Source organism: Companilactobacillus versmoldensis DSM 14857 = KCTC 3814, from assembly GCF_001434295.1.
Classification (GTDB): domain Bacteria; phylum Bacillota; class Bacilli; order Lactobacillales; family Lactobacillaceae; genus Companilactobacillus; species Companilactobacillus versmoldensis.
On sequence record NZ_AZFA01000005.1, the window covers coordinates 57,672 to 115,342 of the forward strand.

Below are 57,671 nucleotides of genomic sequence, written 5' to 3' on the forward strand. Positions count from 1 at the left end.
TTACAAGCCAACCTTGCCACCATTCGTTATGGCACCAACTGATACGAAGGTCGAAAGAGCTGACAAAGAAGTAACCTTACGTTACTTAACACCGCACGGGAAATGGAATATCCATACTACTTACCAAGATAATCTTTACATGTTGACTCTGTTTAGAGGTGGTCCAACAGTTTGGTTGAGTTTGGACGATGCTAAAAAGATCGATGTTAAGGATAACGACTGGGTTGAGTTGTACAACAAGAACGGTGTTGTTACAGCTAGAGCGGTCGTTTCGCAAAGAATGCCTGACGGTACGATGTACATGTACCATTCTCAAGACATGGAGATTGAAGAACCATTATCAACTATTACTGGTAATCGTGGTGGCTCTTCAAATGCTCCAACTCAGATTCACGTTAAACCTACTCAAATGGTCGGAGGCTATGGTCAGTTGAGTTACGAATTTAACTATTATGGACCAATCGGTAATCAAAGAGATTTATACGTTAATGTAAGAAAACTTAAGGAGGTCAAGTGGAATGAAGGTTAAAGCACAAATTTCCATGGTTCTTAACTTGGATAAGTGTATTGGATGCCATACTTGTTCAGTAACATGTAAACAAACTTGGACTAACCGTCCCGGTGCAGAATACATGTGGTTTAACAACGTTGAAACAAGACCTGGCGTTGGTTATCCCAAGAAATGGGAAGACGAAAGTCACTATAAGGGTGGCTGGAAGTTGAACCGTAAAGGCAAGCTTGAATTGCGTGCCGGTAGTAAAGTGAACAAGGTTTCCTTGGCAAAGATTTTTTACAATCCAGATATGCCTAATCTTGATGATTACTACGAACCATGGACATACGACTATCAAACATTATTTGGTAAAGAAACAAAGCATCAACCAGTTGCTCGTGCAAAGTCACAAATCACTGGTGAATATATGAAATTGAACAATGGTCCTAACTGGGATGACGATTTGGCTGGTTCAGATCGTAGTTTCGGTGAAGATCCTAATATGCAAAACATCGAAGCCGATATCAAAGGAAACTTTGAGAAAACTTTCATGATGTATTTGCCACGTTTGTGTGAACATTGTTTAAACGCTGCTTGTGTTGCTTCATGTCCAAGTGGTGCGATGTACAAACGTGATGAAGATGGTATTGTCCTCGTTGACCAAGAACGTTGTCGTGGATGGCGTTTTTGCATGACAGGTTGCCCTTACAAGAAGGTTTACTTCAACTGGAAGACTAACAAAGCTGAAAAATGTACTTTCTGTTATCCAAGAATTGAAGAAGGCCTACCAACAGTTTGTTCTGAAACTTGTGTTGGTCGTATTCGTTACATTGGCGTTATTTTATATGACGCTGACCGTGTTCAAGAAGCCTGTGAAGAACCTGATGATACGAAACTTTATCAATCACAATTGGATCTATTCTTAGATCCTAATGACCCAGAAGTAATCGATCAGGCTTTAGCTGATGGTGTTGATATGGAAACTATCAAATGTGCTCAACGTTCACCTATTTACAAGATGGCTGTTGAAGAAAAGATTGCTTTCCCATTGCACCCAGAATACCGTACAATGCCAATGGTTTGGTATGTACCACCGCTGTCACCAATCATGAATTACTTCGAAGGTAAGAACTCCATTAAATATCCTGAATTGATTTTCCCAGCTATTGAAGAAATGCGTATTCCTGTTGAATACTTAGCAAATCTTTTAGCTGGTGGAAACACTGAAGTAATTAAGAATGCACTCTATAAATTAGCTATGATGAGGTTATATATGCGTGCAAAAACAAGTGGAAAAGACTTTGATCCTGAAAAACTTGATCGGGTTGGTTTGACCGAAGAATCAGCCACATCACTTTATCGTCTTTTGGCTATTGCCAAATATGAAGACAGATTCGTTATTCCTAAGTCCAAAAAGGAAAATATCGAACATGTTGAAGATGATCAAGGCGGTTTAGGCTATGAAGAATGTGATGGCTGTGCTTTAGCTCCTGCACATGGCAGTATGTTAAGAAAAGCCAAGGCTGGTATGTCAACCAAAGACATTTATGCAGAAAGTTTCTATGGAGGAATTTGGCGTGATTAATATTGAGAAGCTGAACAGCTTAAAGGGTGGATTCATCTATTTATCAAGAATGATCGACTACCCGACTCAAGAAATATTAGACCCAAAGTTTTTAGAGGATTTTAAAAAGAATTATCCAGAAACTGCGCATAAAGATGAATTGATCGAGATCATTAATGCGATGCAAGTTTATTCACTTGAAGAAATCAAAACTCATTATGTTTCATTATTTGAGTTGAACAATCGTTATACTTTATATATGACCTATTACAAGATGACTGACTCACGTGAACGGGGGCAGGTTTTAGCTAAGCTAAAAATGCTCTACGAAATGTTTGGAGTTCAGATCGAAGGTACTGAGTTGTCAGACTACTTACCACTAATGTTAGAATTTTTAACATATAGTGACTGGAAGGACGACTATCGCCAACAAGATTTGAAATTACTCTTTTCAGTTATCGAAGATGGGACGTATAATTTACTAGAGAAGTCTGAAGAACAATCGGATGACCTATATTTCCGGACCGTCAGCATTATCCGCTCAGAAATGCGGACCTGTGTTGAACAGCCGGAAATGAAACAATCAGATGCGACGAAAGCAGGGGGAGAATAGAGATGGAAGATATCGGAAGCTTTTTATTGTGGTGTGTCTTTCCTTATTTGGCACTCGGTTCATTTGTATTCGGCACAATTATTCGGTTTACCTTTTTCCGAGATACGATTACTGCCAAATCAAGTGAATTACTCGAGAAAAAACTATTGATGATCGGAAGTATTTTATTCCACGTCGGAATCATTTTCGTATTCTTCGGCCACGTCATTGGTGTTTTGATACCAAAAGCTTTTACTGATTGGCTAGGTATCCCTAATGAGATCTACCATATCGGAGCCCTAGTAATGGGTGGTATCGCTGGTTTTATGGCCTTAGCCGGTATGTTGATCTTGAGCCATCGTCGTTTTGCTAATAAGCGGGTTTTCAAAACTAGCTCATTTAGTGATCTGGTTGTCGATTTGGCTTTCTTAGTCGTAATCGTTTTAGGATTAGCAGCTTCACTTGGTGAAGGTCTGTTCTTACATCCTGAATTCAACTATCGTCTTAACCTATCCGTTTGGGCACGACAGTTGTTCTACTTCAGACCCGATTTTCATCTGATGCTACAAGTACCAATCGTCTTTAGGATCCACGTGATCTGCGGACTATTGATCTTTGCATTCTTCCCTTATACGAGATTGATCCATGCTCTGACATTACCATGGCAATACTTGTTCAGAAGTCCAGAAGTTTATCGGAGAAAACCTAATATTAGAGGAGATCATAACCGTGGCTAAACGTCACAAGAATAAAATCGCAATGGTTTTTGCTATTGTCGTTTTGATCGTCCTGATCGTCTTAGCAATGATGATCGGACGGTATCATCTGACTTTGCAAGAAGTCATGAGTTATTTTTTAAATGGAGCTTCTAGCTCTACTAAATTAATTCTCAAATTAAGATTTACTAGAATATTAGCTGTGATTTTAGTTGGCGCGGGTCTATCCATGGCCGGCACCACTTTTCAATCTGTTTTTAATAACGGATTAGCATCACCGAATATTTTAGGTGTAGCGACGGGATCTAGTGTAGGTGCCGCCTCTGCTATTTTATATGGCATGCCAATTTATGTAACTGAATTGGCTGCCTTTATTATGGGTATTTTAACGATGTTTTTGACCTTAGTGATCGACCACTTTTTACACAGTAATTCCTCGATCACCTTGATCTTAGCCGGAATCATCATGGCAGGTTTGATGCAGTCTATATTAGGATCGATCAAATATATTGCTGACCCTGAAGATCAATTGCAAAGTATCGTTTATTGGGAAATGGGTAGCTTTATGAAAGTCGACCTTAGTTCACTGTTTTCAGTTGCTCCGATTCTGATTATCGGGATACTGTTCCTGTTTTTTGCCCGCTGGCGTCTGAACGTTCTAGCACTGGACGAAGCTACCATCAAAACGATTGGGATCAATCCTACAGTTAACCGCAATTTGATGATTTTAGTGGCCACTTTACTGACAGCCGCAGCCGTTTGTCTTTGTGGAGTCATCGGCTGGGTCGGACTAGTTGTCCCTCATATCAGCCGTAGTATCGTCGGCGGTGACAACCGCTGGTCAATGCCAATGACTGGTTTGACCGGAGCAATGTTATTGTTAATTGCCGATACCTTGGCAAGAAGTGTCACCGTTAATGACATACCAATCAGTATCGTCACCGGCTTCATCGGCGTACCAATATTCATATTCATTTTACTAAGGAGAAAAGATACTGTTGTCTGAAATCGCAACTAAAAAGCTCAGCTTTGCTTATGACCAGAAAAAAATAATTGATAACGTTGACTTGAGCATCAGTGACGGACAAATCTTAGTCATCCTGGGACCCAACGGAATCGGCAAGAGCACCTTGTTGTCATGCCTAAGTGGTTTGCACAAATCATACTCCGGAAGTATTCAATTGGGTGATCAGGAATTACGAACGATCCCCAAAAAAGTTTTGTCCCATCACGTGGCCTTAGTCAGCCAAGGTGTGAACGTCAAAAGTAGTCTCAAGTTAACGGATTATTTGTTGCTCGGGCGCAGTGCTTTTCATTCGATCTTCAGTCAGCCGAACCAAAATGACCAACTCCAGGTGGATCGAGTTTTGACGCAGATTGGTCTAGAAGATTATCGTGACATCAGTTTGCAGGATATGTCCGGTGGCCAAAAGCAATTGGCTCAAATCGGTCGAGCTTTGGTACAGGAACCACAGCTTTTGATCATGGATGAGCCGACTTCAGCTTTAGATTATAAAAATCAAATTTTAGTTTTAAAATTAATAAAAGCCCTTTCAGATAATAATATTTCCATTATAATAAGTACACATGATCCAAATCAGGCGATGATGGTAGGTGACCTCGTTGGCCTGTTGATTGACAATCAGACTTATATCCAGGGGAGTACTGAGGAAATACTGACTGAAAAATATTTGTCTGACTTGTATAAAACACCGATCGTATCGACGTATAACCAACAATTACATCGGAATATTTTTGGGACGAGGATGGATTAATTATGAAGAATAAAAAAGCACTGTTGGTAACGCTACTGGCTTTAGTTATGGGAGTTTTCATTGTAAGTATCCAACAAACACAACCAGAGACAGTTTTTGCCGCGTCGACTAGAACGGTCAAAGATAATAATGGTAAAAAAGTTAAAATACCAAAGAAGGTCAAGCGAGTCGCTGACTTATGGCATGCTAACAACCCAATCTTGTTGATGGTCGGTGGTGAAGATAAACTGGTTGCCACGACTAAATTGACGCATGACAATAAATTATTGACCAAACTTTATCCTTCGGTCAAAAAATCGGCGGTGCCATTCAATAGTGACAGTGTTAATACTGAAGAATTGTTAGCTCAAAAGCCTGATGTAGTCATCAGCGCTGACAAAGCTGAGACGGAAACTATCCGTAAAACGGGAGTCCCTGTCGTCAATTCAATGTTCCAAAATTTCTCAGGATTGCAGAAAACGGTTACATTAACTGGTAAGATAGTAGGAGGCAAAGCCAATAAACAAGCTAAGGCCTACAATTCTCAACTCGAGGATGACCTTTACGAAGTTAAGAACCGGACGAAAGGTGCCGGTGTACCAAGTGTTTTGCATATCGTCAACAAAAATGATCTAACTAAAGTCGATGGACGCAAGACAATCGTCGATCAGTGGATCAAAACTGCTGGTGGTAAAAATGCTATCAAGACTAAAGGTAATATGATCGATGTTTCAGCTGAGGAGATCATTAAAGCTAATCCCGACATTATTATTGTTGGTAATACAACGAGTAAAAAAGCTTTGAAGGCTTTGAAGAAAGATTCACGTTTCAAGTCACTCAAAGCGGTCAAGAATAAAAAGGTTTATGGTAATCCAACTGGTATCTTCCAATGGGATCGTTATAGTGCTGAAGAAGACTTGCAGTTGTGGTGGGCTGCAAAGAAGATCCATCCTGAAGAAATGAAGGATGTTAACTTAACTAATAAGGTTAAGAACTTCTATCAAGCTTTTTACGACCATAAATTTACTACCAAACAAGTTCATAAGATTTTGAAGGGGGAGATCATCAAATGAGTTTGATCAAAATAGTCGATAAACCGATTGATGTTGATTCTCTGACAAAAAGTCTGATCCACAATGAATATGGTGGTATCGACACCTTTTTAGGCACTGTTCGCCAATATACAGGTGAAATTGAGACAGAGAAAATCGAGTATTCCACCTATAAAATGATGGCTGAAAAGGAAATGCAAAAATTAGCAGATTCCGTTTTAGCCCAAGGGATGGATGTTGTGATGGTCCATCGTGTGGGTGAATTGCAGTTAGGTGATGTGGCAGTCTTTATTGGTGTCGCCGCTCCGCATCGAGCGGAGGCTTTCGAAAATTGTCAGATGCTGATCGACCGTTTGAAAAAAACGGTCCCGATTTGGAAGAAAGAGTATGATAAAGACAAAATACGTTGGGGAGGTCTTGAATAATGAAGGTTAAATTATTTTCTGTGTTAGCTGAAAAGATTGGTCCGACTGTCGATTTGTCATTGCCAGATCAGTTTAAGGCACAGGACGTTTTGGAGCAGATCAAGGAGTTGCACCCTGATTATGCTGATGTCTTGGATCAATCATTGGTGGCTGTTAATGAGGAATACGCCAATGAGGATAAGATCGACTTAACGTCAGTTGATGAAATTGCAATTATTCCACCAGTTAGTGGTGGTTAGAATCAAGTACTAAGAGGAACTAAATAATGGGGGTCTGTAAAATGGAAAGTAAAGGTAAATCATATCTTGCCTTAACAATGGGAACATTATCAATGATGATATGTTTCATGGTTTGGTTATGTTTGGCGCCATTAATAGATGTCATTTTAAAGAATGCTGGAGTCCAAGTTACTGAATTTCAACGGACATTTTTACTAGCTACGCCAATTTTATTAGGTTCAATAATGAGAATCCCGATGGGTATCTTGTCAGATAGATGGGGCGGTAAGAAAACTTATATCGTCTTGATGTTGTTCTTGATTATTCCTGTTTTGATGATGCCAAGAGTACATTCATATGGAATGTTGATCTTCACCGCATTGTTACTAGGAATGGCCGGAACATCATTTGCTGTTGGTGTTTCTTATGTCACTGAGTTTTTCCCACCCGAAAAACAAGGTTTAGTCTTAGGAATCGCTAGTGTTGGTAACATCGGTACGTCTTTTTCAGCCTTCTTCCTACCACGTTTCGTTAAAACAATGAGTTTGAATGGTATTTTCTATTTGTTAGTAGTCTTGTTGTTGATCTTTGTAGTTTTGATGTTGTTCTGTCCTGAATCTAAAACTAATAAGGAAGCTACTTTAGGAAAATCACTTTCAGTTGCTAAAGAAAGCGATACTTGGTATTTAGCACTCTTCTATTTCCTAACATTCGGTTTGTTCATGTCAATGAGTAACTTGTTGCCAACGTTTATGACTAAGTTATTCTCACAGTCATTAGTCGAAGCAGGTATCTGGGCCGCAGTTTTTGCTGTCATCGGTACCTTGTTGCGTCCACTAGGTGGGTACTTGTCTGATAAGATCCGTCCAATGACTTTATTGAGATACGACTTTATTGCTTTGATCGTGGTGGCTATCATTTTGGGTATCTTCTTGGAAACTCAAGGTGTCTTTGTCACAATCATTGTTTTACTAGCCATTTTAGTTGGTTTAGGAAACGGAATTATTTTCAAGATGGTTCCTTTCGTTTCATCCGGAAATACTGGTGCCGTTACTGGATTCGTTGGTGCCATGGGTGGACTAGGTGGATATTTCCCACCCGTTATCCTTGGATTCATCAAAGAAGCAACTGGAGGTTATCAAGTAGGTATTTACTTGATAGCGCTAGTGGGTATCATTTGTTTGATTCTTCTTCAAAGAAAATATATTTCTGGTGCACACAAGATCGTTAAATAAGCGAGGTTTTATTATGGATGAAGAAGCAAAAAAAGAAAAAGTAAATGAAATAACTGATGCCTTAGAAGCAGTTATTGATCCAGAATTAGGGATCGATATCGTCAATCTAGGTTTGATCTATGGGATCGATATTGAGGACACTAAATGCACCGTTACCATGACCTTAACTACTATGGGCTGTCCATTAAGTGACATGATCAATAACGATATTCATCAAGCCGTTGAATCAGTTGACGGTATAGACAGTTGCGACATCAACTTAGTTTGGTACCCAATTTGGGATATGAGTAAGATGAGTCGTTTCGCTAAGATTGCCTTAGGAATTCATGGATAACTTTTTTTAAGAGGAGAATCACTTATGAGTCAAAAAGTTATCGATTTTGAAGTGCCGATCCATCAATTGGCACAAGAGTATCCCGATTTTGTAGATATCATGTATTCGATTGGCTTTACTAAAATTAAAGTTCCCGGAATGCTGAATACAGTCGGGAAAATCATTAATTTGAAAAAAGGATCAAAAGCCATGGGAATACCACAAGATAAAATTGCCCAGGCCTTTGAAGAGAGGGGCTACGAGCTGAAAAATTATGACCAATAAAACGTTAACTAGTGTTCAAAGACAAAAGAAGATCGTTGAGATCTTAAATTTTCTCCACGAAGGTGGAGATTTTGATAAAGCCAAAAAAATGTTCGATGAATCATTTTCCAGCGTCGACGTCTCTGAGATCACCTCAGCTGAACGTGAACTGATCTCTAGCGGATTGAATCCGATGGAGATCCAAAATCTTTGCAACGTTCACGCCGCCGTTTTTAAGGGATCGATCACCGGTAACGAAAGTACACCAGCTTTTGAAAAACCGGGCCATCCAGTTGCTACCATGAAATTGGAAAATCTCGTCATGTCATCGCTGATCAATGATGAGTTACTACCATGTCTCAAAAAATGGCAACAAAATGGTAAAAATGAAGAATATCTCGAACGCATGCAAAAAGCGCTGAAAGATTTAATGACGATCGACAAACATTACAGCCGTAAGGAAAATAATATTTTCCCATTAATGGACAAATACGGTATCACGGCTCCGCCAAAAGTTATGTGGGGAGTCGATGATGAAATTCGTGGCTGGATCAAGGACGCCTATAAAATGGTAACTAGTGATCCTGTTCCCGACAAATATAAAGTCGAGGCCGCAATCGAAAAAGCCTGCAAAGAGGTTCTGGAAATGATCTTCAAAGAAGAAGAGATCATGATCCCGATGCTCGATGAGGTTGCTACGCCAGAAGATTGGTATATGGCCGAACAAGACGAAAAAGATATTGGTTACACCTTGATCGCCCAACCACTACCTTGGAAACCAACTGATAAAGAATTAGCCGAAGGCAAAAAGAAGAAAAACCCTAAAATTGCTGACGAGTTGAATAAGATGGCCCAAGGATTAGCTGACGCCGATGGTCTTGAAGCTAAAGATCATCATCGTGAGAAGAAACAAATTCCAATCGTCGATGTCACACCTAGCTTGCAACCAAAGGAAAAACCAGCACCTAAGCCAGCCAAGGAACATATGTCGATGCACGAAAAAATTCGCCAACGTTCCGAACACAAGCTTGATCCAGTCAAGACTGGCCTTGAGTTACCAAGTGATGAGATCAACGTCCGTTTTGAAACAGGACGCCTAAATCTCGACGAATTGACCGCTTTGTTCAACATTTTGCCAGTCGATCTAACTTTCGTTGATGCGACTGACCACGTCAAATGGTTCTCGAATTCACCTAATCGAGTTTTCCCGAGAACCAAAGTCGTAATTGGACGAGCTGTCGTCAATTGCCATCCACCCAAGAGTGTCGACAAAGTACTCGAGATCCTCAAGGAATTTCATGAAGGAACATCTGATTCCAATGAATTTTGGATCAACCTCCATGGGAAAACTTTCGTTTACATCCGCTACTATGCTCTACGGGATGAAGACGGACATTACCTAGGATGCCTTGAAGTATCACAGGATGTTACCCATATCCGGGCCCTTGATGGTGAGAAACGTTTACTAGAACAAAAAACAAAAGCTAAAGAGGCTCCTGAAACTGAAAAATAGTTTCAGGAGTTTTTTCTTTGGCAAATTCGAAATTCCTAAGCGATTAGATTGACTTACACTACGCTCGAAGGTGTAAAGTGTTTCAGTCAATAAAAATATTAATAGGTGAATTATTATGGGGATTTTCTCTCGACTCAATTGGTTTTTTAAACAAAGATGGGAACAATACTCGTTTGGTGTCTTAGCTCTTATCTTAGTGGCGATTTGTAATATAATCCCACCTAAGATCGTCGGTAATATCGTAGATGCCGTCAACAAACAGACGATGAGTTTCAGTTATTTAACATTAAATATGGCGGTTCTTTTATTAGCTGCAGTAGCAGGCTATTTTCTGAGATTTTTATGGCAGAAAATGATCTACGGCAGTTCTTTTGTCTTGGAACGAGATTTAAGAAGTCAGCTATATACACATTTTATGGAAATGGATTCGACTTTCTATCAAAAATGGCGAACAGGGGATTTAATGGCCCATGCCACTAATGATATCGATGCTGTCCGTGAAGTAGCTGGGGCTGGTATTTTGACCCTGGCGGACTCACTGATCACTGGCCTATCGATGATCGTCGCCATGGGGATGTTCATCAGTTGGAAGTTAACGATCCTAGCAATTTTTCCACTGATTTTATTAGCCATCATGGCTAATGTCCTCGGCAATAAGATCCACAATGCCTTTTTGAAATCGCAAGGCGAGTTTTCCAATATCAATAACAAAACCCAAGAAAGTGTCGTCGGGATCAAAGTCCTGAAAGCCTTGGGCCAGGAAAAAGAAGATCAAGTAGATTTTGACCGCTATGTCGATGGCAATATCAAAGCTAACAAGCGTTCATATCGATTGGATGCTTTGTTCAATCCCTTGACCACGCTGATCATGGGACTGTCTTACGTAATAACTATCATAATTGGTGGCTTAGCCGTCATTCATCAACAAATGACTATCGGACAATTAGTTTCCTTCATTACATATCTAGCCGAATTGACTTGGCCAATGTTTGCCGTTGGCAGCCTGTTCAATATCTTGGAACGTGGTGCCGCCAGTTACGACCGGATCACTGATTTGTTGAATGAAAAATCATCACTGGTCCAACCGAAAAAAGCTATCACCCCAGTCGACAACGGTAATATTGATTTTGAAGTCAGTAAATTCAATTATCCTGACGATCCAGCCCCAGCCATCAATAACGTTTCTTTTAAATTAGGACAGGGTCAGACTTTAGGTATCGTGGGACCGACCGGTGGTGGGAAATCGACTATCATCAACCTGTTGATGCGTGACTTTGATCTTTATCAAGGGTCGATATCCGTTGGTGGGAATGATATTCGTGATTACAACATCAATAAGTACCTTGATAAGATCGGCTATGTTCCACAAACTAACTTCTTGTTTTCGACGGATGTCCGTGACAACGTGCGTTTCGCTAATATTGATGCTAGTCAACAGCAAGTTGAAAAAGCCGCCCACATTGCTGATTTAGCCAAAGATATTAACAATATGCCTGAAGGTTACGATACTGAAGTCGGTGAATTAGGTGTCTCTTTGTCAGGTGGTCAAAAACAACGACTAGCTATCGCTAGAGCTGTCTTGAGTGACCCCAAATTACTGATCTTGGATGATTCTTTATCAGCTGTTGATGCTAAGACTGAAAAAAATATCGAACAACGGATCGCCAGTGACCGTCAAAATGGAACGACCATTATCGCCGCCAGTCGACTGAGTTCAGTCGAACACGCAGACGAGATCATCGTCGTCGATCACGGGACGATCATCGAAAAAGGTACTCACTCGGAATTATTAGAGAATAAAGGTTGGTATCACGATACCTTTAATTTACAGGAAAAGAATGCTGCCATTGAGGGGAGGTTGAAGCAACGTGGATAAACCAACTAAAAAATCACAACGAGTTCAATCGTTGACACGAAAACAGCAAGTAACAGTCTTAAAAAGATTGTTCAAATATGCTTGGCTATTTAAACGTCAATTTGCGACGGCATTGGTATTTGCCATTGGTCTAAGTATCATCAATGTGGCATTGCCGCGGATGTTGCAGTACTATATGGACCATTATCTGGTTCATCAAAGTACTGGTCTACAAATCGTTATCGGATTTGCCATCGTTTATTTTATTGGGACGATGATCAAAGCAATTGTTCAATTTGTCCAAAACTTTGCATTCTCGATGGGTGCTGAGCGGACTCTGGAAAAAATTCGCAGTAATTTATACAAAAAGTTACACACTTTTGGGATGGAATACTTTGATAGGACGCCGGCTGGCTCAATTGTTTCACGCGTAACAAATGATACAAAAACGCTTTATGACTTCTGGAATTTGTTTTTGACTATCTTCGTGGCCGCCTTTGCGATGATCTCAGCCTTTGTTGCCATGCTGTCCGTCAGCGTGCCATTGGCTTTAGCTACAGCAGCCTTCATTTTGGTACTATATTTTGTCGTTTGGCTCTATCAAAAATTAAGTTCGAAGATTTATCGGACTTTGCGGGAATTACTCAGTCAGATAAATACAAAATTGAATGAGTCATTAATGGGGATCAATATTATCCAGCAGTTTGGTCAACAAAAGCGTATGACCAAAGAATTTGAAACTAAAAATCAAGCATACTTTCATATGCGCAATAAGATGATCAATGTTAACTCCTTCTTGTTATATCCGACCATCACGTTGATGTTCACCTTGGCTGAACTGATTGCCTTGAGTGGTTTTGGTGTTCAGAGCATGCACACGATCGTGGCTGCTGGTGTGATTTATGCTTTTATTTCTTATCAACAAAATTTCTTTAACCCACTCTCTGATGTCATGAATTACATGTCATATTTTCAAGATGGTTTAGTCGCTGGTTTCCGGATCATGAAAATGTTCGATCACCAGTCGACTGCACCGTTACAAAACGAAACCAGCAATAAGCAAATCACTGAAGGAAAAATTGAGTTCCGACATGTGACCTTTGGCTACGAGCCCGACAAACCAATTTTTACAGTTCAACCTGGTCAAACCTTAGCCTTAGTCGGTCATACCGGAAGTGGTAAGAGTTCCATCGTCAATATCTTATTGAGATTTTATGAATTTGGCGAAGGTCAGATTCTGATCGATGATCAAGATATTCGCGACTTTTCTACCCAAGAATTACGTCAAAAACTCGGGTTAGTGATTCAAGAACCATATTTATTTTATGGAGATATTGCTAAAAACATCCGCATGTTTGACGACAAGATAACCGACCAACAAGTCAAACAAGCAGCCGAATTCGTCGACGCTGACCAATTTATCAGTAAATTGCCAAACAAGTATCATGCCAAAGTTATCGAACGAGGTAGCACATTCTCAACCGGTCAAAGACAATTGATCTCATTTGCTAGGACCATCGTTCGTGATCCAACTGTTTTGATCTTAGATTAAGCCACCGCCAATATCGATCCGCAAACTGAAGAAAGCATCAATCAAGGACTGACCAAGATGCGCAGTTCTCGGACAACGATTGCGATAGCCCATCGACTTTCAACCATTCAAGATGCTGACCAGATCTTAGTCTTGAATAAAGGTAAAATCGTCGAGCGTGGAACGCATGAAAGCCTATTGAAGAAGCGGGGACTATACTCCGAATTATACGAACTACAATCAGAAAACTAAAAAAGAGGCCAACAATTGTAAAATTGTCGGTCTCCTTTTATGTGTAGGAAGAAGTTTTATGAAAAAGAGAATTACATTGTTACATCATCAGCCGAAATAAATTCGTCAGATGAAACACGATAATAAGTCTTACCATGCAATTGAATTGTCCGATCAGATTTCCAAGCAGTGCCACCACTCAATTGACGGTTAGAAACTTCACCGCGAGAGTTGACCAATCGTCTAGAAGCACCAGACTTAGTAGTTACGACACTGTCTTTAACAAGGTAGTCATAAGTATCAGAAGCCTTGATCCATTCATTAGTAGAGATACGGTAGTAAGTCTCACCATCACGCACCATCTCTTGGTCACTGAACCAGTCAGTACCATTAGCAAGAGAACGATTAGATACATTTAAATTAGAATCGTAAAGCTTGATAGTATTCTTGTGGAAGAAAATGGAGAGCAAACGACTGACCTTTTTAGCAAGGGAATTCTTATCCTTGCTAAGATTCTGACCATTCGTAACTTGATGAGGAGTCATCGTGTCAGTGTCTGTTGAGGTAGAACTATCAGTTGAATGATCTGGGGTAGATGTACTTGTTGTATTACCAGATGATGAACTTGAAGGTAAAGATGGCGATACAGGATCGATTGTAGGATTATTCTTAGTATAAGAAAGTTGGTTGCTATATAAATTTGGATAAATAATGGAATATTTATCTTTGTCGGTTATTAAAATAGAGAAACTTTGAGTAGAAGTTAATCCACTTGTTACAGGTGCTGTAAATTCCTTTTTAGTTCCCACTTCTCCATCTATCACTCCAGGAATTGGTTTTTTATTCCCATCAGGAATTTCACAATTGATTTTTGTTGAAACACCATTATTGCTGGTTTTTATGAATCTTGTAATGTTTTTGGTTGTTTCATAAGATATTGATGCTGCGTCAGTAATTTTTTGTAAATCACCATTTTGGGCATATTCTATTTTAAACCAGTTTTCATTTGCTTGGATGATATTGATTTTTTTTAAATCAGATTGGGCAGGTAATGCCAAATCAGTTATATTTGCTTTAGTAAATAAGCTGATTATCTTATCTAATGATGATGGATCACATTTTGATAAATCAACTTTATTTAATTTATTATCATCTTTAAACATATTGCTGTCCGCAGGAATATTTGAAATATCTAAATTCTCTAATCCAGAGATGTTTTCAACATTTGATAATCCTTTAAATAATTCTTTAGCTGATTCCTCTACTTTCACTTTGCCGGAGATGTGGATTTCCTTGATTTTATCTTTACGGGAATCCAATTGTTTGGTGAAATTAGCATTATTTAATGTTCCAGAAGTAATATTTAAAACTCCACTATTCTCATCTAAATTCCATTGAGAGACAGTAATTTTACCTTCGCCTGCAGGATCAATTACCTTTGCTTCAGTTGAAGAAATAATTAATACTTGAAATTTTTCTTTATCAGTGTGGTAATCTCCTGGTTGAGTACTGATGGTTATCACATCGCCAATTTTTTTCCCACCAATTATAAAATAAGTAATACCATTCACATTTGCTTTTATTTCTGGTTTTTCAGATAAATTTTCATTTGTGATTTTTTTTAGAGTAGTTGGATTGGAAATTTTGTATTTGGAATTTTTATCCCAATTTGTAGAATTAAAATAATTTACAAGATTTTCATTGTTATCAATTTGATACCAAGTTTTATCGTTCAAATTTTTATTCAAATTAGTAGTTGTAATATCAAAATTTGATGGTATTTTAATTGTATTTAAATTAGGTGCACTAACAATGATTTTTGATACGTTTGGTAAATTCTCAGTTTCAGATAGGTCGAGTGTTGTTAAATTTGTATATTCATTAAGTAAACTAGAATCTTCATTGGCAAATGACGCATTTTTTGTGATTTTAATGGTTGATACAGTTGCTTTATTATTGCCTACTTTTTCATCCAGTTTTTGTTTAGTTATATTTTTTCCATTAATTGTAAGAATAGTCTTATCTTCGTTTAAAATTAAATCGGTATTTTCTTTATTTGAATCTGAGTTGTCTTTTGAATTTTGAGATCCGGTTGTGCCATGATCGGAACTTCCGGGATTAGAGTTAATGCTATTTTTAAAAAATGCATGTTCAGTAACTTGAACACTACTTGCTTGGGCGGTTACGGGAGCGATTTCTGATAGTACCATACTTGCGGTCAGGGTTAGGCCGGCAATTGCAGCTAGCTTATTTCTGGTGATGATTCGTTTCTCGCGAATATTATGAGTTGCTGTTTGAGGCATGGGATCGTTCTCCTTTAAAATGAAAAATTTATTTTGTAACAAATCAATCTTAATAGATAATGTCAAAAACGCCAATTTATTTTATTATAATATGCTGATTTATTTTTTATTTTCAATGTCATATGTGAATATTGAATTAACTTTTGAAATCGAAATCATTTCAACAAAATTTAGTCTTTTTGGAAGATAAAATATAGATGTTTTAAAAAATAAGGTTTATCAACATAATCAATAAGTTTCTGGTTGGTGATCAAAAAATCAATTTGCTTGATATTCGTTCATATCTGACGATAGAAATATAAATGAAAAATATTTTTCAAATGGTTGAATCATTCAATATCTTGAGCAGAAATAAAACTATTAGTTGAGACACGATAGTAGAGTTTCCCTTTGATGGTTGTACTACGATCAGTAAACCAATGAGAGTTTTTCGAAAGCTGACGGTTGTTGACTAATTCTCCTTGATCTGTCATCAAAGATTTATTTGAGTCAGATTTAGTAGTGATTATTTGAGTTTGTGGCTGGTATTCGTAGACGTCATCGGCCAAGACCCACTCATTAGTGGAGATACGAAAATAGGCCTTGCCATTTTTCAGCATCTTCTGCTCACTAAACCAGTCACTTCCGACCGACAATTTCCTCTGGACAACTTTTTCTAAACTAGTATTATAGACAGTTATTGGCTTATTTTTGAAAAGAGTCGTAACCGTGCGCCATTGCTGGATGATTAAAGGCGATTTAGGTTTTGGCTGATCAGTTGTTATTTTTGGGTGCTTTGAAATTGTTGAGTCAGAACTTATCGCCGTGGTACTAGATTCTGGTTTATTAATTGATTGGTTTTTTGTAGGAGACTCGATTGCAACTGAATGACTGGTTATTTCTGCAGGAGGGAAAATCGGTTTGTTTGTTGGCTTGGTTTGAGTAACATCTGGCTTTTGACCTACTGGAGTTTTCTTGTGTGGCGTAGGTTCAGGTAGATGGGGCTTTTGTATTTCTACCTGAATAGAAGGATGATCAACTCCTTTATTAGTTGAAGGCTTTTGTTCTGGAGTTTTTTCGACAGGTTTTACAATATTTAATGTGTGGTTGTCCGAGCTTGTCGATGTTTCATCTGGTACAGTTTCTGGAACGACTATCGCAGTTGGAGGATTGATGTCAGTCGGCTTTTGTTCTGCAATTGGATGGTTGACTCTGTCACCTGATGGCTCAGTCGGTTTGGGTGTTTCCTGACTTGCATCGGTAATACGTGAAAAACTAGTATTAACGGCAGTCTCAGGCTTTGAGTACATTTGTTCCAATTGGGTACTGGAATAAACTTTTTGATCAGAGTCGTTCCGCCACTTTCCAGGAGTCAAACCAGCATTTTTTAATGAGTTGGTTTTTGATAGCTGGAGTTGCTGTAATTCAGTGCCTTTTAGCATATCGCTGGACGAAGACATGGCTAAATTGCTCAGATTCACTTTCGACAATTTAGTATCCTCGAAAGCTCCATCAGCTTGGATTAAATTTTGGGGATGCCAGTTGGATAAATCAAGCGACTGCAGATTCGAATGCGCAAACGCATCCGACAGGTCAGTTGGTTTGTCGACGTTCCAAGTTGACAGATTTAAAGTCTTTATCCCTGAATGGAAAAAAGTTTCCTTCAATGAACTGATATTTTCGGTGTGAAAACTTCCAATATCCAGCGAATTTAATTTGGGAGTATTAGCGAACATTCGCTCTAAACTGGTCAAACTTGAAATGTCGAGATTGGACAGACCTTCGATTCTTTCTAAATTGGGCAAGTTGGCAAAAATATTAGTAACCTTGGAATTAGCTTTGACATCGCCAATAAATCGGATAACTTTGATCTTTGCAGGATTATTTTTGAGTAATCGTTCTTGCTGGTCGATGTTTTTATCGGGCATGTTTCCGGATCCTATTTGTAGAGTGTCAGCTGTCAAATTATAGAATTTAGCTGTCTCCAAGGTGCCAGACTCAATCATTACGGCAGCACAGTCGTTAACTATCGGTGGAGCAACAGCTAAACAGGTCGAAAGTGTCAAACCGGTGATCAGGGTGATTTTTGATAATCTCATGTGAATTCTCCTTATTTTTTTGGCCATTGATTAATGGCTTATAAGAGATTACGTGGGAATTATTAGAGCGACTTTTTGATGGTATAATTTAAATATTCATATGATTGTTTCAAAGTAATTTGTGAACTATAATAAATAACATGAATATATAAACCGCTTTAGGTAAATATTTGCAGTTATGGATATAGGGGAAACAAAAATAGTGCAGATCCACCTAGGTGAATTTGCACTATTTCTGTTAGTGATTATTTAGGTCAAAACGGATTGACTTCTCGATCCGGCTCGTGCGTTATTCGACTCCTGAAGTCACGTCTGAAGATTTCAATTGTCCAAGCCCAAACGGCGTGGCCTAATGCTTCAGAGAAGTGTTCTTCAAAAGGCTGGTTCCAAACGGCAGGGACGGTACCCATCAATGGCATGATCAATAAGTGGAATAAGACCCAGATGACTAAACCATAGATGGTACCTTGACCCAATTTGATCTTTGGAAAGTACTCAGCTAGTACACAATATAAAATAGCGAAAACGATTGAGAAACCAAAATGCATGATGAAACTTACCCAAGGCATTTGTTGTCCGGAATAAGTGTAAGTTAAATGCGTAATATTCTTAGGAATACCTATTTGTTGAAGTAATTCCTGTGGTGGATTGGTAAGGTTGCGTGCAACGGTCCGAGGAGGCAATAAAACTTCCCAGCCCAATTTGACGATACCAGACATTATCCCACCAAGGATACCAGCAATAACAGCAGCCCAAATACGGGGCCGCCGACTTCTTGCAATGTCCATAAAATAATACCCCCTTAATTGGTATGACTCATTTATAGTCTTTTTATGGCAAGCATGGTTAAAAATATAAATAAATGTTAACTTAATTAACGAAAAATTATTATTAGTTAACGTTAAATTGAATTAAAAAAGGGATCAGAGGAGAAAAATGAAAGCAGTAGTAATTAATGAATATGGAAATCAAGATGAATTAGAAATGACTAATATTGCGATTCCTGAAATCGCAACGGATGAAGTACTAGTAGAGGTCAAAGCAACATCAGTCAATCCGATCGACTGGAAATTGCGTGAAGGTGGCTTAAAAGATAGCATACCTTTAAAATTTCCCATCGTTTTAGGCTGGGATGTCGCTGGGGTGATCACCAGAACAGGTTCTGATGTCAAAGACTTTCATGCTGGAGATCGGGTCTTGGCTCGTCCAGATTTAACTAATCGAGGCACATATGCAGAATATACTGCGGTAAAGCAGGATAAGTTAGCTAAATTGCCTGAAAATGTATCTTTTGAAGATGGCGCAGGCTTGCCATTAGCAGGTTTAACTGCTTGGCAGGGTATAAACGACTATCTTGAAGTTCAAGCGGGACAATCCGTTTTGATCCAAGGAGGAGCTGGTGGTGTCGGTATCGTCGGTATCCAATTATTGAAACATTTGGGTGCTACGGTCATTACGACTGCGAGTGAAAAGAACCGTGAATTTTTGGAATCATTGGGTGCCGACCAAGTAATCGACTATCATCAACAAGATTTTACCCAAGAATTGCACGATCTCGATGCTGTCTTTGACACTATTGGTGGCGAAACTTTGACTAAGAGCTTTTCTGTTATCAAGCCTGGTGGCAAGTTGGTCACAATTGCTGGAGCTATCGACCAAGAATTGGCAGACACTAAACAAGTTGAAGCTGCTAGTATTTGGCTTCATCCAAATGGCAAGCAATTGACTGAATTAGTCGACTTAGTAAGTCGCGATATCGTCAAAGTTGTCACCGATAGTGTACATCCTTTCACTGAAGACGGCGTCAAAGAAGCCCAAGCTGTCAGTGAAGGCCATCATGCTAAAGGAAAAATCATTATTAGCATGGAATAATTAGTTATTTTGCGAATAAGTTTTATTGTTATTTTTTGTATAAGAATTACTAAAATTATTGCCGGGATACTAACTTCTGATTAGAATTGTTACCATCAATAGGTTCTTAATGAGAGGGATAGTATGAAAAATACAAGATCATATATTTTTAAAAGTTTGATTTTTTCCGGAATCGTTTTGGGAACAGTCGGCTTAAATTCAACCATTGTCAATGCTGCCACAAACGCCGGCGTTGATGCAGCGACGAAAACAACTGACACAGCTAAAGTAGTTAACCATATCGTCTTCACCTGTGACGACGTCGAAATCGGCACCTCTGCTACAACCGTGACTGGCGATAAGGTTGGCCAAGTGGTCGATATCACTAAGTTGATCCCAAGTGGCTATCAAGCCGTTGATGGCAATAACAACTTAACTTTGACTGAAAATGGTACCAGTCAACAAGTCAAATTGACTAAAGCCAGCGATGTCACAGCCAACGTCCATTATATTTATAACAGTGGCGTTATCGGCACCGAAACATTGTCAGGATTAGCTGGAAGCACGGTCGGAGTCAAAAATGTACCCGAAGGATATTATTTAGCCAACAAAAATCAAGCTAACGTTATCTTAGGTTCAGGCACATCTGATGTTTACCTAAACGTCAATAAAGACATCAGCAATACAATTTCCTTCGTAACTGATGACGAAGCTAAAACAGAAGTCGGAAAAGCGACCGTTTATGGGGAAAAAGCTGGGGACTCAGTAACTGTAAATAGTAGTCAACTTCCAAATGGTTATAATTTCAAAGATAGCAAGAGTGCTACTTTCGAATTACAACCTGATGGTAGCCGTCAATTGGTTACCGTGGTACCTGCAGCTAATAAAGAAACACTCAAGGGGACTGTGGGGACTTTTGATAAGGTGACACCTTTGTACAATGAAGATGGAACAGAAGTTTCTGGACGTGCGTTAGGTGCCACATCTGATTGGGCTACCGACACTAAAATGACTTTGGATGGTGAAACTTATTATCGAGTTTCTACATCTGAATGGGTCAAAGCTAGTGATGTTTACGTGTACACACCAAATGAAGATACCATCACGACCAAGAGTGGTGCTATCAGTCATTTATATGATGCCAATGGTAAACAATTGGAAACAAGATCAGTGGCTGCTGACTCAGCTTGGTACACTGACCGAACAACCACGATCAATGGTCAAAAGTATTATCGAGTATCAACCTCAGAATGGTTGTCAGCTGCTGATTTGAAATAAACCATTAAATGAAATGATATAAAAATTACTAATTCATGCATGAATTGGTAATTTTTTTTACATAAAATTAGAAAATACGCTTACAATAAACTTAGTAACAAGAAGTTGTTGATGAAATAATAAACTTGCTATGAAAGCGAAATAAAACTTGTCTTTGATGATTTTCGATTGTATATTAAATCTATTAAACTGAACTTTAAGAGATGTTGATAAAAATCAACACGGAGGACAATATGGATCATCAAAATTATCAAAACACTGTTGTATTTGTGACTCCAAATGGTAAGACCGTGGCTACAAAAGAAGTAACTGGTGCTGAATGTTCCAAGGTTGAGGTTAGTGCTCCAGTTGGTTATGAGTATTTGGAAAGAGTTTTTGGCTTTGTCACAATTTCCAAAGAACATCTATATCAGAAGGTAATGGTGTTAGATTCTCATCGAAGTCAGCATGACAAGTTCAACAAGATTGAAACTGACCGCGAAAACGTATCAGATATTAATACGGATGAGCAAGGTGAAGCAATCTTATAATTTTTTGGCAAAAAAGTTTTTCTCGAAGAGTGATTCGTCATTGGTTAATGGAGGTTACAGCATTGGTGATTTGGCCTTTGCAAAAATGATTTGATTACTACGCGGTTAAACTTTGAATTCGATGACCGAGTGATTGACTCGCACGATATTTCGGGTGAGGTAGGCTTGATCATCGACTTAGAAAATTTAATTCCTACTGGGTATCAACTTGCCCAGGGTGAACAATCTTATTACGTCATCGATCCAACTTTGTTGGAAGGAGTGTTTGTAAAGCTTATGGATATTGATCAAAAAGAATCGCATTCAAAAACTTCTCGAAAAACTATGACTAGATCACAAAATGATGGCAAAACTAACTCTCAATTTAATGGCACTGGTAAAAAAGCCATTAAGAATAAGGTACATTTTCTGACGAAACAAGAACAGGAAGTGGCAAGAGGGACAGTTAAGGGCCAAGCTGGTTGGAAGGTTCACATTCAGGCTCCGACTGGCTATAAATTCACTTTCCATTATTGGAATTTTGTGATCATTTCGGCGAACAACTATGACCAAAAGGTCTATGTTGTTCCTGATCAACACGATGGCCCAAAAACGCCTCGTTCCATTAATATGGGGATAAATTTTACTAATATTGTCGATTTTGAAGGCTATTTTACGACTTATTCAGATCAGCAGATCCCGGTGGTCAACGACCAAGGAAATAGTCGATATTTACTAGCTAATAACTATGATTTCAAGGTCAACAAAACTGGCTTTTTGCAAGGAGAAAGATATTTTCAAATTGCTGAAAATGCTTGGATCAAGGCTGATCAGATGTATCAATATAAGTCAATCAATCAGAGGCTAAAGTTAGCTGACCGACCCAATATTCATCTATGTAATTGTCGAGGCAAGATAACCTCGCGTGAAGCCTTGGAACCAAATACCAAACTATATACTGATCGAATGAAGATGATCGATAATATTCCGTATTATCGGATCACTGAATCAGCTTGGCTTGATGGTCGGAATGTTTTCGGCATTGAAGAATTACAATAAAAAATACTAAAGGGAAAACTCATTTAGAGTTTTCCCTTTTTTGATGATAAAAATTTAAATGTCTCTATAAAAAATAGCGTATAATTTAAACCGGTATAATTATTTATTTTCAAAATAAATTGAAAATGAACCAAATATTCTTGGGGGAGGAATACAAATGAACATTGGCGATATGGATCTGAACCAGATCCTCATGTATAAAGCCAAATTGGGCTATAACTCAGCTTCAAAAATGATGATAATTGCCTATGCACGTGGTAATTATGACTTCTTTTTTAATCGTGGCAGTTTAAAAGCTTCTAATGCTGGCTCGGGTAATGCATACTTGATGAGTTTTGAAACTGAGGGGATTTTGTTCATGCAGCTAAATTCCCAGTATAGTTTGACTGGCAATAATAGTTTCATGGCCAGAGATGATTTTCAGCAAATCAAACTTCAAGAACAATCCTTTTTCTCAGTTAAGGCTACTTACAATATGAGAATAATGGGGATGAATCAGTATCACGATTTCACAGTTTTTACTGAGAAATTGAATATCGACTGGTTAAATCAATATTTCAATATATTTCTCAGCAATATTGATAGTTATATGATTGAAACTGCCAAAAATGGTGTACCTGATGGCCTGAAGAATCAAACAACACCAGTTGCTCCTTCGCAAACGATGGCTGAACGACCACAAGTCCAGCAACCAAGCATGAATCCGGGACCTCGAATTCAATCACAACCGCGAATGCAACAATCATTACAATCACAGCCAGTTTCCAGCAATATTAATGTTGCTGCTAAATTCTGTTCTAACTGTGGCAATCGGATGTCAGTAGAGGATGAATTTTGTCAAAAATGTGGTGCTAAATATATTGATATAGTGAGGAATTAATCATGCGAAAATGTCCTAATTGCGGAAAAGAAGTTGACCCTGGCCAAGAATTTTGTATCTTTTGTGGTACCAAATTAAGCGAAAGTAAAGCACAAACTGATTCATCTAAAAATGAATCAGTGGAACCAAGCGAGTTCAAGGAGGGGACTGCTCCAAAAGATTCTATTCCGGTAAGTTCAGTCCAAACTAGTGCCGTTCAAGCAGTTCCGTTACCAAAAATGACCTTTGAAAAACTTCAAGCTGATACTACTGTCGAAAGTTCAAGTGGAGTAGTTTTGATATTAGTGATCATCTTTTCACTACTGGGATTTGGCTTTATTCCTGGTATCGTAGGCTTGCTAATTTCAATGCGTAGTCTAACTGGTTACGGAAATAGGAAAACATATATGCTAAATCAACATACTTATTACTGGAGTATTTTCGGGATAATCTATGGCGGGATTTCATTAGTCGCCACAGTTGTCTATCTAAATTCACTTTATTACTTTTTCTAATCTGGGGGAGATACAATGATTTTTTGTACAAATTGTGGAGCTAAACTAATTCCTGATGCAGCATTCTGTACCAAATGTGGTCAACCGGTCAAGCCGATTGCCGTTAGTAGGGGGACTGACGGAACAAATGCAACATCACAAAAAACTAGCCAAAATAGTTCTGCGTCAATAAATAAACCAACCAATACTTTACCAAAGCAGCCAGTTGTTAAATCAACTAGTCAGGCTCCAAGCTCTTTTGCTGAACAAGCAGCAGCAAAATACGATCAAAAATTACAACATAAATATGGTGACTCAACTCAACCGATTGTTCCAAATAGCTCACAACTGGTCGCCAATGAGAACCCATCAAATATTCAAAAGACAGTAAATAATTCTGTTCCGCAGAACGATTCAAGATCGGTGTGTAATGTTGTACCACAGGGTATCCAACGTCCAATACCTAATCCTGTACCACAGAATGTGGGCCAACCAATTAATAATTCTATGGTTCAAAATAATCAGCAAAGTGTTGCTAATTCAATGGCTTCAAATGTCGATCCTGCAACTATGCAACCAAATGTAAGTCAAGCAGGGCCTAATCAGATGAATCCAGGAGTCAATTCAATGGGCAATCAAATGAATCAAAATATCAATCAGGCTAGCGATCCGTTTCATCAAAATGTTGATTTGAATCAAATGAATCAATCTTTCATGAATTCTCAAAGAGTTCAAAGGGTCCGTAATAACGCAGGAAATTATGAAATTATTTCTTCAGTTTTGTGGTTGATCGTAGCAATCTCGCAAGTGATCATGGTTATAAATGGTACTTTGATGCTTAAAGCTTTATTCATTGCATTATGGAATTTTTCAGCGGTCCTGACAGGATTTGTATCTGCATCTTTAATTAAACAAGGAGATCAAGACGTTCCTGAAAGTTATCGGAAAAATTTATGGCAAATAATTGGAATGATCATCTTCAACTTATTGCTCGGAGGATATTTTGGTGTTATCGCCGCAGTCATGGATTTATTCAATCGATACTATATCTTGAAAAATGAAGACTGTTTTAATGTTGAAATTGTCGATGATGACGATGAAGATGAAAGTGACGACGAATAATATCCAACGAAAAAAGCTTCAAAAGTCACTGACTTTTGAAGCTTTTTTTGTGAAATGATTTAATTTAAATAATTATCTTTGATGGAACCATTACTGGCTTTCACTAAGTAACGTTTAGAGTTTTCAGGGTTCATCAACATAACCGTATAGCTGCTACCCCATTCTTTAGTAGCCTTTTTGGAAAGTTGTTTCATGAAACTCTTGATACGACTATTGTCACTGTAGTTGGCGTCATATGTATATTCTTCTAAGTAATTATAAATATCACCGTCTTCACGTGGACTTAGTCGGATTTGTTTACCGTTTAGTGAAATATCAACATCTAAAGCAACATCATCGAAATTATTACTCCAATGAACCGCTTTGTCTAATTTTTGATCATCACTAGTTGTTAGATCGCGATAGCTACTAGTTCTTGTGAAAGCTGCAAAGGATATTCCAAGAATAACAACAACGCCTAAAATGATCCCTAGGATCAGATTCAGATGAGATTTCTTTTCAACAACACCGGCTTGATTGAAATTAGGCATGTTTTGTGGCATTCCATTTGGATTTTGGATATTGCCATTTCTAGGCATTTGGTGTTGATTGTTGCTGGCGTTAACTTGATTGCCAACTGGTTGCTTCAAATCGGTATTGCCATTCAATGGTTCTGATTGATGGTTAACCTCATTAGTGTTTGCTGTGGTAGATTGTGTTTCAGGCAATTTTGCCCCACATTTTGGACAGAACTTTACCCCCTCAGGTAATTGTGCCCCACATTTAGGACAGTACTTCATAATTTTCCCCCTTGTCATAATACGTGACTAGTTGATATTATATAACAGTTACATAAGTGTATACCAATTAAATTTTTATTTAACATTAGGGGAAAAATATGAATAAATGTGAAAATTGTGGCTATGAAAATAAACCCAATGCGGTTTTTTGTGAACATTGTGGTCATAAATTGAATCAACAAAAAGGTATCATCTGTAGTAATTGTCATCATTTGAACCCTTTGAATAGTGACTATTGTGAAAATTGTGGTACTAAATTAGCCAAAAATGGCAATGTACCACCAGTAAATACGCAATCATTTTCACAAGATCATTTGGATGAGCAAAAAAGAGGCGATACTGCTCGTCCGGTGAATCCGAACAATCAAGGTGCTCCTAGAAATCAGGCTAACCAGTTCAATCAAAATAATATGGGTAATCAAGGTAACCAGTTCAATCAAGGTAACCAGTTCAATCAAGGTAACCCTAGTAATCCCAATAATCAATTCAATCAAAATCCTAATAGTCAGTTCGATCCGGCAAACCCGAACAATCAACCTAACCAATTTGGACCTGGTGGGCCGCAAAAACCGCATAAAAAGCATGGTGTTTTGATTGCCATTATTGTGGTGATCGTGGTGCTATTGATTGCTGGTGCCGTGCTATTTGTGACGACATCGAAGACTGATCAGAATAGTGACAAGACGACTAAGTCGGCGACGCCTCCAACTACACAGACACAATCTCCTAATAAGAAGAAACCAAATAAAGACAAGTCAGATGATGACAAGATTTCGCTAGCTAGTGTGAAAAACTTTATGTCCGATGACTTGGGTGAAAGTGATGGACAAACTTCAGCTTACTTCTATGATTTGAATAGTGATCAGCACGCTCAATATGGTGATGATTCGACTCAAAGAGCAGCAAGTAATATCAAATTATTTATTATGGCAGCTGCTTACCAGAAAGTTAAAGATGGCGAGTTGGATCTCAGTGACCACTATACTTTGAAGGATAGTGATAAGGTCGGCGGAACTGGTGTCGTTCAACAAATGGAAACTGGCTCTAGCATTTCGTATCATGATTTGATCAAAGATATGATCACTCAAAGTGATAATACTGCTGCTAATATCATGGTTGATACGATTGGTGGTCTCGATGTGGTCAATGATGAAATTTCCGACCTCGGTCTTAGTGATACTACGATGGAACGTAAGTTGATGGACACTGAAAAATTGGAAGCTGGTCATGATAATATGACGACTGCCCATGATCTTGGTATCTTTATGAAGAAACTTTACAATCATCAGGTCGTCTCCAAGACTTATGACGAAGATATGTTAGGAATCTTGAAAGATACTTCTAATCATTCCAAATTGCCGTCTCAAGTTGCCTCAGATATTACTGTTTACAACAAGACTGGTGAGTACAATTCATATGGTGTTCAAAATGATGTCGCTATTTTCCAAAAGGGCGATAAAGCCTTTGTGATCTCGGTTATGTCAGAAGATGGAACGGAATCAGATCAAAAAGAAGCTATGGGGGATCTTGGCTCTGATTTGACGAATTACATCTTGGGAGATGAATAATGAAGTTTTGTGTAAATTGTGGCAGTCAATTGCCAAATGACGCAGCTTTCTGCAACCAATGTGGAGCACAGCAACCATTTGGTGCTCCAAATACATCCGCTCCGCAGAACCAAAATAAAAAAGACGATATTTATGATTTAGCAACAGGGAAACTCAATTCTTTAACTGGTGGTAATGGTTCAGTCCGGATCAATTTAAAAATTTTATTCAGTGAGGTTTTTAAACATCATTCCAGTGAGGAAGCTGAACGGATCTTTATTGCAGGGACTCACTACACTACGCCAAAAATGGAAGAAGTTTCAGAAAATTGGTCTAAGCCATGGTTGTTCTCCAGAGTTTTGGCATATTTTATGTTAGTTTTTGCAATTTTGATCATGGCCGCTTATATTTTCGGAGGTCAACTTGCGGTACCCGGTCTGATGTTGGTAGCTGCTTTAGCAGTGCCCTTTTCAGCAGTAGTCTTTTATTTTGAATGTAATGCTTTTAAAAATATTAGTATTTTCACGGTCATTAAGATCTACTTTATTGGTGGGGCAGTTTCACTGCTAGCTACGATGATCTTGTATCAATTTGCACTTTATAGCGATGATAATTCGATTAGTTTGTGGAGTGCTTTGGTGATTGGTGCGGTCGAAGAAATTGGTAAGATGGCAATTGTTTATTACTTTATCAATCGTCTGCAAAATAATTTTATCCTGAATGGGATTTTGATCGGCGGAGCTGTGGGAGCTGGATTTGCCAGTTTCGAAACAGCAGGATACATCGTTTATTCTGGTAATGAGTATTTATATACGGCTATCATTCGTGCTCTTACGGCAATTGGTGGTCATCTAGTTTGGGCTGCCATTACTGGAGGAGCCTTGATGCTAGTCAAAAAATATGGTCAACAGCTGGACAGTTCCGAAATTTTCAGCAGCCGATTTTTGAGTTTCTTTGGGATGTCGATCGTACTACATGCATTGTGGGATTGGACTTTGCCTTTTGAAATTCCTAAAATGATCATTTTGATCGTGATTGCCTGGATTATCTTGTTTGTCTTGATGAATGCTGGAATTAATCAGGTTAGATCAATTAAAACACATTAAAAAATGCTACAAAAAAAGCCGACAATATTGTCGACTTTTTGTTTACAATAATTTTATCCGAAGAACATTATCCAAACTCTAACAGCTACAATACCGCCAAGGATAGGTGCTACAACTGGGACCCAACTATATTCAAATTGGGATGACCCCTTGTGTTTAAGAGGCAAGACTGCGTGTAGCAATCTTGGCCCCAAGTCTCTGGCTGGGTTCAAGGCTGGTCCAGTAGCTCCACCAAGTGAAACAACCAAGGCCATAACTAAGAATCCTAAACCAATGAAGTCGGCACGTGGATCGATTTTATCGCTAGTTAGTGCGACTGCTCCAAGTACCAATACGAAGGTTCCGAGAAATTCATTGATGAAACCATTTAATTTACTATGATCATTATCGATTGTTGAAAATGTTCCTAGAATTGATTCAGCATCAGTTGTCCGATCATAAAATGGTTTGTAGGCAGCAACTAATAATGCTTGCCCGAAGATTGCCCCTAACATTTGGGCAACAAGATAAGGGAAAACTTCCGCCCAAGGAAATTGTCCATTTACTGCCATGGCTAAGGTCATGGCTGGGTTTATTTGTGCACCAGAAATGGTACCAAACATCATAGCAGGTATCATAACACCGATACCGTAACCAAATCCAATTAAAATCCAACCCCCGTGGAACCCTTTGGTTCCTCTTAATTCAACGTTCGCTACTGAGCCATTACCTAAAGCAACCATCAATGCAGTTCCGATAAATTCGGCAATGCAGCGAATAAATAGTGTGTAGTGCATAAACTCTGTACCCCATAAATTTATTTGCACAGTCGAATATATTGCTTAGCATGGCTTATGTAGTCTTCTAAAGTCTCAATCAGACCGTAACGTTTTAATATTATATCATATGGCACAGGTCAAGAACGACGTATTGTGAAATTTTTTCTATGAATTTTTAGCATACTTGGTCGCAAAATTCAGCAATATAGCAGCGATTAACAAAAATATTATCATGACTATAAATGAATTTTGTGAACCAATTGCCGTTCTCAGTGAATAACTCTTTGGCAATGATGCGTTCTGTGATATCGTTACGACGGTTGAAGCGATAGACGTTCCGACCGTTCCAGCGAACTGTTGGACTGTGTTGAACCAACCGTTTCCATCCGCATTTTTTTCATTGGGTAATTGACTGAGACCATTGGTCATCGTGTTTCCCATTGTCAATCCCATACCGAGCATGAATAGTAAATAAAAACCAAGGACCAGACCGTCACTCAAGTGGCGTCCCCAAATAATGTAGAGCAGCATCGCAATGATCTCTAAGCAGATACCCATCAAAATTGGTCGCCGAGCCCCAAATTTATCGAGGATCGAACCGCCTAGGGGAGCGAAGATAGCGCCCAAGGCTGAGCCTGGTAAAACGATCAGTCCGGCAATCAAAGCTGTCTGTCCGTTGACCAGCTGAATGTAGTTTGGCAAAACGAACGACATACCTAAAGCGCCGATTTGAACTAGAAAGAAAGCACCGAGATGAGCGGTATATTTGTGATTTTTCAAAACAGTGATATCGATCAGCGGTTCGGCGCTACGTTTGGTTTGTTGAATAAAAGCGACCAGTCCGATATTTCCAATCACCATTGGTAGAATAAATTTGACTGGTGAGCTGACAGCGTTGGACAAATTACTAAAACCAAAAATTAAGCCAATAAAGGTAATTGAAATCAATAATAATCCCACCACATTCAATTTTGATTTGATTGGTGGATTGACTTGTTTGATGGCAAAGATTCCGATGATCAAAGCTATCAAAACGATTGGTAATAATAAAATGAAAATAGAACGCCAACCAAGTGAATTAACCACTAGGCCGCCAAAAGTTGGTCCGATGGCTGGGGCGATTGCGGTGATCAAGGTTCCGATTCCCATCAAAAGGCCAATTTTGGAAGTTGGTGCTTGCTCAAGAATGATATTGAACATTAATGGTAGTGCTATCCCAGCCCCAATTCCTTGAATAACTCGACCTAGTACTAGTACTGGGAAGACGGGGGCAATACTGTCGACTATCAAACCAATTGCGAATAAACTTGCTGCAATTGTAAAAAGTTTCTTAGAAGTGAAATTGTGTTTTAAATAAGCTGATAATGGCATCATGATCGAGGCAACTAATAAGTATCCAGTGGTCATCCACTGGACAGTCGCAGTGTTGACACCGAATTCTTTCATTAAAGTTGGAAAAGTGACGTTAGTGGCGGTTTCGACGACAACGCCACAAAATGACATCAATCCAGTAGCAAGAATCGCCAGGATCAGATTGCTGTTTAATTTCTTTACTTGCATAAATCCTCCAATTGTTAGAATTCAAACTAACTGTATTTTGTTATAACATAAATAGCCTTATTTGTGCTAGTATTAATTTATGTTAGAAAACGAACAATGAGGTTGTTATGGATAGAATATTTGGGATCTTAATTAAAAATGTCAGCAATGATCTGAATCGTGATGCTGAAAAATTTGCGGTTACTTTAGACTTAACACGAATGCAAATGAGCATCATCGACTACATAGCCCGCAATGAAAGTGATCGAGATATTTTTCAGAAAGATATTGAAAAAGAATTCAATATTCGTCGAGCCAGCGCAACTAGCGCTTTAAAGCTGATGGAAAAGAAAGACTTATTGGTCCGGGTGCCGACCCAAAAAGATGCTAGGTTGAAACGCCTGATCTTAACGACTAAATCACGTCAAATGACTGAAAAAATCAGTGATTATTTTGAAACTACTGAAAATATGGTCAATCAAATAGTTGGTGCAAAGAAAATTAGTACTGTTAAAGAAGGACTAACTAAAATATCGGATTATTTTAATAAATAAAAATATATTTAATTTAAATTAATTGCTGATATAACGGGCGTTATAACGAATGGATTTAAATTAGGATTAAAGAACATTTGACTGATTTTAATAATCCGTTTGACAAACTAATGAAAGTAATATAACCTTACAGCATAAATTCAACCGGAGGAAACCGACATGACTAACGCAAATCTTGTTACATTGAACAGTTGTTGTTGTGGTTCGCATCTTATGCGATCCACTGATTTGCGTGCCTAAATTAGGTTTCTTTAGGTAAAACTTAAATCAGAACATCGTATAAGGTGCAGATTCTTTTAATGGAGTCTGCACCTTTTTTGTATCTAATTGGGTTTGGAGAGGGAATAATGTTAGTAAAAAATATTTATCAAACTATCGGCAATACGCCATTACTAAAGTTAGACATTGCAACTGAGAATCACGTAAATATTTATGCCAAACTCGAGATGTTCAATCCTGGAGGTTCTGTTAAAGACCGCTTAGGTGTGAATTTAATTGAGAATGGCTTGAAAAAGGGCTTCATTACTGATTCTACGACCATAATCGAACCAACTGCCGGCAATACTGGTATCGGTGTTGCCTTGGCTGCTCAAAAGTACCATTTGCCCGTCAAATTAGTCGTACCTGAAAAATTTAGTCGGGAAAAACAAATTTTAATGCGAGCCTTGGGGGCAGAAATTATTCATACTCCTTCGGCCGATGGCATCGTTGGTGCAATCAAAAAAGCTAAGGAGTTATCCAATCAGATCGAAGATTCATATGTTCCTTTACAATTCGAAAATCCAGCTAATCCCGAGGCCTATTACAAAACTCTCGGACCAGAGATCATCGCTGATCTCAAAGGTCTGGAAGTTGCCGCCTTTGTGGCTGGATCTGGTTCTGGTGGGACCTTTGTTGGGGTAACTCAAGCTTTGCAAGAACAATTTCCAAAAATGAAAGCTATCACGGTTGAACCTGAAGGGTCGATTCTAAACGGTGGCCAGGAACATTCACATCGAACTGAAGGCATCGGGGTAGAATTTGTCCCACCATTTTTCAAGTCGATCAAAGTCGATGAAGTCAAGACTATCAGTGACGATGATGCCTTTAACAACGTTAAATGGTTGGCAGATAATCTGGGAGTTTTCGCCGGAAGTTCATCAGGAGCTGCTTTAGCTGCAGCATTACAAGTAGCCAAAGAGTTGCCTGAAAACAGCAATATCGTGACTGTTTTCCCTGATTCAAGTGAACGCTACTTGAGCAAAGGAATCTACGATTAACTTAATTTTTAAAAACGGATACTTACGTTCAATACAGGAGGAATTATTATTATGAAATTCAATACTAAACTTATTCATGGCGGCATCAGCGAAGATAAGGAAACTGGAGCCGTTTCGATCCCAGTTTATCGCTCTTCGACCTTTCACCAACACGTTGTAGGTGGCGAGCCAAAATGGGAATATTCTCGAACAGGCAACCCAACTCGAGCAGCTTTAGAAGCCTTAGTTGCTGAAATCGAAAATGGGACGAATGGTTTTGCCTTTGCATCAGGATCTGCAGCCATCCATGCCGCTTTTTCACTCTTTTCAGCCGGCGACCATATCGTTGTTGGAAATGATGTTTACGGCGGGACATTCCGTTTGATCAATAAAGTTCTCAAACGTTTTGGACTCGAGTTCACAGTCGTTGATACCAGGGATCTGAAAGCTGTTGAGAGTGCTGTTCAAGAAAACACTAAAGCAATTTATTTAGAGACACCGACAAATCCCTTGCTCCATGTTTCTGACATCCAAGCTATTTCGGAAATTGCTAAGAGGTATGACTTGAAAACAATCGTCGACAATACTTTTGCTACACCATACAATCAAAACCCATTGACACTTGGAGCCGATATCGTTGTTCATAGTGCTACTAAATATCTCGGTGGGCATTCCGATGTTGTCGCTGGTTTAGCCATTACCAATGATGAAAAAATTGCTCAAGAGCTGGCTTTCTTACAGAATTCGATTGGGTCAGTTCTGGGGCCGGATGACAGTTGGTTATTGATGCGGGGTATCAAGACTCTCGGTGTCAGAATGAGGGTCCATCAGGAGAATACGCAAATTATTTATGATTTCTTGAGAAACAACGACAAGGTCGCTAATGTTTATTATCCCGGCAATCCTGACAGTGATGGCTACGAGATCGCTAAGAAACAGATGTCTGGTTTTGGTGCGATGCTTTCGTTTGAGCTCAAGGAAGGCCTTGATCCGAAAAAGTTCGTGGAGAGTTTGAAGATCATCGACTTGGCTGAAAGTTTGGGCGGGATTGAAAGCCTGGTGGAAATTCCATCAGTTATGACTCATAGCTCGATTCCTCGTGATATTCGATTAAAAAATGGTATCAAAGATGAATTGATTAGATTGTCTGTTGGTGTAGAAGATGACAGTGATTTGATCGACGATTTAAAGCAAGCGTTTACACAAATTTAAATAAAATTTTTGTCAGATAAAAAGTTCAGTGCTATGCTTTTTCATGAAAACTAAATAGATTTCTTCGGGGCAGGGTGTAATTCCCGACCGACGGTAACAACTTAAGTTGAAGTCCGTGAACCGCGTAAGCGGTCGACCCAGTGAGATTCTGGGACCGACAGTAAAGTCTGGATGGGAGAAGAAAAAAAGTATCATTTCATACCATAGGGGTAGTTTCTTTAAGCTACCGACGTTCTCGTATGAAATCTTATTTGGCTTATTTAATGTGGCCCCGCATTTTTATGCGGGGACTTTTTTTGTGGGGTGAATAGGATTTGAAGACAGACAATTTCATGCAAATAGCATTTGCAGAAGCAGCGAAAGGAGAATCAACCTGGACCAATCCCAAAGTTTGTGCCGTGATCGTTAAAGACGGTCAGATATTAGCTAAAGGACATCATGAAAAATTTGGAGGTCCACATGCCGAGATCAATACTTTGAGTCATTTGAAAAACATTTCCGATGCCAAAGGTGCCGACATGTACGTAACCTTAGAACCTTGTTCACATTTTGGCAAAACGCCACCATGTGTTCAAAAACTAGTCGAAGTAGGAATCTCAAGAGTTTTTATTGGTGAAGTCGATCCCAATCCAATCGTCAGTGGCCGCGGTATCAAGTATTTGAAAGACCATGGAATCGAAGTGACGGATATGGATTGTCAAAGTGAAATCAACGAATCTTATAACTTTTACTATCAAAAAAAGCGTCCACTCGTCACTTTGAAATATGCGATGACCATGGATGGCAAGATCAATCAAAAAAATGGTCAACGTTCAATCATTACCGGCCAAACAGCTTACCAGGACGCTCAAAAATTACGTTCAGAGAACCAAGCAATTTTGATTGGTGAACACACCTTAAAAGTCGATGATCCACAATTGACCGTTCGAATTAAAAAAATGGATTTTCCACTGATCCGAGTCGTTGTAGTCGATTCTGCCGATGAAATATCCACCGATATGAAAATATTTCAAGATACTAGTTCAGAAATTTATTTGCTGAGCAAACAAGCAGCCACCAAACAATTTCCTGACCAAGTCCACGTTGAGGTCGGTGATTGGACACCAAAAGAAATCGTCAAATTCTTAGCTGAGAAAAATATTGAATCATTATTAGTCGAAGGTGGAAGTCATCTTCAAGCAGACTTTGTAGCTGCTAAATTGTTAGACAAAGTAGTCGTCTATTTAGCACCAAAAATTTTTGGCGGCAATGCTTTACCAGCTATCGCAACTGATTCACAGGCGCAGGCAATTGCTTTGACTGAACCAGAATTGACCCAGTTAGGATCTGATCTAAAAGTTGAATTAAGGAAGGCTGAATAATGTTTACCGGAATAATCAAAGACATTGGCACAGTGAACGAGATCACGCCAAAAGGTGAGACCTTTCAACTGGCTATCAAATTAAATAATTTAAAGAATAAAAAAATTGCTCTCGGAGACAGTATCGCGATCAATGGGACTTGCTTAACAGTCATCTCCTTGATCGAACAAGGATTCAAAGTTGAAGCTATGCCGGAAACATTTCGGCGAACGAATTTAGGCTCACTGCAAGTTGGTGATCACGTCAATATTGAACCAGCACTGGCTGTTAATGACAAATTAGATGGACATTTTGTTCTAGGACACGTCGATACGACTGCTGAAGTAACCAATGTTGTATCTGATCAAAACTCGGTGGTTTTGAGCTTTGAACTTGAACCTAAATATCGTCGCTACATCGTTGAAAAAGGCTCGGTCGCTATCGACGGTGTTAGCTTGACCGTTTCAGGCGTCACAGATACAGGTTTTCAAGTATCACTGATCCCATTTACCTTGCAAGAGACGATCTTAGGAGAATTAAAAACAGGCAATCAAGTCAACATTGAAACAGACATCTTAGGAAAATACATTTTGGACTCGAAAGTGGAGGAATATCAACATGACTAGTCAAGAGATCTTAACAAAAGTAGAAAACGCACTGACAGAATTAAAAAAAGGTAATTTAATCATCGTCACCGACTCGCCTGAACGTGAGTCCGAAGGGGATATGGTCGGTCTGGCTGATTTTGCTACTGGGGAGACAGTTAACAAAATGATCACTCATGCTCGTTGTTTGCTGTGTGCACCAATGACACGCGACTATGCTGACCATTTGCATTTATCGAAGATGGTGCCTAATGGAGAAGACGCCTTTGGCACAGCTTTCACTATCAGTACTGACGCTAAATCAACTACTACTGGGATCTCAGCTTTCGACAGAGCAAAAACGATTCAACAATTAGCTGATCCTAAGAGTACTTATGACGACTTTTATCATCCAGGGCATGTTTTTCCATTGATTGCGGCCGATAATGGAGTTTTTGAGCGGACTGGTCACACTGAAGCTTCGGTTGACCTTGCTAAATTAGCCGGTTGTGATCCAGTGGCTTACATTTGTGAAGTTGTCAAAAAAGATGGAACAATGGCTAGATTGAAGGACCTTCGGGTGATCGCAGAAGAGAACGATTTGCAGTTGATCACGATTGAAGACATCATCAAATATCGTTACATGCAAGATCAATCATTCATTGACCAGATTGCTGAAGTTAAATTGCCAACGAGATACGGTGATTTCAAGATGAAGGCTTTTCAGATCAATAAGACAGATGAGCCTACCTTATTTATTTACAAAGGTGACATCACAAAACAACCGATTTTATTTCGGATGCATTCCGAATGCCTGACAGGAGATGTCTTTGGTTCGAAACGCTGCGACTGTGGTGAACAATTACAAACATCACTTAAGAGAATCGCAGAGACTGGTTCAGGAGCCGTTCTATACTTGCGTCAAGAGGGTCGTGGAATTGGCTTAGCTAACAAATTAAAGGCTTACGAATTGCAAGAACAAGGCTATGATACGGTTGAAGCTAACGTGAAATTAGGTTTCAAACCGGACCAACGCGAATATGGTATTGCAGCTGCAATTTTGAAGCATGAAAACATCGAGAGTGTTGATTTGATGACGAATAATCCTGATAAAGTAGCAAAATTGACTGAATTAGGTATCGATGTCGACCAACGAGTACCGTTGGAAACTCGTCCTACTAAAGAAAACATCAAATATTTAGAAACTAAAAAAATGAAATTTCATCATTTGTTGAGAGAGGTAAATTAAGATGGCAGAATTACGTGGAAAAATTAATGGTTCAGGACTAAAAATTGGTATCGTCGTAGCTCAATTCAACGAATTAGTAACTAAAAAATTGCTCGATGGAGCAGTCAATGAATTACAAAAATATGATGTTCAACCAGACGATATAACAACCTTGTGGGTACCAGGAGCAGTTGAGATACCTCGGATCACCAAAAAGTTGTCCGATAGTGGGAAAGTCGATGGCATCATCGCTTTGGGTGCCGTCGTTCGTGGAGAAACTGCCCATTTTGACTATGTCTGTGCCGAGTCAGCTAATGGAATCGCTGACGTCTCTCTCCATGGGGATGTTCCAGTCATGTATGGTGTCTTAACCACTAATGACATGGATCAGGCCATGAACCGTGCCGGCGGAAAATCCGGCAACAAAGGTGCCGAATGTGCTTCAGGAATCCTCGAAATGATCAGTCTCGAAAAACAAATTTAAATGCAAATAACCGCAACCAGATTGAATCCTGATTGCGGTTATTTTTGAGAAAAATTTTCTCGGGTTTAATTTCGTTGTGCTTCACGCTCGACGATATCGTCGATGATGCCTTGTAGTGTGATTTGAGCCATGCTATTTTCAGAAGCGGTCTGCACTTGTTGATACGCCTGGTCCAAGGTTTGTTGGATATTGCGACCGACTGGACAATTAAGATTGGTCTTGTCATCAACATGTAAAAGTGTAGTTGAATCGTCCAATGCCTGATAAATATTCAGTAAAGAAATATTTGCAGCAGGGCGGCTTAACTTCGGCGAGACCGAACCACTTTGAGTCGTCAATAAACCAGCTTTTGAGAGCATCGACATTAGGCGCCTGATTAAGCTAGGATTAGATTCGATACTGTCAGCGATTGCCCTGCTGGATAGGTCACCACCCTTAAAGATGTCGACATAAGCCAGGATGTGCACAGCATCACTTAATTTATGGGAATATTTCATAGTTTCACCAGGTTCTAAAGTTTTGAGATTGCTTCTTTAGCAGCTTCTTCAAGACTTGGTAAGGGATGACCTAAGACGTCCTCCAAGTCATTTGTATCTTCAGCTAAAGTGTTGTTCTTGATCATATCTTGGAAGCTGATCATCATATCAATGATATTTTGGTCAAGATTTTCTGATTGTAACACTTTTCGATACTCATCGTCAGTGACCGATTTAACTTCAAAGTCGTTGCCAGTAGCTTTTTGAACAGCTGTGGCTAAATCAGCATAAGTGGCTGATTTACCAGCAAATTCATAAATGTTTTTCGGATCAGTTAGTAAAAGAACTTTGGCAGCAGCTTCAGCATATTCGCGTTCCAAAGTCCAACCAACTCGACCATCACCAGCAGAATAAACGAATGGTTGATTTTGTTTACCAGCGTCTAAATAGTTGGCTTCGTTTTTAATGTACCAATTATTCCTTAAGAATGAATACTTTATTCCTGAATTTTTGATCAATTTTTCAGTTTGCTTGTGATCTTGTGCCAATGGGGCAGCAGCTTTGTCAGCTTGAGGAAAACTAGTATAGGCGATGAATTTAACGCCAGCTTCAGTTGCAGCGCGAACAACATTTGTATGTTGGACTAGGCGAGGCGTATTTTGACCGGGTATCGATGAAATAAAAAGCAATTTATCGATCCCTTTGAGTGATTCCGTTAAATCTTCAACGTTTTCGTAAGAACCGTTACGAATCTCGATGCCAGCTGGGAGCAATTTTTCAGCTTTAGCTTTGTTTCTAGCTAAAGCAACAATCTCACTCGCATCGACCTTATTTAAAAGAGTCTTGATAGCTGTTTGTCCAAATTTACCGGTTGATCCCGTGATTGCATATTTCATAAATAAATACCTCCAATAGTTAGCTGTTACTTATATAGTAACACCATGATTATACAATTCAACAAAAATATTGATAGTAATAAAAAAACGTCTTAATATGTCAGATTTTATCTGATACACAAGACGTTTTTTTATTCAAATTGTAGTTTAGCATCGCCCAGTTGAAAGACTTTTCCAGCTAGAGTACCAGAATCGCTAAAAACTAGATCTGTAATGTGATTTTCCATTCCTGATGTGAAAACAATTTGTTTAACTCCAAAGTCAATCACGAAATCATTTCCATTGCGAACTGGATTGATGCCGATAAACTGACCAAATTTAATTGCGACCATTTCGGGATTGGTGACATGATAGATTGCCTGTTTCACCGTGATACCTTTTTGCGGATGGTCGACTAACAATTGTTTCTTGATCAAACTTTCCTTCCGGATATAATCCGGTTCGTTCCATTGCACTACATAGGGATAAGCAACGTTGAAAAACTTATTTCTGACGAAGAAGATTTTCCAAGTAATTAAATTGCCATCTGGTTCTTTTCTTTGACCAGTTTGGATATCTTCGACCGGGAAATTTTGTGAGAGTAGTCGCTCATGAACGGTTTTAATATCGTTGGTCCGAAATCCCAGTGTGTTGACGTGTTGAGCGGGTAGGTTGCGGATGCAGTCATAAATCGAAGTAGCACCATCACGGACGACCTTATTAGCTAACTCGTTGTCGTAGACGCTCATCAATTCGATATAATTGAGTCCAAAATAACCGACGGCGTTCTCGGTCCCCCATTGTTCATGTTTACCACCGTAATGAAAAATCATTCCCAGATCAGAAAATTTTCTAATTGCAGTATTAATGTCGTTAACATCAATTATTGTATGATCCCATTTTAAAATCTCTACCATACAATCGACTTCCTTTCGAAAACATTTTCATTAACCATTTTATACTACAATTATAGAGTAATTCCATCTTTAAAAAAAGTAGAAAATAATTTCGCATAAATTGCGTTATTTAGTGAGAACTTCTAGAATCAGCTCAACGCCTTTTTCTAAGTTTTTCTCATCCATAATTAAAGGAGGGAGCAAACGTAAAGTATTGTGCTTGGCTGATAGGGTCAAAAGACATTGCTTGTGCAATTCAGATATGACGTCACTTACGGCAACATCGTCGATTAAATGGATCCCGACCATGAAGCCTAAACCGCTGATACTAGTAACTTTGTCGAATGGTTTTATTTTTTCGTTCAATTGATCCCAAAGAAATTCAGCTTTACTTTGAACAGATTCTAAGAAATCCGGAGTGAGTTGTTCCAGAACTCCATTCGCCGCAGCCATTGAGAGCTTGTTACCTCCAAAGGTTGTTCCGTGAGTTCCTGGTCCAAATGCACTAGCCAATTCTTTATTACCGATCATGGCACCGATTGGCGTACCGTTTCCTAAAGCTTTAGCAGAGGTGATGATATCAGGTTGTAAGTCGAATTGCTCAAAAGCAAATTTGCTACCAGTCCGACCAATACCAGTTTGAACTTCATCGATGATCAATAAAACTTGATTTTCGTGACAGGCTGCTTGAACTTTTTGTAGCCACTCTTTATCGCCAACGACTACGCCACCTTCACCTTGAATGACTTCTAAGATAACTGCGGCAAGGTTAGAATCAATCAAATCGATGGCTTTTTCATCATTATAATTAGCAAATTCGACATCGGGTACTAGTGGTTCAAAACCTTTTTGAATGTCAGGGTTACCAGTTAGTGACATTGAGCCATAAGTCCGACCGTGAAAACCATTGTTGAAAGCTAAGACCGTTGTCTTGCCGGTGTATTTACGAGCCAATTTAAAAGCCGCCTCGTTGGCCTCGGTACCAGAATTACAGAAGAAAGCTAGTTGGTCATCATTGCAAAGTTGACCAGCTACTTTGTCTTGTAATTGGTTTTCATACAAATTAGATGTGTGCCAAACTTTTTTTAGTTGGTCGCTGACTTTGTCTTGAATGATTTTGTTGCTGTAACCAAAGCTGCAAACGCCGATTCCGCTCGTAAAATCGAGATAGGTGTTCTGCTGGTCATCAGTTAAATAAACGTCGTGTCCTTCGACCAAGTCGAAAGGAAAACGTGAGTAAGTTGGGAATACATGTTTCATAGTTGACCTCCAAATTTTTTATGTTTACTGAAATTGTGTTCCCGGTCGACCAAGATCATTGGTGATGAAAGTTTGGTCGACGCCGTTTTTTAAAGCAGTGAATGATGCTTGAATCTTGGGCATCATCCCGGAATTGATAATATCGTTTTGGAATAATTTATTGGCAACTGGTTCAGTCAATTGTGGTACGACTTTACCAGAATTTAAGACACCAGGGACGTCAGTCAGAAGGACTAATGATTCAGCTCCTAATTGAATGGCAATTGTAGCCGCCGCCATATCAGCGTTGACATTGAGCCAAGCTCCATCAGATGTTTGAGCTAGGGGAGCAAGGATACCGATGTGGTCTTGTAATTCCTCGTTGAGCCATTGCTTATTGATTTGGGTCACCTGACCGACTTCGCCGTATTCTTGGTGATTCAAATATTCACCCTGTAACAAGTTATTATCGGAGGCATTCATACCGATAACTGGAAGACCGGCGTTAGCAATGAATTGACAAAGTTTGGGTTGAACAAGACCGAGTAAAACTGCCTTTGTGACGTTCAAAGTACCTTGGTCAGTCACCCGAATGCCATCGATCTTTTTAACCTTCAGATGAAGCTTTTGACTCCATTCAGAAATTTGCGGACCACCACCGTGGACAATCAAGATTTGTTTTCCTTGTTGCCACCAGACTTTTAATTGTTTGAAAAAGGTAGCAGGCAGTTGGTCACTCGCGTTGCCACCGATTTTTATGACGATTGTTTCCTTCATTATTATTTCCACCTCATACTTAAAATTAGTTGAACTACTTAGCTCCGGTACGAAGCATTGATTCGGACGTAACTATAAGTGAGGTCACAGCCCCAAGCCTGCCCAGTGGCATCGCCGACATTCAAATCGACTAAAATGGTGATCTTGTCTTGAGCTAAAGCTTGTTTCATAACAGCTTCATCAAAGTGAGCGGAAGCACTGTTTTTGACTAATGCTAAATCATTCAGCCAGATCGATGTATGATTCAAGTCAACTTTGGCATTCGTCTGTCCAATCGCAGCAATGATCCGTCCCCAATTGGCATCTTGGCCGAAAATGGCCGTTTTGACTAAGTTAGAACCAACGATAGCTTTGGCTACTTTTTGACCATCGTCACTATTGGCAGCATTTTTAACGTTGACTTCGACTAATTTTGTTGAGCCTTCTCCGTCGGCGGCGATATCTTGTGCCAAAGTACTTAATACATAATTGAAAGCTTGAACAAAAGCAGGATAGTCAGGGCTATCGGTAGTTAATTCTTGATTATCAGCTTCCCCATTAGCCATCGTCACGACCATGTCATTAGTTGATGTATCACCATCAACGGTGATCTGATTGAAAGTTTTATCGACTTCTTGGCTGAGCATCGGTTGAAGCAGCCCGCTGGCGACAGATGCGTCGGTGAGCACAAATCCTAACATGGTAGCCATATTGGGATGAATCATGCCCGAACCTTTACAGAATCCACTGATAGTAACTGTTTTCCCAAAGATTTGGACTTGGGTCGAAACTGTCTTGGGATGTTTGTCGGTCGTTAAAATGGCGCTGGTGACATCGTGGTTATCGGTCAATTTAAGTTGTTCGATACCTTTGGTGATGATATCCATTGGTAATGGTTCGCCGATCACTCCGGTGGAAGCCACGCCGACTAAGTTTTGGTCGATATTCAATTTGTCGGCGACTAGTTGAGTCGTCTTGATGGCATCTTTGTCACCTTGGTCACCGGTGACTGAATTGGCATTGGCTGAATTCATGATAACTGCCTGCAATTGGTGGTCTTGATTGATCAGCTTTTTGGTCAATTTGGTTGGTGCAGCTTGAAATTGGTTGGTTGTGTAAGTTCCAGCTGCTTGGGCGGGTACTTCTGAGTAGATCCAACCCATATCTTTCTTATCTTGGCGCAATCCGGCGTGGACTCCATCTGACTTGTAACCCTTAGGCCAAGTGAATGGAATTGTTTTGAACGCAGTTGCGTCGTCTGAAGATGTTTGCATAAAAAAATCCCCCTAAATTACGGTAATACAGGACTGAGATCCAAGCCTGCATCCGCTTTCAAATCAAACATTTGATTCAAGTTTTGGATAGCTTGTCCAGCTGCACCTTTTAGGAGGTTATCAATAACACTGACGATAAAGATTTGATGGGTAACAGGGTTTAATTGATAACCTATGTCACAGAAGTTAGTTCCGACAACTTGTTTTAAAGTTGGGAATACTCCTTCAGTAGCATTTACAAAGGTGTCATCTGAATATGTTCGGACAAAAGCTTTCCGTACGTCCTCTTCAGTTATTCCAGGTTTTGCCTTTGCGTAGCAACTGGCCATGATCCCACGTGTCAGTGGTAATAATGTTGTTGTGAACTGAATATAAGGTACGTCTTCGTCCCATTCTTTTAATTGTTGAACAATTTCAGGAATATGTTGATGTTGATTTACCTTATACAGTTGCAGATTTTCATTGGTTTGACTGAAATGTGTCAATTCAGTCAATTTCTTTCCCGCACCGGACGTACCAGATTTGGCGTCCACGATGATTGAACTAGGGTCGATCAGGTGATTTTGTACTAGTGGAGCTAATGCCAAAATGGTTGTGGTGGCATAGCATCCAGGGTTGGCAACGTAAGTTGAACCTTTGGAACTAGTAAAATCGGTCAATCCGTAATGTGACTGGTTGAGATACTCCTGCGTGGGAGCATCTTTTTTGTACCATTTATGGTAAACGTCACGGTTTTTCAATCGATAATCTCCGGCCAGGTCGATCACGGGAAAGTTAGCATCGATAAATGGTTTGGCTAACTCGGTGGTCACACCTGCAGAGGTGGCGAAAAAGACCATTTGATTATTTTTCATGATATCAGCAGGGTCGTAAGGCAAAATGTCGTCGCTTCGTCGCAGTTTTGGTAGTACCTTTGCTAAAGATTGTGCTGCCTTTTGTGCGTGTCCGTACAAATTGATGTGGTCTACGTTAGGGTGTCGTAGTAGTAGTTCATAAAGTACGCTACCAGAGTAACCGGTAACGCCGACTAGTCCGACGTTCATATGCTTTCTTCCTTTCTGATTCGCTTGTTTTTTCCCTTATGTTCGTTGCTGGGGAATTAATAACACGGTACTCTCTTATCTGAGAAAATACAAGTATTTTTTAATCTTTATTCTAATTTTTATTTTGCTTTGTTTCAGGGTTTTGACGGTTATTTTCTGAAAAATTATGTTGGTTTCTAATTTTTTGATTGGTGGTGGATGCCGGCTCCAGTGAAAAACAGATTTGGGCTGGAACGTGGTGGGCACGACTTGGAGCCTCCCTTTGGGAGTCTTCAAGCTCGGCCTTGTTCTAAGCTCGCTTCGCTCACTAAGAACAATTTCACCACTTAGCCCAATCTGTTTTTCCCTTCCGCCTGGGTTGGACTTTCATAATTAATCAGTTCTGAAAACCTTTTCGACATTGGTATTTCATTTGGCTTATAATTAGATAAATGATTTTCTCATTATTAATTAGATGGATTAGAGGCGTGGGTATGGTTAAAAGATTATGGAATCTGGGTAAGACTGAGCGTTGGAAGATGTGGGTCCAGTTGCTGGGGCAATGGCTCAGTGAATTATTAGTAGTTTCAATTGTTTGGGCTGGATCTCAGTGGATCTTGCTCGATAAGGTCAATCCGATTTGGTATTGGATAATTGGCCTACAACTTTTAGTAACGTTGATTTATTTGTTGGCTATCCGCAAAATCAACAAAAATGGTTGGGCGGTGGCTGCTAGTCGGGACTTGCAGGACCGTTATTTGAATGCTTATTTGAAGTCATCGGATTCTTCGTCAGATGTGATGTTGATATTGCATCAGGATCTACGGACTTTAAAAAGTGTAGCGATTTTCTTCGATACGATCATTCCGACTATTTTGCAGTTGATTTTGACTGGAGTAGTCGTGATCGTGGTCACTCTGGTAATCCATCCGATATCGTTGCTGATTCCAGTTGCGGGGATTTTATTGCTGGGCATGGGCATGGGGATGCTCCAAGGCTTAGGCGATAAAACCAATTTGGCCTATATTAAGAGTTTTAATCACATGGGCCAACGATTTTTAGATGATTTTTTAGGGATGTCGACCTTGATCATGAATGGTCGTCAACATCATTATGCCAAGGACTTCAAAAATGATTCCGAGAATTTCCGCCAAAAAACGATGGGCGTTTTGGAATATCAATTGCAATCATTGACCATTATGGACTTTTGCCTTTATGGGACAATTGGTTTCTTCCTTTTAGCTCAAGGTCATGCGGTGATAGCTGGTTCTTTAACGCTGACGTCAGCTATTGGTCTGAGTACGTTGACTGCAATTTGGTTGATCGATTTTCGTAAGTTCGGATATTTCATTCATGTTTTTGTTTCGACTTTGCCTAAGATCAAACACTTGTTTACAGTGATCGATGATGCTACTGAGATGGATTCTTCTAAGTCAAATCAAATCTCCAAGGTTAATAAGATAGATTTTAGTGGTGAATTTGGTTATCATCAGACACTATTCTCAATTAATGAAATGACCTTGGTGCCAGGGGAACTCGTTGGTTTAACTGGTCCTAGTGGAAGTGGTAAGAGTACTTTGGCAAAGACTATGATGCAACAAATTTCGTTGCTTTCTGGTCAGATCAAGTTAAATGATGAGACCAACTTAAATAAAATTGATCCACTTTCTTGGTTCAAGCACGTTGGCTACCTAGGTCCAACCACTGTCTTATTTGATGGAACAATCGAAGATAATCTATTACTGGGATCTCAATTTCCAAATTGGCAACAACGTTTAATTGACTTGAAACTTTGTCAATTTGTAAATGATTTACCAAAAGGATTTAAGACTCCAGTCGGCGAGAATGGAGCTCAGCTGTCTCCCGGGCAACGTCAACAGATTGCAGTGGCTCGGGCTATTTTGAGTGATAAAGATGTCTTTATTTTTGATGAGGTAACCTCAAACATTGATCCTGAGAATGCTGACATGATTTTGGATGTGATCAAACATTTAGCCAAAGATAAAATAGTCTTGTTGATAACACATCGTTTGGCCGATCTTCGGCAGCTTTCAAAATTGTACTTGATCAACCAACAGAAACTAGTTATGGGTGACTTTGATAGTTTGCAACAGAATGTTCCTAAGTTTAAGCAGCTAGTTTCAGAACAAGAGACTTTGCTAAAGGAGGCCGGTTTAAAATGAAATTACTTACTAGATTATTGAAAACAGCTGGTCATTTGAATGGAATCCTGTTAGCAAGTATCTTGATGGGCCTGATTGCGACTTTCTTTCAGATAGGCTTGTTATGGCAAGGATTTAATGCCTTATTTCAACAGATTTCAGGACTATGGCTGTGGATTATTGGATTAGCATTGATAGCTGGTTTCGCCAGATTTGCTGAACAATATTTAGGACATTTAGCAGCCTTCAAGATCCTCGCAAATATGAGAAATATGGTCTATCAAAAAATCCTCAAGTTAGCACCAGCAAAGTTAGATGAGACTAGAAGTAGTGACATTCTAAAACTTTTGGCGCAAGATATCGACCAAATAGAGGTCTTTTATGCCCATACACTTGCACCAGTAATCGTCGGATTTTTGACCTCAGTCATTTTTGTAGTCCTATTCTGGTTGGAACAACCATTCTTAGGAGTGATTGCCTTAATTTCTTATTTACTCATCGGGGCAGTTTTTCCAATTCTCAGTCAAAGGAATTTAACTGGCTTGACTGATGATTTAAATCAGACCGATTTAAAGGAGCAAAGATTGATGGCCGATTCAATCAATGGGAAATCAGAGTTACAACAATATCAAGCCGTCGAATCCCACTTGAATCAACTAAATGCGACTAGTAAAAAGTATTGGCAATTGAATAGAAGTCGGAGTACTGGTCAAGTTAGAAATGCCTTGTTGATGCAGTTAACAATGGTAATCAGTTTGGCATTGTTCATCGCAGTAGTTGCATTGACCAACACGCCACTAGTTTGGGCACTAGTATTTCCATTTACGTTCAGCAGGGTACTGGATCTCGGGAACTTGCCAGGTTCATTAGCCGGCGGATTACTAGCAGCTAAGCACGTTTTCCAACTTCTGGATGAAAAACCAGTCGTCGAAGATACCGGCACGCAAGCAATCGATAACGTCGAAAATTTTGGACTAAAAGATGTCACATTTGCTTATCCAGAACGATCAGATGACCAGATTCTCCAAAAGACCAATTTGGAAGTAAAGCCCGGTGAAAGAATTGGTCTAATTGGGCCAAGTGGTGCAGGGAAAAGCACTATCATGAAATTAGTCATGCGCTGGTATGAAGCACAATCTGGTATCGTTGAAGTAAACGAAAATGATGCCAAGCAATATCAACTTGCTAGTTTGCGACAAACTATCAGCTATGTTCCCCAAACTGCCCAGATTTTTGATGCTAGTATCCGCGAAAACATCACATTAAGGGACAAAAACATCACCGATGAACAAATTTGGCAGGTACTAGATTGGCTAGATCTAAGTTCAACCATAAAAGCCTTCGGTGATGAATTAAGTACCAAAATATCAAAAGAAATACCATTATTGTCAGCCGGGGAAATACAACGTCTAGAGTTGGCCAGAGCACTAGTAAGAAAGAGCTCACTACTAATCTTAGATGAACCAACTAGCAACCTAGACGTAGTAAACGAAGCCTTGATCCTAAGAACAGTAAAACAGCATTACCAAGGCACAGTAGTATTAGTGACCCACAGACACAGCTCATTAGCACTATGTCAAAGAATACTAGAATTAAAGAATGGAAAATTAATAGAAGTTACAACCGAATAACAAAAAAATCTCCCGCTGAAACTATTCAGATTCAGCGGGAGATTTTTGCGAAGAGCGACTACCGTTTTTGAACCAAGCATTGCTGTTTTTTTTGCTTGGTTTGAATATTTAACAGCCTAAAATGAAATCTCTTTAACAGTAATATGCTGTGCTCAAGTCTGGTATGATAGTACTTCTATATCGCATTTGCTTTTAATAATGTGAAATATCTACTTAGTTTAAACCTTTTTTTTAAACGGTAGTCGCTCATCGCAAATTTTGGATATGGTTTTTTAAAATCATAGAGAACTTACTGAGAAAAATATGCCTGACTATATTTTTATAGTCAGACTTATTAATAAAATTTAATTTTATTGAACAGAGCTGCAATGAATTGAAATTCAGGCGGAGAAGCAAAATCGATTTTGCTTCGGAGCCGACATCCACCGCCAAACAAAAAAGGAGCTGGATAAAAATATCCAAGCTCCCGACAAAAAATTAGAAATATTCCAGTAAATCCTCTTCTTTAAGTTTAGCCTTCTGTTCAGTGTTCAAATCAAGAATAATCTTACCCTTCTTAAGAACAATCAAACGATTACCATAGGCAACAGCTTCAGACAAGTTATGAGTAACCATCAAACAAGTAAGTTTTTTAGACTTAATAGTCCGATCAGTAGCAGCCATCAAATCAGCTGAGGTCTGCGGATCAAGTGCAGCTGTGTGCTCATCAAGCAAAAGCAATTCAGGCTTTTGAATAATAGCCATCAAAAAACTCAAAGTTTGACGTTGACCACCAGAGAGTTTTTCTGTAAAAGTATTCAAACGATTGTCCAAAGTAGGCATACTAGAAATAAATTCTTTGAATTCAGGCATATGTTCCTTCAAACGTCGTGAACGCAAACGTCTCGGCAAACCACGCCGTTCAGCCAATAATAAATTTTCTGCTACTGTCATCCGTGGCGAAGTGCCAAGTTTAGGATCCTGATAGACCCGGCTGATAAATTGAGCTCTTTTAGCTAAATTCTCGGTCGTGATATCCTTATCGTTCAACAAAATTTTCCCAGCTGTTACCTTATTTGCACCAGTGATGGCATCTAACAAAGTCGATTTACCAGCACCATTCGTTCCCAGCACAACAATAAAATCTTGGGGATAAATCTTTAAATTGATCCCATCCAAAATGTTGAGCGTAGCATCATCATTGTAGATAGTCTTTTCAACATTGTCTAATTCCATGATTGGTTTCATTTAGTTTTTACCCCATCTCTAAAGACTTTAAAGAATTCAGCACGAATGCTAGGCAGAGCCAAGCACAAGGCTAAAATGATTGCCGAAATAAGTTTCAAATCGTTGGTATTGAAACCTAATTGGAGCACGATCATTAAAATCAAACGATAGACGATACTACCAATAATGACCGTGATCAAACGAATGCTCAACGGTACATCAGGATAAATCACTTCTCCAATAATGATGGCAGACAAGCCTATAACAATGGATCCGATCCCCATGTTAACGTCAGCAAAGCCATTCTGCTGAGCAATCAAGCCACCAGTCAAGGCAACGATCCCGTTGGAAACCATCAAACCAATAAACTTCATAACAGTGGTATTGATACCCATTGAAGCAGCCATAGTTTCATTATCACCAGTAGCGATAACAGCTTGACCTTTTTCAGTGTTTAAAAAGACTGTCAATAAGAAAGTGATGATTGCCAGTAAGATGATACCTAAGAAAATACCGTTGAAGTTAGTTGGTAATTTATCGAGTCCGAATTGATTGAAAATATTATCTGGTTTCGTCAATGACATATTGGCCTTACCAAGAATTCTTAAGTTGACTGAGTACAAACCAGTCATGGTTAAGATACCAGCTAACAAGATAGGGATATGCATTTTGGCATACATGAAGGCCGTAGCAAATCCAGCTAAGTTACCGAAGATAAAGGCTATCAACATAGCCAGTTCAGGGTTCATACCACTTTGGATGAACATAACTGTTGTGACAGCTCCTAATGGAAAGCTACCTTCAACCGTCATATCAGGGAAATCTAAAATGCGAAAAGTAATGAAGAGCCCGATGGCCATTACAGCCCAGATCAAGCCTTGGCTAATAGTTGAGACGATTAAGTTCATTTGATGATCCTTCCTTCCTTTTGAGCCTTATCAACGATTGATTGCGGGATGGTGATATTTAGTTTCCGAGCCATTTTTTGATTGATAATCAAATGACCCTTTTTGATGAATGTTACCGGCATATCGGCTGGTTTGGCTTTATGTTGTAAGATTTTAACGACATCTTCACCAGCTTTTTGACCAAGTTCATATTGACTCAGCCCCATAGTTGCTAAACCGCCATCTTTGACCATTGTTTCAGCAGCAGGGAAGATAGGGACATTTTCTTTAGCAGCGATACCTGAGAGAAGTTTCATACCACTAGCAATCGTGTTATCGGTTGGAATAAAGATCGCATCGACTTTTTGTGAAAGATTGGTCGAGACTTGTTCCAAGTCGTTGATATTACTAATACTTGAGACTGATACTTGCAAACCATTTGCTTGAGCTAGTTTTTTCATCTTCTTAGATTCAGTCGTAGCTGACATATCACTAGAAGTGTAAATAATACCCAAACGTTTCATGTTTGGCATGATTTGTTTCATCAATTTCAATTGATCATCTAACGGAGCTTGATCAGAAACACCGGTGATATTGCCACCTGGATGAGTGTTGGAAGGCACAATCCCAAATCCCTTAGGGTCAGTGACGGCACCCATGACGATAGGAATAGTTGAAGTAGCATTTTTAAATGATTGAACTGATGGTGTAGCAATACCAACTGCAACATCAACATTGTCTTGGACGAATTGCTTACTGATCGTTCGTAAATTGCTTTGATCACCTTGAGCATTTTGAAAAATGATTTGAATGTTTTTACCATTCTTATAACCATGCTTAGCTAATGTATCATCCAAACCTTTGTTGATCTGGTCTAAAGCTGGATGCGAGAGCAGCTGCAACACGCCGACTTTAGGAATTTTATTTTTTTGCGAATTCTGAGCATGTCCAACGTAGAAAAACGCAAAGACAAGAAAAGCAAATAAGAAAATTAACGTTCCATACAACCTCTTAGTATGTTTCATGATGTTTCCCCCTAAAAAAATAAGACAGTCCTTGCAAAAGGGCTGCCTTGAGATGACAAAACCCACATGTATTTGAAAATCCATGTGGGCTTTTCATTTAATGTAAATTATTTCTCGTTTAATAAGCCGACACGGATATGATCCTTTTCAGGCCATATCCATCCCGGATAAACCTGAATTATCGGCTTTGCCAACGAGCTAAGATGTCGGAAGAATTAATACATTTCATAATTGAAAATCTCCTAACTACTTGATAAGAAAAATATTATTTCAAAAAGGGAGAAATGTCAACTTCAATTTAATTAATTTTCGGAAGAAGACTTCATTTTCCAGGCGTGAAGGTTCAATATTAAATTCGTAATTGACTACTAAATAGAAAATTTAAGCAAAAAATTTTTAAAATGATATCATTGTTTTAAATCGGAAGGTGACTGTAATGAATTTTCTGAAAAGGCGCTGGGTCCAAGTCGTCATTGTCGCAGCGTTAGTTTTAGTTGCAACTGTAGCAACTTATTTTGATTCCACGCTCTACAAGAAACCGATCGTCCAGATCGAAAATGTTAAAAATGTCAGTAAAGATAAAAATACTGATGAGTATAAGAACACAGATTATCAAATCGTCCAACATGTGAGTGGCCACTTCGCTAATACTAGTAAAAAAGGGCAAAGGGTAACCATCACGAATAGTTACTTGCAGTCACAATTATCAGATGAACGTTATAAACCGCACCAACAAGTTTTCGTTTTAAAATCTTCTAAAAATAGGTATACCATTCAGAGCACTAAACGTGATGCAGTACTAGTCTTTACGATTGGATTAGTTTTGATCTTACTATTTTGTATGAAATTCACCCGTGGAAAATTACTAACGAGTGTCCTGATCAATTTAGTCATCTTTTATGGGTATATGCAGTTTTTGATCAAGTCACATAACAGTTTGTTAGTCATTTTGACCGTTATAACGGCCATTTTGATTGCAGCTGTGGCCTTGCTAGTTATTTTAGGGCCGACGCAGGATGCCTTGATGGCGTTTGCCAGCACCTTCATCGCTACTGCAGTAGCCTTACTATTGAGCGTCTTTCTCTTGCAGCTGTCTAACAATAGTGGGATTCATTTTGAAATGACACCATTTGATTTACAACCATACTTTGGAGTCTTCATCTCTCAAGTTATCTTCAGTGTCCTTGGTGTTATCTTGGATGAAACGATGGATATTTCTTCATCATTGATCGAAATGAAACAAGAGGTCACTGATGTTACTAAACAGACGCTTTTCAAGTCCGGTATGGTCATTGGGCGTGAGTTAGTTGGTCCATTGATCAATATCCTACTATTTATTGTTTTTGCTGAGAATTTGAATTTAGTCATGTTATATTTGACCAACGGTAACTCCGTCGGGTACACCTTAGATATGACCTTGAGCCTTGGCGTAACGCAGCTATTGATCAGTGCAATTGGGATAGTCCTAACTGTACCAATTACCAGTTTCATCGCCAGCCGGATGGTAGCAAGGAGGAAAATTTAATGCTGTATTTATTAATTGCCTTCATCGTCTTATTATTAGTCGTCACAGGTAACCGTGGTATTTCACTCCTGCTAGGTCTTGGCATCAATTTGATTGCCATCGTCGCCTTATTGATCTTGATTGCCGACGGCTTCAATGTTGTCATCACCACTTTGATCATTTCTGTGATTATTTTGATCGTCGCTATCTACATGAATGTAGAAAACGGAGCGACCGCAAATATTTCATTCAAGACGTCATTAATAATTATGGTAGTTATCTTGCTGATAACCATTCCCATTCTCTACTGGTCTAGCACGCAAGGAATGGGAGTCGAGGATCAAGAAGAGCTCGAAGGATTCTCATTAGCGGCTGGAGTTTCTTATCCACAATTAGCGATTGCGACCATCGTCGTTAACAGTTTAGGCGTGATCTCAGAAACGAGCGTGGCGATCACTAGCGGACTCCACGAGATTGTTTTGAATAAACCCACGTTAACTAGCAAAGAAGTTTTTTCTGACGGCTTCACGGTAGGGAACAAAATCTTAAGTACTCAGACCAATACGTTATTGTTCAATTTCTTTTCGACGACTTTTCCATTGTTTTTCCTGATGAATACGCTGGGATTTAAGTTTTCGGACATTATCAACGATAAGCTGTTCGGCGCGGAATTCTTGACGACAGTTATTTGTACGATTGGAGTTATTTTAACTGTACCGATCACGGCTTATCAAGTTGTTCATGAGAGTCGTGAAAAGATCAAACCTGAAACAGATAAGCAATAAAAAAGCCACTTTGACTACTGTCAAAGTGGTTTTAGTTTGCCTTTAAGGTAAATCGTTTCCGGCAGCGAAGTAGAGGTCATACCATTCTTGTCTAGTCAGGTCGACTTCTGAACCTTTGGCACTATCGATAATGTGTTGAGGATTCATGGTGCCGATGATGACCTGCATTCTTGCTGGGTGTCTGAGGATCCAAGCGGCTGCGATAGCATTTTTGGAAACTGAATATTTATCAGCTAATTTTTGCAATTCGTCATTTAATTCAGGGAACATTGGATTGTCGATGAAAACTCCTTCGAAGAATCCATATTGGAATGGGGACCAGGCTTGGATTGTCACACCCATTCGTCTGGAGAATTCAATCAATTCGCCATCGCGATTGATTGAACGGTCATCAGTCAAGTTAGTATGGATCCCATGGTCGATCATGCCTGTGTGCATCAAACTAAATTGGACTTGATTGACCAAGAGCCTTTGACTGATTGACTCTTGTAATAACAAAAATTGTTGCGGGTTGAAGTTAGAAACACCGAAATGTCTAACTTTACCGCTTCTTTGCAGTTCGTCGAAGACATCAGCAATTTCTGCGGGTTCCATCAAAGGGTCGGGGCGATGCAATAAGTAAGCATCTAAATAGTCAACGCCCAAGCGTTGCAATGATCCGTCGACTGCTTTGATTAAGTGTTCACGAGAAGTGTCATATTTCTTACCAGGGACGATATCACCTTTTGATTGTAGGAAAAGGTCTTCACGTTTGACACTGGTTTGTTTCAAGGCATCGCCGAAACGTTTCTCCGATTCGCCGTCGCCATACATATCGGCATTGTCAACAAAGTTGATCCCGCAGTCATAAGCGGTGTCGATGGCCTTAGCGGCCTGTTCTGTTGATAAAGCATCCATTCGCCAAGCCCCAAAAGCAATTTCTGAAACTTGCCAATTTGTTTCACCGAGATTGATTTGTTTCATGATGATCCTCCTGTTATGAGTATGGGAACATCTCAATTATCATTGGAACCGATACCATAAGTCAACTAAAACTTGCTTTTGTGATGGTATGTTGCCGGCACCAGACAGACGATGATGCCTAGATAGTTGTTTTCTATTAAGAATTGCATCCACTATTTTTGTTAAGAGGGCGGTGTACTTGCCTTGTCGTTTGTATTTTTTGTTTGAGTGAAACCGTTTATTGTTGACGATCTGTCTAGTGTGCAAAAGTATTCCATTCTTTTTAGATAACTCCAGTCCTTCTAATGTCTTTGAAATCTTATGTAAATCGATCCATATTAATTTGAATTCGTTGGATACGAAATCTTCTATAAACGTAACTATTTAAGCTTCAATATTTTCAAATAGACCTATGTGATAGCTGATTATCCTGCACCCATACAAATCCAGAATTCCACTTACTTTAACTTCACGTTTCTTAACGCTATATTCAAACTGCGTAGAATCAGCTAGTAAAACATTATTCTTTTCGACTACGTTGAAATTTTTATTCAATGTGTGTTTTATATATTCTTGCGACTTATCTTCTTTTTTCTAACGATACAAGTTAAAAGCAGATTTCTCATGCTTATAAATGATCTAGTATCAAACCTGCTCCGATATTTCGATTAAATTACCCTCACCATATTTGATTTAAAAATTCTTGAATCATATTACCTTTTTAATCGGTGTATCTTTCGTCATAAAATCGTTTCACGACTAAAATGACTTTTTTGTTATTACCATAGAGGGGGTGTTGCGGGACGAAGTGGACGCGACCTTCAGCTAAGAAGCAACTGAGCTCAAAGCTTGGTATTGACTAAGACTAGTCACTGGCATCCGTATTCTTGATTAGATGAGTGGATATTAATTATTACCATTAATTAAAATATGATTGATTGCTAGGCGCCAGACAGCCGGTGATAGGGCCAAGCCCGTGAAGTTTGCGTTAACCGAGCGCTTTTCTCGGTTTAGGCAAAGGTCGAGCTTGAAGACAAGTGGGCTGCTTGGCTTCAAGTCGTGCCCACAGGCGTCACGGCCCTATCATCGGCTGGATGGTGCCGGCAGTATACCTCTATCCAGGTTTTCTACACCAACTTATTATTGCTAGAAACTGCTCAAATCAAGCGATTTTGAGTATTTGTTATATTACTAACATTCGGAATATTAATAATAATTACAGAAATATTTAATTCTCGTTACAAATGGTCTAGTTCCATTGAATAGCAGTGTTTGTCATAGTAATCTAGTTCTTGTAGATAAATCCTCAGGGGGAAACACCAATGTATAAAAAGTTACTTCTAACTAGTACAGTAATTTTGAGCACGCTCGCATCAGTAGCTGCTCCTTCAGTTGTTTCAGCTGCAGAAACTGACCAAGTTCAAACTAGTCAAACTGCAGAAACACAAGCTGTAAGTAATTCAAATAATGATAATAAATCAAACGTTATTGCCGGTTCTAAAGTTAAGAAAGCTGACTCAACAGTTGCTCATTCAACAACTTCAAGTGTCCAAGCTGCTTCTGAACCTTCAGCAAACAATGCACTTAAGGCAGTTGTTCAAGCTTCAGCTACTTCAGCCACAACAGATCAACACCAAACATTCCTTTCAATGGCCGTACCAATGGCACAAAAGGCTGCTAGTGAATATGGTGTATACACATCAGTTATGTTGGCACAAGCTATTCTTGAAAGTGCTTGGGGAACTTCACAATTAGCTACACAAGGTAACAACTTGTTTGGTATTAAAGGTGATTACAACGGTTCTTACGTTTCAATGCCAACTAGCGAATGGAGTGCTAGCCAAGGTTGGTACCAAATCAATGCTAACTTCAGAAAATACCCTAGTTACTTAGAATCATTTGAAGACAATGGTAACAAGTTACGTAATGGTCTTTCATGGGATTCAACTTATTACAAGGGTACATGGAAAGAAAATACTAGTTCATATAAAGACGCTACTGCCTGGTTACAAGGTAGATACGCCACAGCACCTAACTATGATTCATCATTGAACAACTTGATTGAAACTTATAACTTAACACAATATGATTCAGCTTCAACTGAAAATGCTACTCAAGCACCTTCAGATTCAACTAGAACTATTGTAGTCAACAATGACGCAAGTTATGCTGTTCCACTAGTTGGTTTCAATTCAGATGGTAGTACTACTAAATCAAATCGTGGTTTAGCAAATGGTACTGGTTGGGCAACTGACCAAACTAAAGACTACAACGGTCACACATACTACCGTGTATCAACTAACGAATGGGTAATGGACAACTACGCAACATTACAATAATCGTTGAATAATATTTATAAATAAAATAAGCTTCATAAGCTGGTAAAATCAGCCTATGAAGCTTTTTTCGTATCTTCAATGGATTTGTTTTTTAAGATGATTCAGTTGTTCAGTAAGATTCAATAATTTTTTAGCATACCAATCGTCTTTTGATTGTTGATTCAACAAAGGATTGTTGAGTTGAAAATCGGCTTGATTGTTTTTTTTGATCCAAAAACTGTGGATCGGATCATTGATCGAATAAGAAAGATGGTCAGCAGCTTGATTTTCAACGAAAAATTTAGTGATTGGATCTTTTTTCGTTGGATCGATTTTTCTTGGTGTCAAACCAGTAATGATTTTCGAACCAATCTCAGGCATGGGGACTTCAGTTTTTTTGATATAATTAAATTCATCTTGTTGGGGTTTAAAAATGAAACCACTGTTGAGATTGAAATTGATAATCATGCTTTCAGTTTTTTTATTACCTTTAAGGACTTGATCAACAAAGACACTGACTTTGGTGTAGGCTTCATTGCGACAATTTTTCATTGGTTCAAGATTGAAGACTGTCCCTTTGATCAAAAGGGGATTATATTTTTTTAATTCGTCAACTGAAGTTGGGATCAGTGAATATTGACCAGGTGAACCAATTGTTTGAGTCTCAATCCTGGCTGAATCGATTTTATTCTGCCAATGCTGACTATTGTGTTGCAAGCGAGTTTGATTGATTTTAAAGGTTGAATCGTCTGACTGATTTTTTGAACTCAATAACTGGTAGCCAGTTAAAGGTGCAGTAAAGGAAAGTAGTGCTAAAGCGATGAAAAGCTTTTTCATATAAGTCATATTCTCCTGGATTTTGTAAAGAGAGTATAAACAAAATATTTTGCCAAAACTAGTTTAAAGCCTTGATAAACCATTGTTTCTGAACGTTTTACCGCAAAGAAAATTTCATGGAATTACGGAAATTGATTTTCAAAAATAATAATAATTTC

At 39.0% G+C, this 57,671-nt stretch carries 53 protein-coding genes, 1 pseudogene and 1 riboswitch (1 of these 55 only partly in view); of the genes and pseudogenes, 36 read left to right on the top strand and 18 right to left on the bottom strand.

From position 1 onward, the window contains the following. The 15 genes and pseudogenes from FC27_RS03995 to FC27_RS04065 form a co-directional block, all read left to right on the top strand. Nucleotides 1-529, top strand: the final stretch of a protein-coding gene (locus FC27_RS03995) for a nitrate reductase subunit alpha (protein ID WP_010625405.1). 3,143 nt of this gene lie to the left of the window's left edge; 529 of the gene's 3,672 nt are visible here — the last part of the coding sequence; its start codon lies off the left edge, out of view; it ends in the stop codon at nucleotides 527-529. Beyond that, nucleotides 519-2,078, top strand: coding sequence for a nitrate reductase subunit beta (narH, locus tag FC27_RS04000; protein WP_010625404.1), 1,560 nt, complete (start codon nucleotides 519-521; stop codon nucleotides 2,076-2,078). The genes FC27_RS03995 and narH overlap by 11 nt, the downstream gene beginning before the upstream one ends. Next, on the top strand, nucleotides 2,071-2,670 hold the full coding sequence (gene narJ / locus FC27_RS04005; protein ID WP_010625403.1) for a nitrate reductase molybdenum cofactor assembly chaperone: 600 nt from the start codon (nucleotides 2,071-2,073) through the stop codon (nucleotides 2,668-2,670). The genes narH and narJ overlap by 8 nt, the downstream gene beginning before the upstream one ends. Before the next feature lie 2 nt (nucleotides 2,671-2,672). Then, a complete protein-coding gene (gene narI, locus FC27_RS04010) occupies nucleotides 2,673-3,386 on the top strand; it encodes a respiratory nitrate reductase subunit gamma (protein WP_010625402.1) in 714 nt (237 codons plus the stop codon). Beyond that, nucleotides 3,379-4,371: a FecCD family ABC transporter permease gene (locus tag FC27_RS04015; RefSeq protein WP_010625401.1), complete on the top strand. Its 993-nt coding sequence runs from the start codon at nucleotides 3,379-3,381 to the stop codon at nucleotides 4,369-4,371. Before narI ends, FC27_RS04015 begins: the two co-directional genes overlap by 8 nt. Next, nucleotides 4,364-5,140 carry an ABC transporter ATP-binding protein gene (locus FC27_RS04020; RefSeq protein ID WP_010625400.1) on the top strand — a complete coding sequence of 259 codons (777 nt, stop codon included), beginning with the start codon at nucleotides 4,364-4,366 and terminating at the stop codon, nucleotides 5,138-5,140. Before FC27_RS04015 ends, FC27_RS04020 begins: the two co-directional genes overlap by 8 nt. A gap of 2 nt (nucleotides 5,141-5,142) precedes the next feature. Further along, nucleotides 5,143-6,192, top strand: a complete 1,050-nt coding sequence (locus FC27_RS04025) for an ABC transporter substrate-binding protein (protein WP_010625399.1) — start codon at nucleotides 5,143-5,145, stop codon at nucleotides 6,190-6,192. After that, nucleotides 6,189-6,596 (top strand): molybdenum cofactor biosynthesis protein MoaE, encoded by a 408-nt coding sequence (locus FC27_RS04030; RefSeq protein WP_010625398.1) that lies wholly within the window; start codon nucleotides 6,189-6,191, stop codon nucleotides 6,594-6,596. Before FC27_RS04025 ends, FC27_RS04030 begins: the two co-directional genes overlap by 4 nt. Next, complete coding sequence (locus FC27_RS04035; protein WP_010625397.1) at nucleotides 6,596-6,835, top strand: MoaD/ThiS family protein; 240 nt, start codon at nucleotides 6,596-6,598, stop codon at nucleotides 6,833-6,835. The genes FC27_RS04030 and FC27_RS04035 overlap by 1 nt, the downstream gene beginning before the upstream one ends. 41 nt (nucleotides 6,836-6,876) lie before the next feature. Further along, entirely contained in the window at nucleotides 6,877-8,049 is a 1,173-nt protein-coding gene (locus FC27_RS04040; protein WP_010625396.1) for a nitrate/nitrite transporter, read from the top strand. 13 nt (nucleotides 8,050-8,062) lie between these two features. After that, nucleotides 8,063-8,383: a metal-sulfur cluster assembly factor gene (locus FC27_RS04045; RefSeq protein WP_010625395.1), complete on the top strand. Its 321-nt coding sequence runs from the start codon at nucleotides 8,063-8,065 to the stop codon at nucleotides 8,381-8,383. 24 nt (nucleotides 8,384-8,407) lie between these two features. Next, nucleotides 8,408-8,647 carry a DUF1858 domain-containing protein gene (locus FC27_RS04050; RefSeq protein ID WP_010625394.1) on the top strand — a complete coding sequence of 80 codons (240 nt, stop codon included), beginning with the start codon at nucleotides 8,408-8,410 and terminating at the stop codon, nucleotides 8,645-8,647. Next, nucleotides 8,637-10,139 carry a DUF438 domain-containing protein gene (locus tag FC27_RS04055; RefSeq protein ID WP_010625393.1) on the top strand — a complete coding sequence of 501 codons (1,503 nt, stop codon included), beginning with the start codon at nucleotides 8,637-8,639 and terminating at the stop codon, nucleotides 10,137-10,139. The genes FC27_RS04050 and FC27_RS04055 overlap by 11 nt, the downstream gene beginning before the upstream one ends. Before the next feature lie 115 nt (nucleotides 10,140-10,254). Then, the gene (locus FC27_RS04060) at nucleotides 10,255-12,015 is read left to right on the top strand and encodes an ABC transporter ATP-binding protein (protein ID WP_010625392.1); all 1,761 of its coding nucleotides are present in this window, start codon (nucleotides 10,255-10,257) and stop codon (nucleotides 12,013-12,015) included. Continuing rightward, a pseudogene (locus FC27_RS04065) lies at nucleotides 12,008-13,777 on the top strand (ABC transporter ATP-binding protein). The gene FC27_RS04060 and the pseudogene FC27_RS04065 overlap by 8 nt, the downstream one beginning before the upstream one ends. A 71-nt stretch (nucleotides 13,778-13,848) precedes the next feature. Here the strand turns inward: FC27_RS04065 and FC27_RS04070 are convergent. The 3 genes from FC27_RS04070 to FC27_RS04080 form a co-directional block, all read right to left on the bottom strand. Beyond that, nucleotides 13,849-16,059 (bottom strand): SLAP domain-containing protein, encoded by a 2,211-nt coding sequence (locus FC27_RS04070; protein WP_010625389.1) that lies wholly within the window; start codon nucleotides 16,057-16,059, stop codon nucleotides 13,849-13,851. 329 nt (nucleotides 16,060-16,388) lie between these two features. After that, entirely contained in the window at nucleotides 16,389-18,137 is a 1,749-nt protein-coding gene (locus FC27_RS04075; protein ID WP_010625387.1) for a BspA family leucine-rich repeat surface protein, read from the bottom strand. A 254-nt stretch (nucleotides 18,138-18,391) separates the two neighbouring features. Beyond that, nucleotides 18,392-18,925, bottom strand: coding sequence for a YagU family protein (locus tag FC27_RS04080; RefSeq protein ID WP_010625386.1), 534 nt, complete (start codon nucleotides 18,923-18,925; stop codon nucleotides 18,392-18,394). Between the two features lie 148 nt (nucleotides 18,926-19,073). Here FC27_RS04080 and FC27_RS04085 point away from each other — a divergent pair, with 148 nt between their 5' ends. The 7 genes from FC27_RS04085 to FC27_RS04115 all read left to right on the top strand — a co-directional run bounded on the left by FC27_RS04085 (nucleotide 19,074) and on the right by FC27_RS04115 (nucleotide 25,309). Continuing rightward, a complete protein-coding gene (locus FC27_RS04085) occupies nucleotides 19,074-20,009 on the top strand; it encodes an NADP-dependent oxidoreductase (RefSeq protein ID WP_010625385.1) in 936 nt (311 codons plus the stop codon). A gap of 123 nt (nucleotides 20,010-20,132) precedes the next feature. Further along, on the top strand, nucleotides 20,133-21,266 hold the full coding sequence (locus FC27_RS04090; protein WP_010625384.1) for an SLAP domain-containing protein: 1,134 nt from the start codon (nucleotides 20,133-20,135) through the stop codon (nucleotides 21,264-21,266). Between the two features lie 233 nt (nucleotides 21,267-21,499). Continuing rightward, entirely contained in the window at nucleotides 21,500-21,796 is a 297-nt protein-coding gene (locus tag FC27_RS04095; protein WP_010625383.1) for a hypothetical protein, read from the top strand. Nucleotides 21,797-21,886: 90 nt separating this feature from the next. Further along, nucleotides 21,887-22,834 carry a hypothetical protein gene (locus FC27_RS04100; protein ID WP_010625382.1) on the top strand — a complete coding sequence of 316 codons (948 nt, stop codon included), beginning with the start codon at nucleotides 21,887-21,889 and terminating at the stop codon, nucleotides 22,832-22,834. 157 nt (nucleotides 22,835-22,991) lie between these two features. Beyond that, nucleotides 22,992-23,714 (top strand): zinc ribbon domain-containing protein, encoded by a 723-nt coding sequence (locus tag FC27_RS04105; RefSeq protein WP_010625381.1) that lies wholly within the window; start codon nucleotides 22,992-22,994, stop codon nucleotides 23,712-23,714. Between the two features lie 2 nt (nucleotides 23,715-23,716). After that, nucleotides 23,717-24,208, top strand: a complete 492-nt coding sequence (locus FC27_RS04110) for a DUF7575 domain-containing protein (RefSeq protein WP_010625380.1) — start codon at nucleotides 23,717-23,719, stop codon at nucleotides 24,206-24,208. Nucleotides 24,209-24,223: 15 nt separating this feature from the next. Continuing rightward, entirely contained in the window at nucleotides 24,224-25,309 is a 1,086-nt protein-coding gene (locus FC27_RS04115) for a zinc-ribbon domain-containing protein (protein WP_010625379.1), read from the top strand. A 59-nt stretch (nucleotides 25,310-25,368) separates the two neighbouring features. Here the strand turns inward: FC27_RS04115 and FC27_RS04120 are convergent, their stop codons facing one another. Further along, nucleotides 25,369-26,088: a zinc ribbon domain-containing protein gene (locus FC27_RS04120; protein ID WP_010625378.1), complete on the bottom strand. Its 720-nt coding sequence runs from the start codon at nucleotides 26,086-26,088 to the stop codon at nucleotides 25,369-25,371. Nucleotides 26,089-26,186: 98 nt separating this feature from the next. Here FC27_RS04120 and FC27_RS04125 point away from each other — a divergent pair, with 98 nt between their 5' ends. Together FC27_RS04125 and FC27_RS04130 are read left to right on the top strand one after the other, a co-directional pair. Continuing rightward, nucleotides 26,187-27,656 carry a serine hydrolase gene (locus FC27_RS04125; RefSeq protein ID WP_010625377.1) on the top strand — a complete coding sequence of 490 codons (1,470 nt, stop codon included), beginning with the start codon at nucleotides 26,187-26,189 and terminating at the stop codon, nucleotides 27,654-27,656. After that, entirely contained in the window at nucleotides 27,656-28,741 is a 1,086-nt protein-coding gene (locus FC27_RS04130) for a PrsW family glutamic-type intramembrane protease (RefSeq protein ID WP_010625376.1), read from the top strand. The genes FC27_RS04125 and FC27_RS04130 overlap by 1 nt, the downstream gene beginning before the upstream one ends. 53 nt (nucleotides 28,742-28,794) lie before the next feature. On the opposite strand, the gene FC27_RS04135 is transcribed toward FC27_RS04130, so the two are convergent. Together FC27_RS04135 and FC27_RS04140 are read right to left on the bottom strand one after the other, a co-directional pair. After that, nucleotides 28,795-29,517 carry an MIP/aquaporin family protein gene (locus FC27_RS04135; protein ID WP_010625375.1) on the bottom strand — a complete coding sequence of 241 codons (723 nt, stop codon included), beginning with the start codon at nucleotides 29,515-29,517 and terminating at the stop codon, nucleotides 28,795-28,797. Nucleotides 29,518-29,664: 147 nt separating this feature from the next. Continuing rightward, on the bottom strand, nucleotides 29,665-31,059 hold the full coding sequence (locus FC27_RS04140) for a DHA2 family efflux MFS transporter permease subunit (protein ID WP_010625374.1): 1,395 nt from the start codon (nucleotides 31,057-31,059) through the stop codon (nucleotides 29,665-29,667). A 107-nt stretch (nucleotides 31,060-31,166) separates the two neighbouring features. Here FC27_RS04140 and FC27_RS04145 point away from each other — a divergent pair, with 107 nt between their 5' ends. The 7 genes from FC27_RS04145 (at nucleotide 31,167) to ribH (ending at nucleotide 37,678) form a co-directional block, all read left to right on the top strand. Next, nucleotides 31,167-31,592 carry a MarR family winged helix-turn-helix transcriptional regulator gene (locus FC27_RS04145; RefSeq protein ID WP_010625373.1) on the top strand — a complete coding sequence of 142 codons (426 nt, stop codon included), beginning with the start codon at nucleotides 31,167-31,169 and terminating at the stop codon, nucleotides 31,590-31,592. A gap of 347 nt (nucleotides 31,593-31,939) precedes the next feature. After that, complete coding sequence (locus FC27_RS04150) at nucleotides 31,940-32,851, top strand: PLP-dependent cysteine synthase family protein (protein WP_010625372.1); 912 nt, start codon at nucleotides 31,940-31,942, stop codon at nucleotides 32,849-32,851. Nucleotides 32,852-32,902: 51 nt separating this feature from the next. Continuing rightward, nucleotides 32,903-34,042: a trans-sulfuration enzyme family protein gene (locus tag FC27_RS04155; RefSeq protein ID WP_010625371.1), complete on the top strand. Its 1,140-nt coding sequence runs from the start codon at nucleotides 32,903-32,905 to the stop codon at nucleotides 34,040-34,042. 56 nt (nucleotides 34,043-34,098) lie between these two features. Beyond that, nucleotides 34,099-34,229, top strand: a riboswitch (FMN riboswitch). Between the two features lie 127 nt (nucleotides 34,230-34,356). Continuing rightward, entirely contained in the window at nucleotides 34,357-35,403 is a 1,047-nt protein-coding gene (ribD, locus tag FC27_RS04160; RefSeq protein WP_010625370.1) for a bifunctional diaminohydroxyphosphoribosylaminopyrimidine deaminase/5-amino-6-(5-phosphoribosylamino)uracil reductase RibD, read from the top strand. After that, nucleotides 35,403-36,008 (top strand): riboflavin synthase, encoded by a 606-nt coding sequence (locus FC27_RS04165; protein WP_010625369.1) that lies wholly within the window; start codon nucleotides 35,403-35,405, stop codon nucleotides 36,006-36,008. The genes ribD and FC27_RS04165 overlap by 1 nt, the downstream gene beginning before the upstream one ends. After that, nucleotides 36,001-37,215: a bifunctional 3,4-dihydroxy-2-butanone-4-phosphate synthase/GTP cyclohydrolase II gene (locus FC27_RS04170; protein WP_010625368.1), complete on the top strand. Its 1,215-nt coding sequence runs from the start codon at nucleotides 36,001-36,003 to the stop codon at nucleotides 37,213-37,215. Before FC27_RS04165 ends, FC27_RS04170 begins: the two co-directional genes overlap by 8 nt. 1 nt (nucleotide 37,216) lies before the next feature. Beyond that, a complete protein-coding gene (gene ribH / locus FC27_RS04175) occupies nucleotides 37,217-37,678 on the top strand; it encodes a 6,7-dimethyl-8-ribityllumazine synthase (RefSeq protein WP_010625367.1) in 462 nt (153 codons plus the stop codon). 65 nt (nucleotides 37,679-37,743) lie between these two features. On the opposite strand, the gene FC27_RS04180 is transcribed toward ribH, so the two are convergent. From FC27_RS04180 to argC, 7 genes are all read right to left on the bottom strand, one after another. Beyond that, nucleotides 37,744-38,175: an Rrf2 family transcriptional regulator gene (locus tag FC27_RS04180; RefSeq protein ID WP_010625366.1), complete on the bottom strand. Its 432-nt coding sequence runs from the start codon at nucleotides 38,173-38,175 to the stop codon at nucleotides 37,744-37,746. Between the two features lie 14 nt (nucleotides 38,176-38,189). Then, nucleotides 38,190-39,050, bottom strand: coding sequence for an SDR family oxidoreductase (locus FC27_RS04185; protein WP_010625365.1), 861 nt, complete (start codon nucleotides 39,048-39,050; stop codon nucleotides 38,190-38,192). A 131-nt stretch (nucleotides 39,051-39,181) separates the two neighbouring features. Continuing rightward, entirely contained in the window at nucleotides 39,182-39,946 is a 765-nt protein-coding gene (locus FC27_RS04190; RefSeq protein ID WP_010625364.1) for a VOC family protein, read from the bottom strand. A gap of 105 nt (nucleotides 39,947-40,051) precedes the next feature. Continuing rightward, entirely contained in the window at nucleotides 40,052-41,185 is a 1,134-nt protein-coding gene (locus FC27_RS04195) for an acetylornithine transaminase (RefSeq protein WP_010625363.1), read from the bottom strand. Nucleotides 41,186-41,209: 24 nt separating this feature from the next. Further along, nucleotides 41,210-41,941 carry an acetylglutamate kinase gene (argB, locus tag FC27_RS04200; protein ID WP_010625362.1) on the bottom strand — a complete coding sequence of 244 codons (732 nt, stop codon included), beginning with the start codon at nucleotides 41,939-41,941 and terminating at the stop codon, nucleotides 41,210-41,212. Between the two features lie 38 nt (nucleotides 41,942-41,979). Then, nucleotides 41,980-43,194 (bottom strand): bifunctional glutamate N-acetyltransferase/amino-acid acetyltransferase ArgJ, encoded by a 1,215-nt coding sequence (gene argJ / locus FC27_RS04205; RefSeq protein ID WP_010625361.1) that lies wholly within the window; start codon nucleotides 43,192-43,194, stop codon nucleotides 41,980-41,982. A 17-nt stretch (nucleotides 43,195-43,211) separates the two neighbouring features. Further along, entirely contained in the window at nucleotides 43,212-44,237 is a 1,026-nt protein-coding gene (gene argC / locus FC27_RS04210) for an N-acetyl-gamma-glutamyl-phosphate reductase (RefSeq protein ID WP_010625360.1), read from the bottom strand. A 473-nt stretch (nucleotides 44,238-44,710) separates the two neighbouring features. Here argC and FC27_RS04215 point away from each other — a divergent pair, with 473 nt between their 5' ends. Together FC27_RS04215 and FC27_RS04220 are read left to right on the top strand one after the other, a co-directional pair. Beyond that, entirely contained in the window at nucleotides 44,711-46,399 is a 1,689-nt protein-coding gene (locus FC27_RS04215) for an ATP-binding cassette domain-containing protein (RefSeq protein ID WP_010625359.1), read from the top strand. Continuing rightward, complete coding sequence (locus FC27_RS04220) at nucleotides 46,396-48,009, top strand: amino acid ABC transporter ATP-binding/permease protein (RefSeq protein WP_010625358.1); 1,614 nt, start codon at nucleotides 46,396-46,398, stop codon at nucleotides 48,007-48,009. Before FC27_RS04215 ends, FC27_RS04220 begins: the two co-directional genes overlap by 4 nt. Nucleotides 48,010-48,486: 477 nt before the next feature. Here the strand turns inward: FC27_RS04220 and FC27_RS04225 are convergent, their stop codons facing one another. From FC27_RS04225 to trpX, 3 genes are read right to left on the bottom strand one after another with little or no spacing between them, the layout of a single operon-like run. Next, entirely contained in the window at nucleotides 48,487-49,236 is a 750-nt protein-coding gene (locus tag FC27_RS04225; RefSeq protein ID WP_010625357.1) for an ABC transporter ATP-binding protein, read from the bottom strand. Next, nucleotides 49,233-50,123, bottom strand: a complete 891-nt coding sequence (locus tag FC27_RS04230; protein WP_010625356.1) for an ABC transporter permease — start codon at nucleotides 50,121-50,123, stop codon at nucleotides 49,233-49,235. The genes FC27_RS04225 and FC27_RS04230 overlap by 4 nt, the downstream gene beginning before the upstream one ends. Further along, the gene (gene trpX / locus FC27_RS04235; protein ID WP_010625355.1) at nucleotides 50,120-51,127 is read right to left on the bottom strand and encodes a tryptophan ABC transporter substrate-binding protein; all 1,008 of its coding nucleotides are present in this window, start codon (nucleotides 51,125-51,127) and stop codon (nucleotides 50,120-50,122) included. The genes FC27_RS04230 and trpX overlap by 4 nt, the downstream gene beginning before the upstream one ends. Nucleotides 51,128-51,563: 436 nt before the next feature. On the opposite strand from trpX, the gene FC27_RS04240 reads away from it, so the two are divergent. Continuing rightward, nucleotides 51,564-52,652 carry a YibE/F family protein gene (locus FC27_RS04240; protein ID WP_010625354.1) on the top strand — a complete coding sequence of 363 codons (1,089 nt, stop codon included), beginning with the start codon at nucleotides 51,564-51,566 and terminating at the stop codon, nucleotides 52,650-52,652. Beyond that, on the top strand, nucleotides 52,652-53,416 hold the full coding sequence (locus FC27_RS04245; protein ID WP_010625353.1) for a YibE/F family protein: 765 nt from the start codon (nucleotides 52,652-52,654) through the stop codon (nucleotides 53,414-53,416). Before FC27_RS04240 ends, FC27_RS04245 begins: the two co-directional genes overlap by 1 nt. 42 nt (nucleotides 53,417-53,458) lie before the next feature. Here FC27_RS04245 and FC27_RS04250 read toward each other — a convergent pair whose 3' ends face one another. Continuing rightward, on the bottom strand, nucleotides 53,459-54,379 hold the full coding sequence (locus tag FC27_RS04250) for an aldo/keto reductase (protein WP_010625352.1): 921 nt from the start codon (nucleotides 54,377-54,379) through the stop codon (nucleotides 53,459-53,461). Between the two features lie 1,301 nt (nucleotides 54,380-55,680). On the opposite strand from FC27_RS04250, the gene FC27_RS12180 reads away from it, so the two are divergent. Beyond that, nucleotides 55,681-56,697, top strand: coding sequence for a glycoside hydrolase family 73 protein (locus FC27_RS12180; RefSeq protein ID WP_010625351.1), 1,017 nt, complete (start codon nucleotides 55,681-55,683; stop codon nucleotides 56,695-56,697). A gap of 75 nt (nucleotides 56,698-56,772) precedes the next feature. On the opposite strand, the gene FC27_RS04260 is transcribed toward FC27_RS12180, so the two are convergent. Further along, a complete protein-coding gene (locus FC27_RS04260; RefSeq protein WP_010625350.1) occupies nucleotides 56,773-57,513 on the bottom strand; it encodes a hypothetical protein in 741 nt (246 codons plus the stop codon). Nucleotides 57,514-57,671 lie beyond the last annotated feature (158 nt).

Bases quoted from the DNA above. Each gene is read 5' to 3' on its own strand.
- narH (WP_010625404.1), top strand. From the start codon at position 519: ATGAAGGTTAAAGCACAAATTTCCATGGTTCTTAACTTGGATAAGTGT.
- narI (WP_010625402.1), top strand. From the start codon at position 2,673: ATGGAAGATATCGGAAGCTTTTTATTGTGGTGTGTCTTTCCTTATTTG.
- FC27_RS04025 (WP_010625399.1), top strand. From the start codon at position 5,143: ATGAAGAATAAAAAAGCACTGTTGGTAACGCTACTGGCTTTAGTTATG.
- FC27_RS04030 (WP_010625398.1), top strand. From the start codon at position 6,189: ATGAGTTTGATCAAAATAGTCGATAAACCGATTGATGTTGATTCTCTG.
- FC27_RS04035 (WP_010625397.1), top strand. From the start codon at position 6,596: ATGAAGGTTAAATTATTTTCTGTGTTAGCTGAAAAGATTGGTCCGACT.
- FC27_RS04040 (WP_010625396.1), top strand. From the start codon at position 6,877: ATGGAAAGTAAAGGTAAATCATATCTTGCCTTAACAATGGGAACATTA.
- FC27_RS04045 (WP_010625395.1), top strand. From the start codon at position 8,063: ATGGATGAAGAAGCAAAAAAAGAAAAAGTAAATGAAATAACTGATGCC.
- FC27_RS04050 (WP_010625394.1), top strand. From the start codon at position 8,408: ATGAGTCAAAAAGTTATCGATTTTGAAGTGCCGATCCATCAATTGGCA.
- FC27_RS04055 (WP_010625393.1), top strand. From the start codon at position 8,637: ATGACCAATAAAACGTTAACTAGTGTTCAAAGACAAAAGAAGATCGTT.
- FC27_RS04060 (WP_010625392.1), top strand. From the start codon at position 10,255: ATGGGGATTTTCTCTCGACTCAATTGGTTTTTTAAACAAAGATGGGAA.
- FC27_RS04070 (WP_010625389.1), bottom strand. From the start codon at position 16,059: ATGCCTCAAACAGCAACTCATAATATTCGCGAGAAACGAATCATCACC.
- FC27_RS04075 (WP_010625387.1), bottom strand. From the start codon at position 18,137: ATGAGATTATCAAAAATCACCCTGATCACCGGTTTGACACTTTCGACC.
- FC27_RS04080 (WP_010625386.1), bottom strand. From the start codon at position 18,925: ATGGACATTGCAAGAAGTCGGCGGCCCCGTATTTGGGCTGCTGTTATT.
- FC27_RS04085 (WP_010625385.1), top strand. From the start codon at position 19,074: ATGAAAGCAGTAGTAATTAATGAATATGGAAATCAAGATGAATTAGAA.
- FC27_RS04090 (WP_010625384.1), top strand. From the start codon at position 20,133: ATGAAAAATACAAGATCATATATTTTTAAAAGTTTGATTTTTTCCGGA.
- FC27_RS04095 (WP_010625383.1), top strand. From the start codon at position 21,500: ATGGATCATCAAAATTATCAAAACACTGTTGTATTTGTGACTCCAAAT.
- FC27_RS04105 (WP_010625381.1), top strand. From the start codon at position 22,992: ATGAACATTGGCGATATGGATCTGAACCAGATCCTCATGTATAAAGCC.
- FC27_RS04110 (WP_010625380.1), top strand. From the start codon at position 23,717: ATGCGAAAATGTCCTAATTGCGGAAAAGAAGTTGACCCTGGCCAAGAA.
- FC27_RS04115 (WP_010625379.1), top strand. From the start codon at position 24,224: ATGATTTTTTGTACAAATTGTGGAGCTAAACTAATTCCTGATGCAGCA.
- FC27_RS04120 (WP_010625378.1), bottom strand. From the start codon at position 26,088: ATGAAGTACTGTCCTAAATGTGGGGCACAATTACCTGAGGGGGTAAAG.
- FC27_RS04125 (WP_010625377.1), top strand. From the start codon at position 26,187: ATGAATAAATGTGAAAATTGTGGCTATGAAAATAAACCCAATGCGGTT.
- FC27_RS04130 (WP_010625376.1), top strand. From the start codon at position 27,656: ATGAAGTTTTGTGTAAATTGTGGCAGTCAATTGCCAAATGACGCAGCT.
- FC27_RS04135 (WP_010625375.1), bottom strand. From the start codon at position 29,517: ATGCACTACACACTATTTATTCGCTGCATTGCCGAATTTATCGGAACT.
- FC27_RS04140 (WP_010625374.1), bottom strand. From the start codon at position 31,059: ATGCAAGTAAAGAAATTAAACAGCAATCTGATCCTGGCGATTCTTGCT.
- FC27_RS04145 (WP_010625373.1), top strand. From the start codon at position 31,167: ATGGATAGAATATTTGGGATCTTAATTAAAAATGTCAGCAATGATCTG.
- FC27_RS04150 (WP_010625372.1), top strand. From the start codon at position 31,940: ATGTTAGTAAAAAATATTTATCAAACTATCGGCAATACGCCATTACTA.
- FC27_RS04155 (WP_010625371.1), top strand. From the start codon at position 32,903: ATGAAATTCAATACTAAACTTATTCATGGCGGCATCAGCGAAGATAAG.
- FC27_RS04165 (WP_010625369.1), top strand. From the start codon at position 35,403: ATGTTTACCGGAATAATCAAAGACATTGGCACAGTGAACGAGATCACG.
- FC27_RS04170 (WP_010625368.1), top strand. From the start codon at position 36,001: ATGACTAGTCAAGAGATCTTAACAAAAGTAGAAAACGCACTGACAGAA.
- ribH (WP_010625367.1), top strand. From the start codon at position 37,217: ATGGCAGAATTACGTGGAAAAATTAATGGTTCAGGACTAAAAATTGGT.
- FC27_RS04180 (WP_010625366.1), bottom strand. From the start codon at position 38,175: ATGAAATATTCCCATAAATTAAGTGATGCTGTGCACATCCTGGCTTAT.
- FC27_RS04185 (WP_010625365.1), bottom strand. From the start codon at position 39,050: ATGAAATATGCAATCACGGGATCAACCGGTAAATTTGGACAAACAGCT.
- FC27_RS04190 (WP_010625364.1), bottom strand. From the start codon at position 39,946: ATGGTAGAGATTTTAAAATGGGATCATACAATAATTGATGTTAACGAC.
- FC27_RS04195 (WP_010625363.1), bottom strand. From the start codon at position 41,185: ATGAAACATGTATTCCCAACTTACTCACGTTTTCCTTTCGACTTGGTC.
- argB (WP_010625362.1), bottom strand. From the start codon at position 41,941: ATGAAGGAAACAATCGTCATAAAAATCGGTGGCAACGCGAGTGACCAA.
- argJ (WP_010625361.1), bottom strand. From the start codon at position 43,194: ATGCAAACATCTTCAGACGACGCAACTGCGTTCAAAACAATTCCATTC.
- argC (WP_010625360.1), bottom strand. From the start codon at position 44,237: ATGAACGTCGGACTAGTCGGCGTTACCGGTTACTCTGGTAGCGTACTT.
- FC27_RS04215 (WP_010625359.1), top strand. From the start codon at position 44,711: ATGGTTAAAAGATTATGGAATCTGGGTAAGACTGAGCGTTGGAAGATG.
- FC27_RS04220 (WP_010625358.1), top strand. From the start codon at position 46,396: ATGAAATTACTTACTAGATTATTGAAAACAGCTGGTCATTTGAATGGA.
- FC27_RS04225 (WP_010625357.1), bottom strand. From the start codon at position 49,236: ATGAAACCAATCATGGAATTAGACAATGTTGAAAAGACTATCTACAAT.
- FC27_RS04230 (WP_010625356.1), bottom strand. From the start codon at position 50,123: ATGAACTTAATCGTCTCAACTATTAGCCAAGGCTTGATCTGGGCTGTA.
- trpX (WP_010625355.1), bottom strand. From the start codon at position 51,127: ATGAAACATACTAAGAGGTTGTATGGAACGTTAATTTTCTTATTTGCT.
- FC27_RS04240 (WP_010625354.1), top strand. From the start codon at position 51,564: ATGAATTTTCTGAAAAGGCGCTGGGTCCAAGTCGTCATTGTCGCAGCG.
- FC27_RS04245 (WP_010625353.1), top strand. From the start codon at position 52,652: ATGCTGTATTTATTAATTGCCTTCATCGTCTTATTATTAGTCGTCACA.
- FC27_RS04250 (WP_010625352.1), bottom strand. From the start codon at position 54,379: ATGAAACAAATCAATCTCGGTGAAACAAATTGGCAAGTTTCAGAAATT.
- FC27_RS12180 (WP_010625351.1), top strand. From the start codon at position 55,681: ATGTATAAAAAGTTACTTCTAACTAGTACAGTAATTTTGAGCACGCTC.
- FC27_RS04260 (WP_010625350.1), bottom strand. From the start codon at position 57,513: ATGAAAAAGCTTTTCATCGCTTTAGCACTACTTTCCTTTACTGCACCT.